Origin of the sequence: Centipeda infelix ATCC 43532 (genome assembly GCF_000234095.1) — a bacterium.
In the GTDB taxonomy this organism is placed as follows: Bacteria; Bacillota; Negativicutes; order Selenomonadales; family Selenomonadaceae; genus Centipeda; species Centipeda infelix.
Map to the genome: position 1 here is coordinate 57,672 of NZ_JH376800.1, position 56,374 is coordinate 114,045.

Consider the following 56,374-nt stretch of genomic DNA (forward strand, 5'->3'; position numbering starts at 1 on the left):
CCTGTTCCAGATCCTCCTTTAGATCGTCCACATCCTCAAGCCCCACGGAGAGGCGGAGAAGGCGATCATCCAGTCCTGTGCACGAGACGAGGTAGTGCGGCATCTCCGCGTGCGTCTGCACAAGGGGGTAGGTGAGAAGGCTCTCCACGCCGCCGAGGCTTTCGGCGAATGCAATGAGCTTTAGATGTGCGAGGACGTTCTGTGCGATTTCAGGTGTTTTTACCTTGAACGAGATCATCGCACCGAAGCCCATGCTCTGCGAGCGTTGCAGCGCATACTGCGGATGATCGGGGAGCCCCGCATAGTAGACCTCCGTGACCTCGGGCAGAGTGCGCAGCCATTCGGCGATGGCAAGAGCGTTCTCTGCCTGACGTTCGACGCGTACACCGAGCGTCTTGAGACTGCGGAGCATGAGCCACGCGTCCATTGGCGAGAGATTCGGCCCCTCGGATTTGACGAGCAGTTCGATCTCCTTTGCCAGATCGGAGTTCGCATCCTTTACGGCAAGGAAGCCGCAGATCACATCGTTGTGACCGCAGAGGTACTTTGTGCCGCTCTCGACCACGATGTCCGCACCGAGGGTCAGCGGCTTTTGGAAATGCGGCGAGAGGAAGGTATTGTCCGCGACGAGGAGTGCGTTCTTCTCGTGTGCGATCTGTGCGAGTGCGCGGATGTCGGTGACGAACATCATCGGATTCGACGGGGTTTCAATGAAGATGAGCTTCGTCTCCTGTCGCGTCTTTGCGCGGACAAGAGCCGTATCGCGCTGATCGACGTACTCGAAGTCGATGCCGTAGCGGCTGTAGATGTCGTTTGCGAGGCGTACCGTGCCACCGTAGAGATCCTCGGGCAGGAGGACGTGATCGCCCGCCTTGCAGAGGGCAAAGACGAGGTTGATTGCCGCCATGCCCGAGGAGAGTGCCCACGCGCGGCCACCGCACTCAAGAAGGGCAATCGCCCGCTCCAGATCGCAGCGCGTCGGATTCGCCACGCGCCCGTAGTCATAGCCCGTGCTCTCGCGAAACGCGGGATGGCGGAACGTCGCGGACAGATAGATGGGCGTTGTGAGTGCGCCCGTCGCATCGTAGTTATGACAGCCGTGTACCTCGGCAGAGAAATCCTTCATAAGCATATCCTTCCTTCACATCAATTTGTCCAATTATAAGCGGGTGTACTGTTCCGTGTCAAGAATAAAATATATAAAACATATTTGAAAACGATGTTATTTTATGTGGTAAGAATTATTCTGGAAGAACAAAACGGCAGCGCACGAATCTATACTCGTGTGCTGCCGTCGTTTGCGCTTATGTATCGCTTGTGCTCTTATTGGTCGGAACGACGATTGTGCTGCGGTCTGCGTGCTTCTTTGCAGCGGCAGTCTTTTGATACTCTCTGAGTGCGGCGAGTGCGGTCAGGTCATCCGGCTGCGCTGCCGCAAGTGCCGCGCGTTCCTTCTCCTGCGCCTTCGTGAGCTCTGCATCGCGGTCGGCACGCTCCTGCAGTGCCTGACCGCGCAGTTTCATCGTGTGGTGTTCCTTGTCCTTCATCGCGAGTTTCAATTGTCGGATTTGACGATGATACAGTGTGCGCTCTCCATCGATTTCATCATCTGTCACGAGATCATCCGTCACGAGTTTCTCAAGCGCATCCACCTTGCCGTGCAGCTCGCTCAGCTTGTCCTCGTCCGTCATGCCCGCCCGTTTCAGTTCGTCTGCCTGCTTCTGCAGCTTTGCCTTATCCTCGTCTGTGAGGCCCTCATCCGTCTGAATGCGCTTCTCGATCTCCGCCGCCTGTGCCTTCTTTGCTTTCTTGTCAGCGATTTCTTTCTCGTTTGCTGCAAGTGCCAGCTCTGCAGGGGTCAGATCCTCCTCCATATCGGCACTTTCATTCAGTGATTTTCCTTTCGCGCTGATATAGACCTCGACTGCACGGCTCAGGATATCCGTCACCGTGCTTTTCTTCTGCTCGGAAGCCTTTCCTGCCGCAGCAGAGCCGTTTCCATGCAGGAAGGGGAGCTTTCCTGCATCCTGTGCGATACGCATTCCACCATCTCCAATCCGTGGGATATAATTCCTTCTAATAGCATTATCGGGATTTATGCTTACATATTAAATACATTTGACAAAGTGAATCACGCGTAGTACATTGTAATCAAAAAGGAGGGATGACAATGAGTTTTTCGATCCGACTGACAGACACGGAGAAGGCACTCGCGGAGAGCTATGCGAAGCTGCACGCGATCTCCCTCGGTGAGGCATTCAAGCAGGCGCTCTTTGAAAAGATCGAGGATGAGTACGATATCGGGCTTGCCGAGGAGGCGTATGCGGAGTATCGTAAGAATCCGACGACGTATTCCCATGAGGAGTTTTGGAATGACGTGATGACATCATGAAGTCCTGTCGACTGATCTATTCCGAGCGGGCAAAGAAGGATGTCAAAAAACTTGATCCTTATACGAAGCTAATGATTAAATCGTGGATTGAGAAAAAATTCCTATACTGCGAGAATCCGCGTGCATTTGGCAAGGAACTTACAGCGAACCGAAAGGGGCAGTGGCGTTACCGCATCGGCGACTATCGCTTGATCTGTGCCATCGAGGATGATCGCCTTGTCATCCTTGCACTTGCCATCGGACATCGGCGGGAAATATACTGATGGTGAGGGATTACAGGAATAGGGATACGACTGTTTTGACAATGGATGGAGAGAACCACTATGTTTTTGGAAGAAGAGAGATTTCTTGAAGGGCTGTGGGCGCATGGGATGTTTCGTGCGGAGGATATTGCAGGCAAGGAATGCCTTATCATCGGCGGGATGTATTTCTGGGAAAAGAATTACTCAGTCACACTGAATGACCGTTTGATGGATATGGGCGCGGCACGATGTGACAACATGGTGCTGTTCAGCTATCTGGTCTTAGAGTCCTTTTGTGATCTGACGGACGTAGAAGAGGCAATTGGGGCAGTACATTACGACTACATCTTTGTCCTCAACGGCATGGAAAAAACCCGCCGTATTTGTGAGGGTGTTCGCCAAGTTCAAGAGATCTGCCGACCGGGTGGAAAAATCTTTGTCGCAGCAAGAACTCCGAAAGAACTTTCTGCACTGTATTCCATCGAATCGTATGAGGATGTGTGGCGCTATGATGTGGATGATCTGTGCGCCTTGTTCGGCAGCTGCGCGTTGGAGGCAAAGGCATCGGATGATGGGCTCTTTATCGGTGCACTGTTCACACGGGGGGCGCAAACTGCATCATCTTCGGTGGATTCCCTGTTCTATGTGAGAAGCGGGGCACGTATCACCATGGGGGAGGCGGAGCAACAGGGCGTTTTTTGCAACGCATCGGATCTCGATGCCATCGGGATAAAATACCGTGTTGGGAAATCCAGTATGGATCACAACTACCTTGTCAACTATGAGCGCTTCTTGGAGTCCTTGCGCACACAGCCCGTGCGTCTGCTAGAGCTTGGTATTTTCTTTGGTGCAAGTATGCGGATGTGGGAGGAATATTTCCCTCGGGCAGAGATCTACGCCGTCGATATTGAGCCGGAGTGCGGTAAGTTTGCAACGCAGCGTGCACATGTCATACAGGCTGACCTTTCCAATCGGGAAGAAGTCTCCCGCCTAAGGGAAATTCGTCCGCAGATCATCATTGACGATGCTTCTCATATCGTGAGCCATCAGCTGCTTGCGCTGTTTACGCTCTTTGATGTGCTTCCAAGCGGTGGCATCTATATTTTGGAGGATCTGGAGACTTCGTTGCATCCGGAGCAGTACAGTGACATTTACCGTGACTGCCCACTGGATGCCTATGAGGTCTGCTCACGCATTGCTCGTATTGCGGCGCGTAAGGTTCCCGATGACGACAGCATCTATGCGGATGATATCAATCGTATTGGGATGGCGGCTGAGCTTGTTTCCATCATGACGGGCAGTGTTGTATTCATCCGTCGCTGACGATCAGCTGAAATGATCGTCGTCATAGCCCTCGTTCCAGTCGTTCCAATCGGCATAGAGATTCTCTGCGGGCGGCAGATCATCCTCATGCGCATAGATATCCTCATCCTCGAACCGATCTTCCGCAGGATAGTCCCATGTATCATCGGGATATTCGTCCGTCTGTGGCGGCACTTCGTCCGTGCGACTGTTGCCGTCCGTGTGCGGCAATATCCCTGCAGCACTGACATCGGGGATGAGGATGCCGAAGAATTTTGCCGCGATGTATGTGCCAAACACGGCGATCAGCAGCTTTTTCCACCATGCGAGCGGCTTTGGTGGAGGGGCTGCTTTTGTATTTGGACAATGTGATTGCGCGGGCATTTTCCTTACCTCCACTTGTGCGTAGAATAAGAGAACAGGTTAGCCCTCAATGGGGAAATAATCTGCCGGAACGGGCGCAAGGATGCCGACGAAGATAAAGTCCTCCGTACCCGTGTTCTTCATGCCGTGACACATGCCTTTCGCCGAGACGATGATATCGCCCTTTGTGATGGGACGCTGCTCATTGGGCGTGGGATAGAATACGCCCTCACCCTGTATGCAGATCCAGATATCATCCGCCTTGGCATGTCCGTGCGGCTTGATTTCCTGTCCCGGCTTTAATACCCAGACCACACCGCTCGTCGAATCGGTGCTGTAGATCGGTGTGCGTGTGGCGACGTCGCCCTTCTTTGCCACATCGGCGAGACGATAGCGGCGCGTCTCAAAGTCGTTTGTAATCGATGTGCTCATGATGGATTCTCCTCCCATTTGTTCGTTTGTAAAAATATTCTCTATATATTATGATTCGTCGTTGGATATAGATATCCTGCCACAATAAAGAACGGGTCTGCTTGAAAGATGATATCCTCCAAGCAGACCCGCTCGTTCACTCAATATCAGCGTCCACAGCCACAGCCGCCGCGTCTCTGATTTGCGCATGCACCGCGTGATGTCTGTGCGCAGTCGCCATCGTAGCAGTAACCTGCATTGCCGCCATAGCAGTACGCCGTGTTCTGACGCTGCGGCAGCTCGCACGCGCCGTCCTCGCAGCCATAGGCGAGTACCTGTGCACCTGTGGCGAGGATGAGCCCCGCAAACAGTCCTGCAATCATCTTTTTCATAACCATTTCCTCCCAAAATATAATGGATTCTTACCTCTATTCTATCATACTTGTCAATCGCAAGAAAAATATAATTGACATATGCCGAAAACTTTGTTAAGATTATAACTGTCATATGACAGAAAAGGAGGAGCTATGCCGCGACCAAAGAGATGTCGACGCATCGGCGCTTATCCGGATTTTTGGAGTTTTGCGCCGGAGGATGCGGAAGAGGAGACGGAGGAGTCCGTTATCCTCCAGTTGGATGAGCTCGAGACGATCCGTCAGATCGACTATGGGCGACAGACGCAGGAGGAATGTGCCGCCGCGATGGGCGTGTCCCGTGCGACGGTGACGAGCATCTACGAGGCGGCGCGCTACAAGCTCGCGGAGGCAATCATCTGTGGGAAGCGCATCCACATTGCGGGCGGCGCATACCGGATCGAACATCCGACAGTCCTCGGGATTCAGGATAAAGGAGAGCATACAATGAGAATCGCAGTACCTTATGAAAATGAGAAGATTGAGCAGCATTTCGGCAGAGCAAAACAGTTCAAGTTCTATGATGTCGAGGACGGTACAGTGCAGGCCTCGGAAGTTGTGGACACGGTCGGTGAGGGGCATGGCGCACTCGCGAGCTTCCTCCACAACGCGAAAGCGGATGTTGTGATCTGTGGCGGCATCGGCGCGGGTGCACAGACGGCACTTGCAGAGGCGGGCATTACGCTCGTATCCGGCGTGAAGGGCAGCGCGGATGAGGTCGTGCAGCAGCATCTCGCGGGAACGCTTGAGCGAAGCGCGGATGAGGGCAAGTGCACGCACCGCCACCAGCATCAGCACGGCAAGGATCATGCACACGGGCATGGCTGCGGTCATGAGGGGCATGAAGGTCACGGCTGTGGACACGGCACACATGAGGGCCATGAGGGGCACGAAGGTCATAAAGGGCATGGTCCTCACGGTGGTCATGGCTCTCATGGCGGACATGGTGGACACGGTCCTCATGGCGGACACGGCGCACACTGAGCTTACACAATGGAAAGCACCGCTTCGGCGGTGTTTTTTTGTTGGAATAAACATAGTTAAAAATTATATATAAAATATGATTATGAACTATACTGTTATAAAATACAAAAATAAACTAGAATTGATTTCTGAAGAAAATATGAATAGCTATATTCTCAATAGCTTGATATAATTGAGAATATAGATGAGAACGAATATGTATACCTATAAGATTCCTATGGATGAATGAAAACGTGAATTTGATTCATAATTATTGTTTATGATTTTTGTAAAAACCTCTTGATTTTTTGAAAGGACTGTTATATTATATACATGAATCAAACAACAAAGATATTCACGTTGATATATAGGAGAGTATTCTTATGGGAAACGATATTGCAGTGATCTACTCCTCGCGTACGGGGAATACGAAAAAAGTCGCGGAGCGTCTGGCGGAGGCACTCGACGCATCCTGCCACAGCGTCAAGGATACGTCGGCAGTGCCCGAGGGTGCGACGCTCTGCATCGGCACATGGATTGACCGTGGGACGGCGGATGCTGCGGCGAAGAAGTACATTGAGAGTCTGCGCGGGCGGCGCGTCTTCATCTATGGCACGCTTGGCGCGGAGCCGGATTCGGAGCACTGTGCGAAGTGCATCGAAAATATCCGTGCACTCTTTGACCCGTCCAATGAGATTCTGGGCGCGATTCTCGTGCAGGGCGCGATTGACCCGATGCTCATCGAGATGTTCAAGAGTATGCCGAAGGACAATGTGCATGCGTTCACTGAGGAGAATGCGGTGCGCTATGCGGCGGCAGCAAGTCACCCGGATGAAAATGATTTCGCGCAGGTCATTGCAGCGGCAAAGGAGGCATTGGCATGAATACGTTTGAGACGAAACTCGCAGCACTCTCGGAGGAGGCACGCGGCTGGCTGCTTGGCACGAAGTCGGAGAACCCGCTCGGCTGTGCCTTTACGAAGAAGCGTGTCGTGCATCCCGGTGCGGGCGGCAAGCGCATGATCGGGGACAAGGCGGAGCAGGCGCAGATCTGGGCGGAGCTGATGGCGCAGACCCCCGACCCTGCCGATGAGCGTGCGGTCTACATCCACATCCCGTTCTGTGACAAGAAATGCAGCTACTGCGGCTTCTTCCAGAATTTCACGCGTGAGGAGGCGGTGCATCACTATGTCGACGTCCTCATCGACGAGATCGAGGCGGCGGCGGATACGCCGTATGTGACGGGCGCGCCGTTCCAAGCCGTATTCTTCGGCGGCGGCACACCGACGGCACTCAGTGATGCGGATCTCGCACGGCTCGTGCGTACGGTGCGCGAGCGTCTGCCGCTGACGAGTGATTGCGAGATCACGCTTGAGGGACGCATTCACGATCTCAGCGAGAGCAAGGTAGAGGCTGCGATGCGCGCGGGCATCAATCGGTTTTCGCTTGGCGTGCAGTCCTTTGACACGCGCGTCCGTCAGTCGATCGGACGCATCGATGACCGCGAGACGGTGATTGAGACGCTGCGCCGCATGGTGGAAAAGCAGGGCGCGGTCGTCATTGCAGACCTCATCTATGGGCTGCCCTATCAGTCGATGGAGATCTGGGAGAACGACGTGCGTACGCAGTTCGAGCTCGGCATTGCGGGCGGCGATCTCTATCAGCTCAACGTCTTCCCGGGCAGCGAGCTCGCACGCCGCATCGATGCGGGGGATCTGCCGATGCTCCCGACAACGGAGGAACAGGCGGAGTATTTCAAGCGCGGGCTTGAGATTGTCGCGGAGTATCCGATGGCGCGCCGCATCGACACGACGCATTGGACGACGGACCACCGCGAGCGGAGCCTCTACAACACGCTCGCCAAGCGCGGCAATGACGTTCTCGCGTTCGGCTCGGGAGCGGGCGGCTTCATCGGTCAGATGATGTGGCGCAACCACGGTGCGCTTGCACCCTATGAGAAGATGGTGGAGGAGGGCACGAAGCCGTTCCAGTTCATGGGCGAGCAGGCGGATGAGCATCGTATGCACAGCGAGATCGGCGATCAGATCGAGCACGGCTACCTGTACGCACCGTTCTTCGAGAAGAAGTACGGTGTCAATCTCCTCACCGAACTCGAGCCGCTTCTTGTCGCATGGGCGGAGAATGGTCTCGTTACGCGTACGGCGACGGGATTCCGTTTGACGCTTGCAGGTGAGTTCTGGCACGACAACCTCATCCAGGCCTTCCTCGAGGCGTATGCGCTCACGCAGGAGGATGAGGTGAAGCTTCGTCAGGAGAATGTCGCCCTGCAGGACATGATTCCGAAGTCTGTGCGCTCCATGCTCGAGGCGATGTTCCCCGACGGGATGCCCCCGCAGATGGCGGCGGCACTCTCGGGTAAGCCGACCCCCGAGCTCGAGAACCATCCGCATATGCAAATGCTGCGGAATCTCATCGAAAAGGAACGGGAGAAGGAGCGTACTGCAGACCGTTCCGCCCTCGATCTCAATACGGTCATGCGCACGCAGTCGCGTGACCTTGAAAAAGCTGTGTAATATAACATATAGAAAGACCCCATGAGCTAAAACAGGTGTTGTTTGTTGCATAAATGAGAGGCGACAGCACCTGTTTTAGTTTAAATTTTTACACAGCATTGACAATGAATGTCTTTATTGTTAGGATATCAAACTCTGGTTTGAAAAGACACTGATCTTTCAGCCGTAATATCTGCAATGAAAAATCCCCGCACATTGGCGGGGATTTTTCATTGCGGCGTAAAGTATCCGAATGCCGTAGGGATGCTGTACGTATCGGCAAGCTCTGCACGGCGCACCCAGAGGAGGGAAGCTGGCGCATCTGTTCTGTCCTCGGCGGCCATGAGCGGCGGTTCGTTCGTGTCGGCGACCGTGACCGCCCAGCCCGTCAGCTCCCACTCAATATGCGAGAAGATGTGACGTGCAGACGGGAGCGGCACAATGTCGCGCACATCGAAGCCCTCTGATTCGAGGAGGGCGCGGACAGCACGTTGCGACAGCTTTCCTTCGAGATTCGGATATTCCCAAAGACCTGCGAGGAGACCACGCGCGGGTCTTTTTCGTATGGCGATTTTCTCACCGCAGGAGAGGAGGAGGACGGTGCGCCGTTCTTTGCGGCGCGCCTTGAGTGCCGTCTTGACGGGATAGTCCTGCTCCGTGCCGCGATCATGAGCGAGACAGAGCTGCGCGGCGGGGCACGCATGGCAGAGCGGCACTCCGTTCGGCAGACAGACGGTCGCACCGAGATCCATGAATGCCTCGTTGAGAAGTCCTGCGTCGCGTCCCGTGGGATAGGAGGGGGCGAGCGCCGCCTCAAGCGCACGCTTTGATGTGTCCTTTGCAATGTCGATGGAGTTCGCCGTGATGCGTGCGGCGATGCGCAGGAAGTTGCCGTCGACGGCGGGGCGCGGCTGTCCATAGGCGAATGAAGCAATCGCGCTTGCCGTATAGCGTCCGATGCCGGGGAGGGCGAGCAGCTCGTCGAAGTCGCGCGGCAGGTCGCCGCCGTGCTCTGTCACGATTGCCTGTGCCGCACGTTTGAGGTTGCGGGCGCGGCTGTAGTAGCCGAGCCCCTGCCAGAGTTTCATGAGTGCGTCGTCGTCCACGGCGGCGAGGGCGCGGACGCTCGGCAGGGCTTCGAGAAAGCGCAGATAGTAGCTGCGGACGACGGCGGCGCGTGTCTGTTGGAGCATGATCTCCGAGATCCAGACGTGATAGGGCGTCGGTTCGTCGCGCCACGGTAGATCGCGTGTGTCGGGTGCGGATTTGCGCCAAGCAAGCAGCGTATTGCAGAGGGCGGGAAAGATGGAGTCGCCCGTCCATGGTAAAATTTTCATTAGAGTGCTCTCCTTTTCGCGTTGATTTTACTATACCTGTGTGAAACAGGGATGAAGATGTGGGCTTTTCTTTACAAAGTGCGCCCTTTGTACTATGATAGCAGATAACAAACTATATGATGGAGTGATTTCTGATGTTGGATATGAAATTTGTGCGCGAGAATCTGTCGGCGGTGCAGGAGATGCTGAAAAACCGCTGCAGCGCGCTCGATCTTTCGCCGTTTGCGGCACTGGATGAACGTCGGCGTGCGATCTTGCAGGACGTGGAGGAGAAGAAGGCACGGCGCAATGCCGTATCGAAGGAGATCGGCGTACGCAAGAAGGCGGGCGAGAGCGCGGATGATGTGGTCGCTGAGATGCGTGCGCTTGGCGATGAGATTACGGCGCTCGATGAGGAGCTGCGCACGGTCGAGCAAAACCTGCGTGAGCTGCTGCTCCAGATTCCGAATATGCCGAAGGCGGACGTCCCAATCGGAAAGGACGATACAGAGAATCCCGAGGTGCGCCGTTGGGGCACGCCTCGTACATTTGATTTCGAACCGCAAGCGCATTGGGACATCGGCGAGAAGCTCGGTGTGCTTGATGCGGAGCGTGCGGCGAAGGTCACGGGGGCGCGCTTCACGTTCTACAAGGGGCTCGGGGCACGGCTTGAACGCGCGTGCATCAACTTCATGATGGACCTCCACGCGGAGAAGCACGGCTACACGGAGATGCTTGCGCCCTACATCGTGAACGAGGCAAGCATGGTCGGGACAGGGCAGCTGCCGAAGTTCGCGGAGGATATGTTCAAGCTCGACGGGCTCGACTACTACCTCGTGCCGACGGCGGAAGTGCCGACGACGAACTATCACCGCGACGAGATCCTGGATGCGGAGCAGCTGCCGGAGTACTATACCTCCTATACGGCATGCTTCCGTGCGGAGGCAGGCAGTGCGGGACGCGACACGCGTGGGCTGATCCGTCAACACCAGTTCAACAAGGTGGAGCTGATCAAATTTGTCGCACCTGAGACGAGTTGGGACGAGCTTGAGACGATGGTGGAGGCGGCGGAGGATGTGCTGAGGACGCTCGAACTGCCGTACCGTGTCGTGCAGCTCTGCACGGGCGACATGAGCTTTACCTCGGCGAAGACCTACGATATCGAGGTCTGGATGCCCGCGCAGGACAAATACCGCGAGATCTCGTCCTGCTCGAACTGTACGGATTATCAGGCACGCCGCGCGAACATCAAGTATCGTCCCGAGCGCGGGGCAAAGCCCGCCTTCCTCCACACGCTGAACGGTTCGGGCGTTGCAGTTGGCCGCACGGTGGCGGCGATTCTCGAGAACTATCAGCAGGCGGACGGTTCTGTTATTGTGCCGAAGGCGCTCGTGCCGTATATGGGCGGCGTTACGGTCATTCGATGAAAAAGATTGTTGTCGGCATCACGGGCGCAAGCGGCAGTGTATACGCCGTTCGACTGATTGATGTTCTGCGGGAACAGGGCATCGAGGTGCACGCTGTCGTGACGGACAGCGGACAGCGCGTGCTGGACTACGAGTGCGGCATGACGATGGAGGAGCTTTCGCTGCGCGTCGATGTTCTCTACCCGAATACGGACGTGGGCGCGGCAATTGCAAGCGGCTCGTTCCGCATGGATGCGATGGTCGTCCTGCCCTGCTCGATGAAGACGGCGGGTGCAATCGCCCACGGCGTGACGGACGATCTCTTAACGCGTGCGGCGGATGTGACGCTCAAGGAGGGGCGGCGGCTGCTTCTCGTGCCGCGCGAGACACCCATGCATGAGATTCATCTTGAGAACCTGCTGCGGCTCGCACGTGCAGGGGCGATCATCATGCCTGCTGCGCCCGGCTTTTATCATCGCCCCGAGACGCTCGATGATCTCGTGAATATGATGGTGGGCAAGATCCTCGACCGTCTCGGCATCGAGGCGGAGCTCTTTACACGTTGGAGGTGACGGATATGACTTTTTTCAAAGCGAAAGTGACGGTACTTGCGGCTGTGCTCGCGCTAGGTGCGGCGGGGACGGCAGCGGCTGCGCCCGCAGAGGCGGACGGGCATGCGATGCAGATGCACATGGGAGATTCCTCGGCGCAGGACAAAAAGGCGGAGATCCAGATGGACTATCTGGAGCATCGTGGCGAGCGTCGTTACATTGATCTCTACAACCTGCACGTTTTCCGCCAGTACAAGGAGATGCACGGGATGTCGCTCCACTGGGGGCTGACCGTCTCGCGTGCCGTCGGCTCGTGGGCGGAAAAGGACACGCCCGACGTGCGCCTCGACTCGTCCGCCGTCGGTGTGGGCCCCGCGTACATGGTTCGTTGGACGAAGCCGCTCGGCTCGAAATGGGAGGCTTCGTTTGACGCAACGGGGGGCGTTATCGTCTACAACGACGTGCACCCTGCACACACGCGCAACTACGGCTTCATGTGGCGGATCGGGCCGCGTGTGACGTACAAGTTCAATGAGAAGAGCGCTCTGAGTGTTGCCTATCTGGGGCATCATGTGTCGAACGGACAGCGGACGAAGAACCCCGGCTACAACGGCATCGGGCTCTCGATCGGCTATCGATACACGTACTAAAGGCCGTACTGTGGCAAAGAAATTTTACGCCGTGAAGCGTGGACGCAAAACGGGCATCTTCACCGTATGGGCAGAGTGCTCGGCACAGGTGCAGGGCTTTCAGGGCGCAGTGTATAAGGGGTTTATGACCGAAGCAGAAGCGCGTGACTGGCTGGCTGGTGCGTCGGATTCATCTGCGCCGCGTGCTGCAAAGAGCGGTACAGCGGCGAAAAAATCGTCCGCGCCGACCGTCGAAGAACCCGTTGATGCGGACTATATCATCCACACGGACGGTTCGTGTCTTCGTAATCCCGGCGGCGCGGGTGGCTGGGCTGCTGTCATTGAGACGGTCGCAACGGGCGAGGTCAGAGAGTACAGCGGCGGCGACCCTGAGACGACGAACAACCGCATGGAGCTGACGGCGGCACTTGAGGCGATGAATGCTGTTCCTGCGGGCGCACGCATCGCACTCTATACCGACAGTCAGTATCTCAAGAATGCGTTCACGAAGTTCTGGCTGCCCGCGTGGAAGAAGCGCGGGTGGAAGAAGGCGGACGGCGAACCCGTGCTCAATCAAGATCTCTGGATGCCGCTCGACGCGGCGTTTGCCGCACGGCGTGTGCAGTTCCACTGGGTCAAGGGGCATGCGGGCAATCCGCGCAACGAACGCTGTGATGAGCTCGCGCGGAGTGAGGCGGAGAGATTTTCTCGTTGAGTTATAGATCGTATGTGGAGTTGTCGCGACACGAAAGGAGGGAATCCATGCAGCGCATCTTCGAGGCGGTGGGACGCTTTGTCCTCACACACCTCGCGAACATCGGACGCATCACCCTCCTCTACGCCGAGACTGCGCGGCAGGTCACACAGCGTCTGCGCGTGCGGAGCATTGTCTATCAGATGGCGCACCTTGGCGTGGACTCTCTCCTCATTGTCGGGCTGACACTTCTTTTCACAGGCATTGTGCTGACCCTCCAAATCGCGCACGAGTTCATCCGCTATGGAGCGCAGAGCACCATCGGCGCGGTCATCGCCATCGGCATCGGGCGCGAGCTCGGTCCCGTCCTCGTCGGTGTTGTCTGTGCGGGGCGCGTGGGCGCGGCGATCACGGCGGAGGTCTCCACGATGAAGGTCACGGAGCAGATCGACGCACTGCGCGTCATGGCGGTTAGCCCCGTGAACTACCTCATCGTGCCGCGTATGCTCGCGTGCATGATCGTCGTGCCCGTCCTCACCGTATTCGGCGACGTGATCGGCGTTCTCGGCGGCTACCTTACTGCCGTGCATTATTCGGGCATCTCACCCTACACCTTTACACACTCCATCACACAGTTTGCAGAGATCTACGATATGACGGGCGGACTTATCAAGGCAATCTTCTTCGGCAATGTTATCGCCGTCCTCGGCTGCCACTACGGACTGAACGCGCCAAGCGGCGCAGAGGGGGTCGGCAAGGCGACCATGCAGACCGTTGTCACCTCGATCATTGTCATTTTTATTCTGAACGCCGTCTTGACATTCTTCTTGTTCTGAGGACACGCTATGATACGACTGAACAACGTCAAAAAGTGTTTCGGGGACAAGGAAGCACTCAAGGGGATCAGCCTCACCATCGAAAAGGGCGAGACCATCGCCATCATTGGCGGCTCGGGCTCCGGAAAGTCCACCCTCCTGCGCCTGATGATCGGACTGGATCGCCCTACCTCGGGCGAGATCTACCTCGGTGACGACAACATCACTGCGATGAATGAGGACGCACTCGATCGCGTGCGTCTGCGCATGGGCATGGTATTCCAGTACTCCGCGCTCTTTGACTCCATGAACGTCGGGGAGAACGTCGCGTTCGGGCTGCGTGAGCACACGGATAAGAGTGAGTCGGAGATTCAGCGCATCGTTGCGGAGAAACTTGCGCTTGTCGGACTGCCCGACGCGGCAGCGATGATGCCGCAGGAGCTCTCGGGCGGCATGAAAAAACGCGTGGGACTTGCGCGTACGATTGCGACCGATCCCGAGATCATCTTCTACGATGAGCCGAGCTCGGGACTGGATCCCATCATGACGGCAAAGATTGACGAACTGATTATTGATATGCAGCGAAAACTCGACGTGACCTCGATTGTCGTCACACACGACATGGCGAGTGCGAGCCGGATTGCCGACCGCATCGCCATGATTTACGACGGGCAGCTCATCGCCGTCGATACGGCGGAGCGATTTCAGGATATCAAGGATGAGCGCGTACAGGCATTCTTTCGTACGCTGCACCATCGCAGGGAGGTTGGAGCATGAGCGCAGAGGCAAAAGTCGGAGCATTTACACTCGGGGGAGCGGCACTCCTCGTCGCTGTCGTCATGTTCTTTGGCGGCCTGCGGTTTGGCGGCAGTCAGGACTATATGCTCTACGCGGGATTTGGTCGCGCCGTCGGGCTCAACCCCGAGGCGCAGGTACTCCTTGCGGGCGTTCCCATCGGGCAGGTCGAGGAGATCGTCAGCGACGGCACGGGTGTCACTGTCTCTATGCGGATTCAGGACGGTGTGAAGATCCCACGCGGTTCGTCCATTACCATCGGGCAGCCGGGCATCATGGGGGATAAATTCGTCATCATCACACCTTCGTCCAATGTCGATTTTTATGCGAATGGAGACTACCTTTACGGCGAGAACGAGATGGGCATGGACACGATGTTCACCGAGCTGAACAAGATGATTATTCAAGTCGAGGCAATGCTCACCTCCATCAACAACATTGTCGGTGCACCAGGCTTTCAGAGCTCGATGGTGCAGCTCATTGTCAACATGGAGCAGATGACCGCCCACCTCGACGGTCTGACAGCGACCCTGGAGCAGATGGCGAACGAGAATCGCGGCGACTTGCATGCCATGCTCGCAAATATGAACGCAATGTCGTCGAATCTTGCACAGACCACGGCGAGCGTCGAGCGCATCATGGCGAATCTTGAGACCGTCGGCGCAGATCCGCAGACAGCGGAAAATCTCAGAAAGACACTTGAAAACATCACCGCCTCCTCTGAGCGCATCCTGCGCATCGCCGAGGGCATTGAGGCGGTCGCGGGGGACAAGCAGACACAGGAGGACGCGCGTGCCCTCATTCACAATGCACGCACCATGACAGACAAGGCCGGCGGGCTCATGGGGCGGCTGCAGAACGTCAAGGTCACGCCGAAGGTGGATGTGATGTACAGCGGCAAGTCGGATGACTGGCGCACAAACTTCAACCTTGATGTCGGCGAGAAGCAGGGAATGTACGCGACATTTGGTGTGGATGACATCGGCGGAGGCGATAAGTTTAATGCACAAGTCGGCAAGCGCGGCACAGCCTTCGGAGCACGTGCGGGGGTTGTCGCGGGTGCAGCGGGGGTCGGCGTGGATGCGTATGCGGGTGAGAAATTCAAATTCTCCGCTGATGCCTACGATCCGAATGACTTTACCCTGCGGCTGCGTGCGCAGTATCAGCTGAAGGACAGCACCTACCTCTTCGGCGAGTGGAACGATGTGAACGACAGCAAACACCGTGCGTTCTATACAGGGGTACGGCAGGAGTTTTGATTTTAGCAACACAAACGCAGTCTGTCTCAAAAGGACAGACGGCGTTTTATGTTGGGGTATTATCCTCCGATGCCGCACTCCCTGCGGATGGCATTTTGCATCAACTGCGAGAAGTTGATATTGCGCTCGCGTGCGAGTGTATCGAGCCAACTCGGGATCGTGATGCTGCGACGAATGGTCTTTGTGTCGTGAATCTTGCGATAGGTAAGTGTGTCGGCTTTTATCATTGCAAGGGTCGCACCCTGCGGTACAGTGATTTGCTCCGGCAGTGATGGGGGGGGGATCTCCTCCTTTTCCTCCTCGCGGTTCCAGAGCATCAAATTCAATACATCCTCGGCATTCTCGAATGCCTCCTGCATCGTTGCACCATCTGTAAAGGTGTCATCCAGATCGGGGAATGTGACGATGATACCGTCGTCCTCCACCACAAAGAGTGCGGGATATACATATTTCATGGGAAGTACCTCCTATTTTTTCAGTCCGGCACGTTTGAGGATGTTTTGCAGTGTACCGTTTGGAATTTCTTCTTTGGCGTGGCGGCCAACAGGGAATTGATTGCCCGTAATGGGGCTGAAATAGATATCATGATTGCCCCCATTTCGCACCAAGGTGCAGCCATTCTTTTTCAAAAGACGAAGCAGTTCCGCTGTTGTCATATGCTCACCTCATATCTATTATATATATTCGTATATATTTTTACAAGATGCTTTATTTATTATAGCAGAATCCCCCGTGTCATTTGGCACGGGGGATTCTGCTATTTCAATGTTCGTTTTGATTAAATACAGGCTTTCGTCCCTCAAGGAACGCCGTCACCGCCTCACGGTGATCGGCAGATTTCCCTGCCTTTGCGAGATTCTCCGCCTCGAGACGGCTGTACGCCATGTAGTCGTGGTAGAACACCTCATAGTAGAGTTGCTTTTGCATTACGAGTGCGCCGAGCGGGCGGCGCAGCAGCTTCGCAGCAAAGGCATGCGTTTCCTCTGCGAGCTTTCCGTCGGAGGCAACCCGTGTCGCAAGACCGAGACGCAGTGCCTCCTCGCCGTAGACGGGTGCACTCAGCGCCATCAGCTCAATCGTCTTGGCAAGTCCGACGATCTGCTTCAAATGATAGATGCAGCCCGTATCACCGGGAAGTGCGACGTTCGAGAACGCCGTAAGCAGACAGCTCTCCTCCGTCATGATGCGGAAGTCCGCACCGAGCGCAATCCCGCAGCCCGCACCTGCGGCAGCACCGTTCACCATTGCGATCACGGGCTTCGAGCACTTGCGAAGAGAGAGCGATGCCTGTCCCGTCAGAATGGAGAGATCATAGCTGATGAAGTCGAACGATGCCATCTCCTTGATATCACCACCGGCGGAGAAATTCTTGCCCGCGCCCGTAATGATGAGAACCTTCACCGCATCGTCTGCGTCGCAGTGCTCCACCGTGCTGATCAGATCGCGGAACATCGGCGCATTCAACGCATTGTTCGAGGAAGGGCGGTCGATCGTGATCGTCGCAATGCCGTCCTCGATATTCAGGTTAATATGTTTTTCCATGGGAGACCTCCTTATACGCGAGTTTTCAAAAAATTACGTCTTTCTATAGAATAGCGTATACCGTACTGTAATACAAGTAAAATTACTTCTCAGCTACCACCTCGCTGTTGTCGATGGCAAAGTCAAGCAGTAGTCCGATGAGCTCGTTGCGCGAGCGTCCCGTCTCGTCGGCAAGAGCATCCAGTCGATTGATAATATCTTCCCGAACGCGGATGGATAGGATTTTATGCCCGTCCTCTCCGCGTTTTCTTTTGGTTATCATCAGTTTTGTGTTCATATCTATCACCTCTTTTATAGTGTATGTATGAACAGAAAAACCTTATATATTATCTGTCATATTACATAAGTTTGTGTTAAATGTTTAAGTTGTTATATAAAATGTACGATATAGTGTGTGTAAAAATGTGTTATAAAATATGTTATAAAGTGAAAGGTGAAATGATGGAGATACATCCTGCTGTACAAGGGGGCGCCGAGCAGGGAAGCGCACGCGTCGGCAGGGGACAGGGAACGTCTCTACCCAACCATGTTTTCCAAGAGGTGCTCGATGCGGCGGGCAGCCGCACACGATTTTCCTCGCACGCAAAGACGCGCATTGAGCAGCGCGGTGTTCGTCTCACGGCAGACGACCTGACGCGCCTTGATGATGCTATCGACCGCATGGCGGCAAAGGGCGTGCGTGATGCCCTCGTCTATATGAGCCGAGGGCTCGCGATGGTCGTCTCGGTCAAGAACCGCACCGTTATCACCGCGCTCGATGAGGCGAGTGCCAAGGAAAATATCTTTACCAACATCGACAGTGCTGCAATTTTATAGGAATGAGTAAGGGAGAGATGCAACTATGATGCGTTCGTTGTTTTCAGGTGTTTCGGGACTGAAGGGACACCAGACCCGCATGGATGTCGTTGGTCACAACATCTCAAATGTCAATACGGTTGGCTACAAGGCAAGCCGTGTGACCTTTGCCGATACACTTTATCAAACGACGGCGGGAGCATCTGCACCGCAGGGAAATTTGGGCGGTATCAACCCGAAACAGATTGGCCTTGGTGCGAATGTCGCTTCCATCGACACAATCTTTGGCGATGCGAGCGTGCAGGGAACGGGCAAGAATACCGATGTCGCGCTCGCGGGCAACGGGCTCTTCACAGTCAAGAACAATAACGGTACTTACTACACGCGCAGTGGTGCGTTTGAATTCGATGCGGACGGCAACTATGTCATGTCCGGCAACGGCTCATTTGTGCAGGGGTGGATGGCGCGCGAGAACGGCGAACTGGTGACGACGGAGCAGCCTGGAAATATCACCATCAAGGCGGGCAAGAGTATGCAGCCCCAGATGACTACGGCGGCAAGCTACCTGAATAATCTCAATGCGGATACGAAAGGCTATGAGATTGCAAGCATTGTTGCGAAATATAAGGATGGGACGCAGAAGTCTCTCGGAACATATACAGAGAGTTCGGTTGGCGAGATGTCTCTTGGCATGACAGGCACGACGAAACCGATTCCGCTGGAAGATGGTGTTGCAGATTATCCATTTAAGACAACAGATACTGTTACACTCACGGGTACACCTGTGAAGGGGAAAGCGCTGTTTTCGTCGACAGTTACCTCTGTTGAGGCCAATGGGGCGAATGTCAAAGTGACCTATGAGGGCGATAAATCCTCTGTTTATGGGATTACCAACAGCTCGGGGAATCCCATTTCTGTCACACATACAACTGGAACGCATGCAATCGGTGATGTATCTACAATTTCTGGAACGATAGCACCGGCAGGGGTAAAAGCCTCAGGCTCAAACCCGGGAGCAACAGAATTGACGCTTGCTACGGCAACGATTGGCGGACAAACGTTTACGAACGTGAAAATCACTGTTCCAAACCCTAAGGATTTTACATATGCGGATGGACAGACGGTGAACTTTTCACTGGTGAAGAAAAAAATAGAAGCTGACGCTGGAGCGAAAATCCATACGCCCAATACATATAGTGATGGTACGGTGCTGGATGCAAATGAAGCAACGACGGGGGCTCCCTTCACAGTTACGGAGAAGAATCAGCGTTATATCTATAAGGGGCGCGTTAATGGCAGTGAGGGGACGATTCAATCGGTTACTCGAAAATCAAAACAACCGACAGAAGTTACTCTCACCATGAAGGATGGGCAGGTCTTTACGGGCGCAGTCAACGGTGAGTACAAGGTCGGCGGAATGTACTATCCACCTTCGGTGACAACGTTTACCGTCTATGACAGCCTCGGTGGTGCACACAGTGTCCCGCTCACATTCCGCAAGACGGGCGCGAATGAGTGGGATATGAGCCTCGGCGGCAGTGATACCTATACCTACAAGGAAAAGAACGGGATGGAGGTCACAGCGACCCTCACGAAGACGAAACTGAAATTCGATCAGACAGGGCGCTATGTCAGTGGCGATGCGACCGTTACTATGACCTATAAGCGCGAGGGCGAGGAGGAGCCGAAAACGCACAAAGTCACGGTCAGCCTCGGCGCACTCACACAGTACAGCGGCAGCAGCACGATTAGGGCCGAGACGGACGGCAATGCCGAGGGTGTTCTGAAGAATGTCACGATAGACAATTCGGGAACAATCACGGGTGTGTATTCGAATGGTAAGATCAAGGCGGAGGCACAGCTTGCAATCGCCCAGTTCAACAATGCATCTGGGCTTACGCGTGCCGGCGGCAACTTCTTCCAGCAGTCGAATAACTCCGGTGCAGCAAATATCAAAACAGCAGCTGACCTCGGCTGCACAATCACACCGTCAGCACTTGAGATGTCCAACGTCGACATTGCCGATCAGTTCTCGGATATGATCGTCACACAGCGTGGATTCCAGGCAAACTCGAAGACTATCACCGTCGGTGATGAGATGCTTGAGACACTCATCAATATGAAGCGGTAAGGAAGCAGAATCGCATATGATTTTGGAAAGGGCCGTCCTTAGGGGCGGCTCTTTTCTGTACCTAACAATAAATTTATTTGAAAAAAATTGCACAAACTGATAAAATGAGAGAACCTGTCAATACGGGGTTATTGTGTTGACTTTTCCGGAGCAGCCCACCGTTCGGGTGCATCCGTTACGGATGAGGAGGAAATGGTTTTGAAAAATAGGGGACGTTTTCCCAAGCGTTTGCTGAGGGCTCTTGCTCTTTCGGCGGCGGTCGGTATTTTCACAGGAACGGCATCCGCAGAGACGGTGCAGATTGATCTTTCGCGCTCGGTGCAGATGGCACTTGAAAATAACCGCACGATCAAGCAGGCACTTACGGATGTAGATGCGGCGCACGCTTCACTCGCGCAGGCGAATCGTACGATGGGGCCGACGCTGACGTGGCAGACCTCGGCGAACCGCGTTGGGGGCGAGGCGTACAAGGGCTCGGGGGTCAAATACAACTACGGCAATACGGGCACGGTCTCGATGCCCGTCTACAATGCTGCACTGAATGCACAGCGCAAGGCGGCGCGTTACGGGCTCAATGCGGCGGATTTCGCGCTTGAGCAGACGAAGCAGTCGATTCGCCTGACGGCGACGGTGGACTACTTTAACATTCTCCAAGCGCGCAATCTGGTGAAGGTGCGTGAGGATACGGTGGCGACGCTGCAGACGCATCTCGCAGATGTAAACGCACAGTTCCGCGTTGGTACGGTGGCGCGTGCGGATGTGCTTGCCTCGGAGGTGGAGCTGGCGAATGCGCAGCAGAATCTGACGACGGCGAAGAATAACTATGAGGTCGCTGTGGCGACGCTGAACAATGTGATCGGTATGCCGACGGATACGATGCTCACGATCAACGATGAGCTGCGCTATACGAACTATGATCTCTCGCTCGATGACTGCACGGACTACGGGCTGCTCTACCGTGCGGACGGTGCGGCTGCGGTCTATGCGGTCAAGCGGGCAGAGGAGGGCGTGCGTACGGCAAAGGCGGGCTATCATCCGACGGTGAACGCGTCTGCGACGCGCTCGATCGCAGGCGAGCGCCCCTTTCAGGACGACCACACGAGCAGCGATACGTGGGCCGCAGGGCTGAGTGCGTCATGGAATATCTTCGATAGCGGGGTGACGGCGGCGCAGGTGGATGCGGCGAAAGCGACGCTCCACAAGGCGGAGGAAGCTCTCGCAGCAGCGGACGAGCAGATCCGTCTCGATGTCCATACGGCATATCTGAATCTGCGGGCAGCGGAGCAGAATATCAAGACGACGGAGACTGCGGTTAAACGGGCGGAAGAGGACTATAACATTGCCCGCGTCCGCTACAATGCAGGCGTGGGGACGAACCTTGAGGTGATGCGTGCGTCGGACAATCTGACGACGGCACGCATGAACTACTCGACCGCACTCTATACCTACAATACGAGCAAGGCTTCCCTTGACAATGCGATGGGCGTTCCCGTCGATCTTGACGCGGTGCGTTACCGTGCGGCGGAGGAGGAGGGGCAGCATGCTCCCGCTGCGCGTGCAGCGGCACAGCTGCATGACGGTGCACTTTTTGAGACGCCGAAGGGAAGCGAGGTGCGCCCCGTTCCCGCGCGTGCGCCGCAGGATGCCGCGACGGCTGCTGCGGCACGTGTGACAGCGGCAAACGCTGTCTATGAGGCGGAGATGAACAAATAAGAGGTTTCTATGAGACGGAAGGCGTATGTCGGGATTGCGGCAGCTGCCGCAATCCTTATCTGCGCAGCAGTTCTCATCCACATGGTACGCGCCCAGTCGTTCATGGCTGAGGCGGGGCGGATGGCAGAGAGTCTCTTGGCGGAGAAGCTGGGGACAGCTGTGCACATCGGTGCAGTGGAGATCCGTTCTCTGCATGAACTGGCACTCGATGATGTTGTGATCTATGATAAGCAGGCGGAGGCTGTGCTCCGTGCCGATGAGGCGCGGGTGACGCTTCGTCTGCTTTCGTTGCTTTCGACACCGGAAACCTCGATTGACGAGATCCTGCTCACGGGCGCACATGTGGATGTCGTGCGGCGAGCGGACGGTTCGTGGAACTATGACGATATTGGTGTGGATGATGGCAAGCCAAGCTCGTTCGAGGGGCGTATCCGCCTTGCGGATGCGACGGCGAATGTCGATGTCGATGGGCGTTCCTACGATCTGAGTGCGATCACGGGGACGGTGGATATCGACCGCAGCGATGTGTCCTACGATCTCACAGGGGCTCTTTCGGGCGTTCCCCTGCGCGTGCGCGGTGCGTATGTCGGTGGAACGCAGGAACTCGATCTGAGCGCTTCGGATACGGATGGGATGCCGCTGCTCAAATATCTGCCGGAGAGCAGTCTGCCGGAGGAGATCCACGTGGAGACGCTTCACGCGGATCGTGTGCACATGGAGATGCGGCGCGTGGACGGCGTGGCGACGTTCGACGGACATGTGGACGGTGTGCGCGGTGCGGCGGATGTCTACGGGACGAGGGTGCAGCTGGAGAGTGCGGCTCTGCGTTTCAATGAGCGGGAAGTGTTTCTTGCGGCGACGGCGGAGGCGGAGGAGCAGCGTGCTCGCGTCGATGGGACGATTCGTCTGGATGCGGACGAACCCTATTTGGATCTTCACGTGACGGCGGCAGATTTTGCGGTGGATCGTGTGTGCACGGACAGTGCCTATACGGGCGGCGTGACTGCGGATGTGCATGTGACGGGGACGCTCGCCGCACCGATGGCTGCAGGGCGGCTGACGGCTGCTGCGGGGGCGGTGAATGATGTCACGTTCCAAAATGTGGTGGCGGATGTCTCCTATGCGGACGGTGTGCTCGCGGTGGAACAGCTGACGGCTGCAGTGTTCGGCGGCACGGTTGCGGGCAGCGGTATCTACGATACGCGCGCACATTCCTATACGGCGCATCTGACGGCGGACGGCGTACGGCTCGCACAGCTGCGTACACTCTCTGCCTCTGTGCCCGAGGAGCTCGACGGTGCACTGCATGCCGATCTTGGGATCGACGGTCAGGGCACGGATGCGCCCACCGTCTATGGCAGCGCAGAGGTCACAGACGGAAGTTATCGTAATATTCCCGTGGAGCGCGCGAGTGCATCCTTTAGCGTACGCGAAAACAATGTGACGATCGACTTTCTCAGTCTGCATCTCCCGAATGATACAGGGCTCGGTGTTGAAGGAACGATCACGGGCGGCTCTGCGCTCGATCTGCGGTTCTACGGCAGTCATGCCGATCTCTCGCTGCTGAACGGTTTGGACGATCGCCTCAGCTTCTCGGGACTGTCGGATTTTAGTGGAGTGGTGCACGGGGATATCCATGATCCGCAGGTGGAGATGCAGGTCTCGGCAACGAACGGCGATCTCCTGTATCAGCCGTTTGACAGCCTGCTGTTCCGCGCGGAGGGCTCGCTCTCGGGCATCGGCATCCACGATTTCTCGATGGAGCGCGGCGGGCGCGAGGTCTGGCTCGTGAACGGCACCATCGGTTTTACGGGCGAGCGGCGCATTGACCTGCAGATTGATACCATCGGCGCGCGGATGGAGGATGTGGCGGCACTCGTCGCACCCGATCAGCCGATTACGGGCAATATCGATAATATCATTAAGTTTACGGGGACGCTCGATAATCCGCATGCGGTGGGCTATGTTCACTTCTATCGCGGCAGCTACGCGGGCGCGATTCTCTCGGGTATGGACGGCGACTACTTCCTCGATAACGGCATCATCCGTGTGCAGGTGTTCCACATCTACTCACCGATGGTTGACATGGTCCTGAACGGGACGATCAATACGCTTGGCCTGCTCGACTTTGACGCAGAGGTGCGCGACCTTGACATGAAGCGGTTCGAGCACAAGCTCCCGTACGAGGTCTCGGGGCATGGTGTCTTCAACGGAAAGGTCGGAGGGACGATCTCCCGTCCGATCTTCCGTGGAGAACTGAAGGCGGATGCAATTACGATGAATGGGGTGGAGCTGCGCGGGATCCACAGTTTTGCCCACTATGAGAACGGTATTATCGAGCTGGATGAGACAGGCTTTCGTCAGGGGGAGGACGGCTCTGTGACGGCGCGTCTCCACTATGATACGGCGACGCGTGCGATCAGCGGACAGATGCAGATCGAGCGGATGGATGTGCAGGCGCTCCTCGCGCTCGCAAATCAGAAGGAGGATCGTCTCACGGGGCAGATCACGAGTGCGGTGCGTCTGGGCGGTACACTCGACAATCCGTCGATCTCTCTGACGGGCGAGATTGCGGAGGGAACCCTTGCCTCCTATCCCATCAGTGATGTTGCGCTCGATGTTACGCTCGCGGATCGCGTGCTGACGGTTCGGAAGCTCTCGGGCACGCAGGGGGACGGCTCGTTCTCTGCCGTTGGAACGATGGACTTCGACGGGACTGCAGATGTGGATGTCACAGCGACGGATATTGCGCTCGGGATCTTTACGCGCTTTGGCGGTGTCGCGGAAGCGGTGACGGGAACGACCTCGTTGACGCTGCACATCGGCGGTTACACGCAGCAGCCGGAGGCGGATCTGAAGATTACGGCGAAAAACGGCGGTGCACGCGGCGCATCGTTTGATGAACTGACGGGAGAGGCGAAGCTGCGCCATGCCGTCATCCATCTGAATAATCTCGCTGTGACGAAGTATATCGACGGCATTGCCTACACGGCGAGTGCGCATGGGGAGATCCCGCTGCGTGCGCTCACGGCGGAGCGCAGTGAGCTTGTGACCGCCTATGACGAGATCAACCTGACGATTGCACTTGATAACGCTGATCTTTCCCTCCTGCCTGTGTTCTCCGAGCAGGTGGAGTGGGCGCTCGGACGGACGGAGGGCAGTCTGAAGCTGCATGGGACGCTTGCCGCCCCGCGCCTCGACGGCTCGCTGCGCGTTACGAGCGGTGCACTGAAGTTCAAGTTGCTTGAGAATCCGCTGACGGATATGGAGCTGCGGGTCGATGCCCGCGGCGACAGTGTCATCGTGCGCGAATGCACAGGACACATGGGCGCGGGCAGCTATATGCTGACGGGGCGCATGGGGCTTAACGGAATCGAGCCGACGGCGTATGATTTTACCTTTGTCATGAATGATCTTGCAGTTAAGACATCGTTCTTTGACGGTCCGATCAGCGGCTCGCTGCATCTGACGGAGGGGGAATACTGGGGGGAGAAGCTGCCAAAGCTCGCGGGCACGATCAACATCGACCGCGCTCTCGTCTCCATTCCGTCGATTCCCGATACGAGTGATGAATTGCCGCACGTCATCCTCGATGTGGGGGTGACGGTGGATCGTCATGTGCATTTCTTCAGCTCCGGGATCTATGATATCCATCCGTCGGGATATGTGCATTTCGGCGGGACGACGCATCATCCGCATACAACGGGCATGATCGGCGTGCGGCGCGGCGATACGGTGAGCTATCTCCGGACGGTGTTCAAGATCCGCGAGGGGACGGCAACGTTCAACCAGCCGGAGTCGTTCCTGCCGGAGATCGCGTTTCTCGCAGAGGCACGCCTGACCCACACGCGCGTCTATCTCTCGGCGAACGGTCCGCTCGATCACATGGATTTCCGTCTCTGGTCAAGCCCTGAGATGTCGCAGGAGGAGATCATCCGTATGCTGACGCTGCGCAGTGCCTATCGGAGTGGCGAGGGCGGCATTACGGCGGCAGATGTGCTCTCGATCGGACTTCAGATGAGTATTCTCTCCGAGGTGGAGGATTCGCTCAAGGACTTCCTTCATCTCGATGTGCTCCGCCTTTCGAGCGGGAGCGGTGCACTCTTTGAGATGAAGGACGACGAAGCGGTCAAGAAGAATGAAGATGCGTACAACATCGAAGTGGGCAAATACTTCGGCGACCGCGTGCTCGTGCGCTATGTGCAGGGGCTTGGTGCGGCATCGGACAAGCATCGCTACGGGATTCAGTATGATTTCAGCGATAAGTTCGGCATCTCGTATGATCGTGAGGGCGCAGATCAGCTCTTTAGTATCGAGGCGCGAATCAGATTCTAAAGAAATCGCTGATAAAATAGACCCTCAGATTGGCGTAGATTTTTTCGTCCGAACAAGGAGGAAAACCGGACGCATAGCCAAAGCTATGTGGAGGATCGCGGGCACAGTGCGGGCAAAAAAGATGCGCTAAGATGGCGTGGCTGAATTTATCAGTGATTCCTAAAAAAGGAGGTGTGCCTATGTTTTCGGACTATGTAAAAAAGCTGTCCGCCGTGCAGAAACTCACGCCGGCGGAGGAGCGGGAACTCTGGTGCGCCTACAAGGAAACGGGAGACGAGACGGCACGGCGTCGGCTCATCGAGGCGTATCAGCCGCTGGTCTTCCGCGAGGTCATGCCTTACCGCAGCCTGTCCTCTGTGATGGACGCGGTGCAGGAGGGGACGATCGGTCTGATTGAGGCGGCGGAGCGCTATAATCCAACACGCAATGTTGCGTTCAGCCTCTATGCCGTACATCGTGTACGGGGACGCATTTTGAACTTCCTGCGGCGCGAGGGTCAGGTGGATCTGCCCTGTTTGGAGGCACAGACGGATGCGGCAGAGACGGCGAAGGAGCTGCTTGTCGATGAATGCCCCTCGGTTGCAGAGGTTGCGGAGCATCACGCCCTCGTCGGTGTGCTCGGTGCTGCGATGGAGCGTCTGCCCGCGCGGGAGCGTCTCGTGCTCGAGGGAGTGACCATTGGTGGTGCACATGCGCAGACGATGGCGGACGCACTTGGTGTGACCCCCGCGCATATCTATCGTCTGCAGCAGAGCGGTATTCGCCGTGTGCGCGGAATGCTTTCGCGCTTTATGCAGCATTGGAACTAATGTTTAGTACCATGTTTTAACTTTGAGTTCTTGAATCTGTCCTATGGAGTGTAGTATAATCTCGGGAAGGGGGAACGGCGATGGACGCAGACCGCAGGGAACGTGCGAAGTCGATTCGCGCGGCGCGTGATTGGCTCACAGGGGCGGAGGTTGCGCTCGCGGGCGAGGATGATCTCGCAGGGGATCTGAAGCTCATGCTTGCGCGTGCGGAGCTTGCACGTCTCGCAGCAGATCGCCGCGCACGCGTGCGCCGATGGGCGGGACGGCTTCTCCCCCCGATCGCGGCTGGGGCGGCGATTCTCGCGTGGATGATGTGGATGTCCCACCCTGCCGAGGAGGTTGCCGTGTCACCAGTCGTATCGGCTGGGGTGGAGCAGACGCTGTCTCCATCTGCAGAGGCGGGTCCGCCGCCGGTCGTTGAGAAGGCGGACGCAGCGGCGACGCTGCCGGAAGAGTCCGCTCTGCAGCAGGAGCCGATGCAGCAGATTCCCGCAGAGAACCCTATGCGGGAGGATACGGAGGTGCCCACCGTGGGTACTGTTCCGACGCGCACGGAGGCGGCTGTGTCCGCGCCGTCTGTACAACCCCGTATGCCGAATGCCGATATGCAGCGGCTCATGCAGGTCGGCGGTAAGATTCTGAGAGAGTAGCAATCTGTCCCCGCAATGTACGGTGGATTGAAATAGCGCCGCTCACGGCGCATATCTAGGAGGTTTCGCCCTTGAACAGCAAGAAATACCAGAGACTAACGCTCGCTATCGCCCTTGGCGTGGGCGTATCCGCAGCTGCTTTACCGCATGGCTTTGCTGCTGCAGAGAGTACGGCGGAAGGGGCTCCCGTGCTGAGTGACACGGCCTCGTCTGCCACGCACATGAATGTGGATGCACCCGTTGCCAATGCGCCGACCCTGACGACATCGCCGGCTGCATCGAGCTCTGATGAGCGTGCCGCAGCATGGGCGGCGAAGCGTCCGGCGGAGGATGAGATCTCCAAGTATCTCGCGGCGCAGGTCGGCAAGACCATTGTGGAGATCAATTTCACCGGTGCATCGGCGGCAACCGAGCCGACAGCACGCGCGGCACTGGCGATGCATGTTGGTGATGCGGTCTCGGAGGAAGGGCTTGTGAAGGATCGTGATGCGATCTATGCGACAGGCTATTTCTACGATCTTTATCCGACGTTCGAGCAGGTGCCCGAGGGCGTTGTGCTGACGTATCATGTGCTTGAGAATCCTGTGCTCAAGGAAGTAAAGGTCGAGGGGAATACGGTCGAGACGACGGAAACGCTGATGGGGCTTATCACCGTGAAGAACGGTGAACTGCTGAATGCACGCACCTTACAGGAGAATGTGCAGGCGATTCAGGAAAAGTACCGTGCAGACGGTTATATTCTCGCGAAGATTACGGATCTGAACATTGCGCAGGACGGTACACTTACGATCAAGATCAGCGAGGGCGTTCTTGAGGGCTACAAGGTCAAGGGCAACAAGAAGACGAAGGATCATGTTATCCTGCGCGAGATGCGCCAGAAGACGGGTGAGCCGTTCAATGCGAACCTCGCGCGGCGCAGTATGCAGCGCGTTTACAACCTCGGCTTCTTCGAGGATGTCAATGTCAAGATGAATCCCGGTATCGAGCCGAACGCGGTCGTCATGGAGATTGATGTCAAGGAGAAGCGCACGGGTTCGTTCGGTATCGGTGCGGGCTACTCGAGCGCCGACGGTATGGTCGGCATGGTGAGCGTCAGCGACACGAACTTCCGTGGAATGGGCGACACCATCAGCCTCAGCTACGAGATCAGCGGCGATGATACGGATGCACGCGGCTATACGTTCATGTACCGCCGCCCATGGCTCGACAAGAAGGAGACGGCGGGCACGCTGCGTGTCTACAACCGTACGTATGAATATGATGACTACGATGAAAATGGCAACCACAAGGAGTCGTTCATGCGGAAGTACTCGGGCGGTGAGTTTACACTGAGCCGTCCCATGAGCGAGTATTCGACGAACTTCGTCACGCTCCGCAACCGCAAGGACAAATATGTCAAGCATACGGAGACGGGCAATGCCGGCAACCGCAGCGGCAATACGGCATGGCTCAGCAGCAATTTCGGCACGACGCGCAGCATTACACTTGAGCATGTGACGGATACACGCGACAATATCTATGAGACGACAACGGGTGCACGTGCATCGATCTCGGCAGAGTTCGCAGGGCTTGGCGGCGACTTTAATTACCAGAAGGTCATTCTCGGCGATGCTCACTATCTGAAGGCGGGGCGCTCGCAGGTGTTTGTTCTGCGTGGGCAGTACGGGGTCAGTCATGGATCCATCTCTGAGTACAGTCAGTTCCGCATGGGCGGCCAGGATACGATCCGTGGCTACCGCGAGGATCAGTTCCGTGGGACGCGTATGGCACTCGCCTCGCTTGAGTACCGATTCCCGATTGTATCGAAGGTAACGGGTGCACTCTTTACGGATTACGGCGGAGCGTGGAGTGATGGCTTCATGCCGGAGAAGATGCACGGGAGCGTCGGCATCGGACTCGGGCTCAACACGCCGATCGGTCCGCTGCGTCTTGACTACGGGCGCGGTTCGCAGGGTGGCCGCGTGCATTTCCGCGTCGGCGGCACGTTCTGATGAGATCGGTCTGCCTGCCTTTGCGTTTGTGGGCGCTCGTTCTTCTCGTATTTGCAGGATGGGGGCTTTCTGCCCCCGCATACGCCGCAGCGTCCTCCCGCGTGGAGGAGACTGCGGCGATTGTCATAGGTGACAAAACCGTTCCATCCATTGTGCGTGCCCGTATGGAACGCACGGTTGCGGCAATTGCGGCGGAACGTATGGAGGGACGTGCGGTGGCGGCGATCTCTGCGGCAGAGGAGGCGGAGATTATCGGTGCGGTCTTTGACCGCCTGCTTGTCGGCTATACGGTGACGGAGACGCTTGTACGACCTGCGGTGCACACGGAGGTGGAGATCCACCTTGCACCGTGGGCAGATACGATCCAAAGTGTCGCTGTCGAGACAGCGGTCGAGGGGATGCCGTCTGAGGTGGAGGCTCTTGTGCAGAGCGATCTCGCAGGAGTCCATGAGGTCTTTTCGGAGGCACTCGTAGGTCTGCCCCTTGCGGCGACGGACTGGGCGGCGGGTGCGCTCAAGCAGCGGCTAACCGCATATATGGACGCGCATTTGCCGGAGTTCCGTGCCGACTATGATCTCGACGTGGATCGGGCGGCGCGGGTGCGTCTGACTGTCTATCCGCGTCTGCCCGTTGTGCGGACGGTCGATCTCTCGATGCGTTCGGACACGATTCCGAATGTCACGCTGCTCACGCGCCGCCCGGCGATGGAGACTGCGGTGAACCGCCTTGTTGGTGTCCCCGTCGCCTTTGTTGCACGTCACCGCACCTCGTTCGAGCAGCAGCTCGCGAAGACGCTCGATGCGCGGAGCGATTTTCGTCGTCTCCATCTCGTCTCGCGTGTGACGATTACCCCGGCAGAGCAGATGGCGGTCATGAGCCGCACGGATACGAGCCGTTATCGGCTGCGCCTGACCGGATGGCTCGATATCGGGCGCACGGCAAAGCATCGGGACGATGCGCGGCGCGATCTGAATGTGCGCCTGCACGCGGGACAGATGTTGGGTGCGCGTGACGAGCTCTATGTGGAGACGGATGCAGCACCCGAGGATGTGCAGCTGGACTGGCGTGTGGGCTATGCACGCACCCTCCTGCCGCATCTGACGGGAGAGCTGCGCTATGATCTGAGCGATGCACGGTTCTCGCTTGCGGGCAGCTATGCGCTGCATCCACGCTGGCATCTGCGCTATGAACATTGGACGGATACGGATGCGTACGAGTGGGAGCTGCGGTACAAGCTGCATGATTTCCTCAGCATCGCCGGGCTGGTCGATGGTCATGATACGTGGCTGCGGCTGATTGGAAATTTCTAGGGGTGAAACGGTGAAGCGGATTTCGATTGTGGTTCCGGTCTACAACGAGGAGGAGAATATCGCGCATTTTACGGAGAACGTGGAAAAGGTCATGGACACGCTGCCCTATGCGTACGAGATTCTCTTTATCGATGACGGCTCACGCGACCACAGCCGTGAGATTCTGTTGGAACTCGGCACACATGACCCGCATGTGCAGTCGATCTTTCTCGCGCGTAATTCCGGGCATCAGCTTGCGCTCACCTGCGGAATCGACCATGCAGACGGCGATGCGGTCATTACGATGGATGGCGATATGCAGCACCCGCCGGAACTCCTGCCCGTGCTCCTTGCCAAATGGGAGGATGGCTGTGAGATCGTTCAAACCATACGTCTCACGACGGAGGGGGTCTCACTCTTCAAGCGGCTGACCTCGAAGTATTACTATCGTCTCCTCAATGCGCTCTCGGATGTAGAGATCGTCGAGGGCGGTTCGGATTTCCGACTGATGGATCGAAAGGCAGTGCTCGCACTGCGCCGCTACCGCGAACACGCGCGATTTATCCGCGGAATCGTCGGTTCGATGGGATTCCGCAAGACAACGGTGGAGTTTGTGGCGCATGAGCGCTTTGCAGGGTACTCGAAGTTTTCCCTGCACAAGATGATTTCGTTTGCGCTCGACGGTATCCTCGCTTACTCGGTACAGCCCCTGCGCATTGCGTTCTATGCGGGGCTGCTTTCGGCACTGCTCGCCGTGCTGCTCTTTCTCCATGTGCTCTTTGAGACGCTGAGTGGGGCGACGGTTCCGGGGTGGTCGACGATTGTTGTGTGCAGTCTGTTTTTTGGCGGGATGCAGATGATGATGCTCGGGGTTTGCGGTGAGTACATCGCGCGTATTCTGCAAGAGGTGAAGAATCGTCCACTCTATCTGATCGCGCAGGACAACCGCCGTCGGAACGGATAGCAGGGGGAGGAATGTGATGAATGAGCGGTTGACAAGCTTTGTGGCGATCTTCTGCCTCGTGATGCTGTATTTTTGGGGCAACGGATCGCTTCCTGTGACTGCGCCCGTCGAGGTGAACTACGCGCAGACGGCAAAAGAGATGCTGGCGGCGGGGGACTGGCTTTCGCCGCAGATCTACGGAAACTACTGGTACGACAAGCCGATTTTCTTCTACTGGGAGCTCGTCGCGGCGTTTTCCATGTTCGGCGTGACGGATTTTGCCGCGCGGTTTTTCCCTACACTCTTTGCGGCGGCGGGGCTTGGGCTGATCTATGCCTTTGCACGGAGGCTCTACAATGAGCGGACGGCGTTCTGGGCGACGATTATCCTTGGGACAGGCGTGCTCTATTCCATGCTTGCAAAGCTCATTCTCACGGATATGAGCCTCTTCCTCTTTTTCGGCGGGACACTTGCGGCGTTTTTTATTGGCTACTATGAGCAGCGGCGAGGCTATTTCTACATCGCATATGCGTGCGCGGGGCTTGCCGTTCTGACGAAAGGCCCCATCGGTCTGCTCCTGCCGGGGCTTGTCATCCTGGTGTTTCTCGCTCTGGCGCGCGATCTCTCGGCACTGCGGCGCATCTGCATTCCGACAGGGCTGCTTGTCTTTGCGGCAGTCTGCGCACCGTGGTACATCTATATGTATCTTACCCACGGGGCAGACTTTGTGAACACCTTCCTCGGCATCCACAACGTGCTGCGTGCGACGGTCTCCGAGCACGCGCAGTGGAATGTCTGGTATTTCTACCTCGGCATCTACTTCATCGGGATGTTCCCGTGGAGCTTTGCACTGCCTCTTGCACTCTACCGTGCGTGGCGCGTGCGCCCCATGATCGACGTACGGATTCTCTTCCTGCTCGTCTGGGCGGTTGTTGTGCCGCTCTTTTTTCAGTGCATGGCGACCAAGTACCCGACATACAGTTTTCCGGCGTTCCTGCCGACGGCGATCCTTACGGCACGTCTGCTCGCGCACAACCCGCGTATACTCAAGGCGGGGGCGATCGTCGGGATGGGGCTCTATCTCGCCGTGGTACTCGTGGTGACGAACTACACGGAGCGTGACGGGCATTTTAGCGGCAAGGGTGCGGCGGCGATTCTCTCTCAGACGATGCGTGCAGACGATCTTCTTGTCTGCTACGGCGACTATACCGCAACCATACCATACTATACCGGGCACGCGATGTATGCACTCGCGACGCGCGAGGAGATTGCGCAGCGCGCACCGAAGGAGATGAGCTGGAACAGCAAGAATGTCATGCCGTTTCTGCCGATGGACGAGCTGCCCATGGATCGGACGGTGTATCTCATCGTAGAGCGGCATGCGTTCGAGGCGTTTGAGGAAAAACTCGCGGCATTGGGATGGGAGGAGCTCGGTGCACTGCCGCACGAGGGGCGGACAAAACTGCGCATTTATCGGCGTCCTTTTTTGCCGATGTCCTTGAATGAATCTGCAGAATAGTGTATGATGGAGACGTATTTTAGAGAGTTCTATCAGAAAGAGGGATTGTCATGATGAAAGTCAGCAAAATTGGGTTTGTCGCTGTGGCTTTTGCCGCTTCATCGATGCTTATTGCAGGCTGCGGCGGTGCAAAGACCGCGGAGCGCGCACCGGGCCCCGGGGCACTGCAGGGGAGCTGTGATAAGCAGGATGTCATCACAAAGGAGAATTTTGACGGTCTCCGTGCGGATCTGAGTCTCAGCGATCTGGAGGCGATGTACGGCAAGGCGGTTCTTGTTCAGCAGAGTATTGTGGATGGTGTCTACAGCTCCACCTATCGCTTTCAGGACGGTCCCAAGACTGTGGACGCGACCTTTACACATGAGAATTGGCTGAACAATCCGCTCAGCTGTCCCAAGATCGCAAGCATGGAGTTTTCGGAGACACCGCTGTCCGCCCATCGCGCAACAAAATAATATTGAACTGTACGATGCTCTTTGCTATAATAGGAGTGTTCAGTCATCATACTAACGTATGGGATAGAAAAGGAGAATATATTCATGATCAAATTGCAGCAGAAGCAGGTTAAGATTATCAGCATCCTCATCGCCGTCGTCTTTGTCGGCTCAGTGGTTGCCCTTGCACTCACGCAGAGCGGCTCTGGAGTCGTCTCGGCGGCGACATCCTCTGTCGGCGTTGTGGATTATCGCCAAGTCGGCAGCCAGCATCCGCAGCTTGCGGCGGCAAACGCCGAGATGCAGAAGGCTTCGCAGGAGGCACAGGCAGATTTTGAAGCAAAGTCGGCGAATATGAACGACCAGGAGAAGTCGGACTACTATCAGCAGACGATGCAGCGTCTCCAGCAGAAGAACGAGGAGCTGATGGAGCCCATCGAGAAGAGCATCCAGGACGCTGTGAAGAGCGTTGCCGAAAAGAAGGGGCTCTCGGTTGTCATCGAGAAGGGCGCAGTGGTCTACGGCGGACAGGACATCACGCAGGATGTTGTCAAGCAGCTGAGCAAGTAATTCGTAGGAAATGCGCATATGTACCGGGCAGAGCTCTGCTCGGTACATTTTTGTAAGCGGAGGAGGGCCGGCTGTGCAGAAACTATGGCAGACAAGGCGCAGGGAAATCCTTGCGGGTACTGTATGCATCATCGCTCTCCTCGCCGCGCTGTTCCTCAGACCCACACCCGAGGCACCGATGCCGGAGAGTGAGATCGGAACAATGCGGATCGCGGAGGTGCTCGCGGCGCACCCCTCCTATGCACATCTGCGCGAACTGCGTGCCGAGGAGCAGACGCTTACATTGCTCCTGCGTAATCTCCCAAAGCTGCCCGAAATCGAGCCACCCAAGACGGATGATACACCTTTTGCGGACTCCGTCTGGCAGAAGAACGCGCTGACCGTTGTCTCGGCACGCGTCGAACTTGAACGCGAGCAGAAGAATTTGACCGAGGCAATCCGCAAGGCGACGGAGGCGGACTATGAGGCGCAAAGAAAGGCGATTGACGATGACTATCTGAACGCTATTCTGAACATCAACCTCAAGATTGACAATCAGCGCGCGATGCACGGTCCAAATCCTTCGGAGGAGGAGCTTGCCCGGGAGCGCGCCCGGTGGGAAGAAGAACGTGAATTTCTGAAACGTGAACGCGGTGCGCGCCAGATGGAACTCTACCGTCGGTGGCAGGAGGAGATTCGGGCGCGTGTCGCCGCAGAAATCGGACCGCGGCAGGCTGCGTGGATGCAGCAGACACAGGAGACCGTGGAGGCACAGAAAGCGGCGACGGAGCGTCTCAAACAAGAGGTGGAGGAGCGCAACAAAGCGCAGATGAAGCGCGCCGTTGATGCACACGAAGGTCAGTCTGTGCTCACGCAGCGTGCCGCACGCCTTGCTGCCGTTCGTGCCGAGGCGGACGCTCTGGAGGCTGAGATTCTGCGCGATGTGCGCAGCCGTGCGGCGAAGCTTGCCCTTCAGTATCATTTTTCGCTCATTCTCGCCAGCCCCGAGGAGAGTGGGTCGCCACTTCTCTTCGAGCGCAATCCGTTCGATGTACGCCGTTATGCTCCACTCATCAGCAACACGGCGCGGGATGTGACCGACGAGATGGTGCGCGAGATGCAGAGCATTACGGCTGCCGCACAGAAATGAAGCAATTTATTTCGATACTCATGAAAGGACTAATTGACAGATGAATTATCTCAATAAGGCGGCTGCGGCTGTCCTTCTTACCTCAAGTTTCTTCGCGGCGGGCTGCGGTCAGGTGCATATCGGTACGGTTGACAGTACGCGTGTGCAGACCGAGGCACCACAGATCAAAGCAGTGATTGATGAGGCAAACGCAAAACTCATGGAGGCGCAGCAGGAGGCACAGGCGAGGTTCGAGGCGTCACCGAACATGACGACCGAGGAGGCGCAGCAGCTCCAGATGGAGACACAGCGCAAGATGGCGGGGCTCAATCAGATGTATACGATCCAGCTCCAACAGAAGCTGGATGTCGCCGTGCAGGATATTGTCAAAGAGAAAAAATTGGATATTGTGCTTGACAGCGGCACCAAGAAGCAGCCAAGTGTCCTCACGGGCGGTGTGGATATCACGGATGAAGTGATTGGCAAACTCCAATAAAAGGGGCAGGAGCATGGAAAAGACAGTCAATGAGATCGCAGAGCTTGTCGGCGGTACCGTTGGTGGGGACGGTACACGTGTGATTCGTGGGCTTGCCGCACTGGATGAGGCGAGCGCGGATGATCTCGCCTTTGCCGTTCCGCCGCACATCGAGGCGGCGCGTACGGGCGCAAAGGCGGGGGCACTCCTCCTGCCGATGGGGACGGAGGGTTTTGATGGCTCTGTGATTTTCGTTGCAGATCCGAAAGCTGCGTTTGCCAAGCTATTGACCATCTTTGTTCCGCCCATCGAGCACGCTGTTGGTGTGAGTGATGATGCGTACATCGGGCGCGGTGTGCAGATCGGGGAGGGCGTGACCATCCTGCCCTATGCCTATGTGGATGACTATGCGGTGCTCGGTGCGGGCGTGACGATTTATCCCCATGCCTATGTCGGGCAGTACAGCGTGATCGGCGACCACACCGTCGTCTATCCAAGCGCGACCGTGCGCGAACACTGCCGCATCGGTGCCCGCTGCACGATTCACAGCTCCGCCGTGATCGGCGCGGACGGTTTCGGTTTTACGACCGAGGCGGGCGTACATACAAAGGTGCCGCAGGTTGGCGGTGTCATCATCGAGGACGATGTGGAGATCGGGGCTCACGTTGGTATCGACCGTGCGACGCTCGGTGCGACTGTCATCGGCAAGGGCACGAAGATCGACAACCTTGTGCACATCGGACACAACTGCAATATCGGTGCGAACTGTCTCATCGTTGCACAGACGGGCATCTCCGGCTCGACGAAGGTCGGACACAATGTCACGTTCGGCGGGCAGGTCGGTACGGTCGGGCACATCAATATCGGCGCGAACTCTGTCTATGCCGCACGCTCCGGCATCATCGCAGATATGCCCGAGGGCGTCTTCTGTGCGGGCTTTCCCGTGCAGCCGCATACGGAGTGGCTGCGCGTACAGGCGGCGATTCGCCGTCTGCCTGAGATGGTGAAAAAAATAAAATCTCTCGAAAAGGAGCTCGCGGATCTGCGCGGGAAGGGCTGAGATGTTCTCCTACTATGCGATGAAAGCTCTGAGCTTCCTCATCTGCCTCTTGCCGCATCGTGCGGCGATGGCATTCGGTGAGGGGGTGGCGTGGCTTGCGTGGAACTTCATCCCCGCGCGCCGCAAGGTACTCGCCAAGGAGCAGGTCACGCGCTGTCTCGGCGTTTCGGATGCGGAGGCGGAGCGTATTGCACGCGCGAGCAGTCTGCGCTTCGGTCCAATGCTTATGGAGGTGCTGCGCTTCCCTGTTATGCACCCACGCATGAGTGCGTATGTCACACTTACGGGGGCGGTGGAGGAGCTGCGCACGGCTGTCGCCGATGGACGCGGGGCGATCTTTGCCACCTCGCACAGCGGCAACTGGGAACTCATGGGCGGTGCATTCGCCTCGGCGGGATTCCCCGTGGTGGGTGTTGCGAAGCGGCAGAGCTCGGCGGGGATGGATCGCTTCATCAATGAGTATCGTACGCTCGTCGGTATGCACGTCACCTATCGCTCTGGTGTGCGCGAGGTGTTCCGTATGATCGACGAGGGCTGGATCATCGGGCTGATCAGCGACCAAGATCCATCGTTGCGCGACGGTGTCATCATTGACTTCTTCGGGCAGCCGACGAACGCATTCACGGGGGCGGCGGCGATTGCACGGCGGTGCGGCGTACCGATTTTTCCCGTGTTCATTCACCGCGAATCGAACGGACATCATACCGTCACCGTTGAACAGGGCATCATGGTCGAAAAAACAGACGACCGTGCGGCGGATGTCAGGCGCGTAACACAGACCGTGAGCATGCACATTGAGAACTGGATCCGCAGATACCCAGAGGAATGGTTTTGGCTGCATGACCGCTGGAAATCTTTGCGGGAGAAAGCAGACGAAAAGAGTGAGCCATGAGGCATTTGCTTCATGGCTCACTCTTTTTGCTGTTGGGGTCAATCGTAACGCATGAGGTCGTCGATGGTAATGTTATCGCCGCTTTGTGCGGGGGCAGGAGGTGTCTGGGGTTCTTTCGGTGCGGTATCTGCACCGCTCTGCGGCAGCGCAGTGCGTGCAGCGATGCCGGAGAGGATGGCACTCGCTGCGGGAGTATCTACTGAGGATTTCGCTGCGGCTGCTCCTGCGGTTTCGAGCGGTGTGAATGCAACCTCCAATGTGTCACCCGTATGGATGGGACTGGTGAAGTCCGCCTTGACACCGTTGACGAGGAGGGTGAAGGTGACGCGGCTCGTTGCGGGCGGCGGGGTGAAGCCGACGGCGAGCAGTGCCTCGCTGACGTTCGCTGTGCCCGTTCCCTTTTGGTAGGCGATGACAGCTCCGTCCTCGACCACCGATCCCGGCGATGCCTTGTGACCGTTGATGGTAAGCGAGAAACCGGAGGCGGGCACCTGATGCTCTTTGCCCTCGTAGGTGATGGTTGCGTAGGAGGCGGCTGCAGAGAGGTCGAGGACAGTTTCGATGGTCGGGATCGCGGTCTCCTCGTACTCGATGACATCGCCCTCGTGCAGCATGGTGGAGAGTGGTGCAGGGGCATCGTTCAGCGTGATTTTCGGCAGAGTGGAGAAGCGGCGTGCCTCTCCGTTCAACGTATAGGAGATGCGCCGTCCCGTGGGTGGGAGGTGCTCCGCCCTCAGCACCTCACCGAGGGTACGCTCGCGGCGCGAGACAATGACATCGCCGTCACGCAGAATGGGATCGCCGTCGGGCACGCTCTCGTTGACGAGAATGCTCGCTGCGACGGTTGTTTCCTCCCCGTTGAGGATGACGGTGTAGCCATCGATCGTGCCGACGATTTCGCTTAGACGAATTTCGGGCTGTGTTCCGTTTTCGCCCGCGACGAGCTTGATCCGGCAGTCATCGTGAATGGGGGAATCGAGGCTTGCGCTCTTACCGTCGATTGTGATCTGTGCGAGCGTACCCATCGTGCCCGGGAAACTGCGCCGCTCGCCGTTCACGGTAATCATCAGGCCCATGCCGGGGCGGCCGTTGTATTTCCGCAGACTGATGCCGGCGGCGAGCAGGGCATCGGAGACGTTGAGCTCACGGAAGTTGAAGAGACTGTACTCGATGTCGTTGATCCAGACAGCGAGGAAGTGCAGTGTATTGATGGAGGCGATCTTGAGGATACCGAGCGGCGTGACTGCATCGGGCGCGTGGAGCTCGGCGGGCAGATCCGCAACGCCGTCTACCTCGTCGGGTTGCCGTACGGCAACGCGGCCCTCGGGAATGCCGAGGGCACCCGCCACGAGCTCCGGCATCATGGGGGTGCGTGCGCCGCCACCGACAAGCATGACCGCCTGCGGTGCCTCGCCGTTCAGTTCCAAAATCTGCTTTGCAATCGCCGTCGCGAGATGTTCTACGCTCGGCTTGATCGCGGTGAGGACCTGATCGGCACTGAGCGAAAGCTTCATACCGAGGATATCCGTGAACGAGACATCCTGTCCGTCCGCCGCCTTGCGTTTGATGTCCTCGGCGATGTTGAAGTCGAGCAGGTACTCACGCGAGATTGCCTCGGTGATCTCATCGCCTGCCATTGGCACCATACCATAGGCGATGACAGAGCCGCCGCGTGTGATGGCAACGTCGGAGGTACCCGCGCCGATATCGACGAGGACGAGATTGAGGTGACGCATCGTCGGCGGGATGAGGACGTTGATGCCCGCGATCGGCTCAAGGGTTAGTGCGCGCATTTCAAGATGTGTCTCGCGCAGCGCGGACTGCATGGAGTCGACAACCTGACGTGGGAGAAAGGTTGCAATGACGGTTGCCTTTGCGTGTCTGCCGCGCTGTCCGACGAGCGTCTTGAGCTCATTGCCGTCGAGCTCATAGCGGATCGTACTGTAGCCGACGCAGTAGTAGCGTGTCGGATCGTCGACGGTGTGTGAGTGCGCGAGTTTTTTCTGCGCTGCCTGTACGCCGGCAAAGTCGAGGTCGCGCTGCTGTGCGGGGGTGATCGTGCCCGTGATGTCCTGCTCCGCATCAGCGGTCATGGTGTAGAGTGCACGACCCGCAGCCGCCACGGCGGCATTGCTCAGTGTTCCCGTGCGCTCGGTGAGCCGGCGCTTGACCTCACGGATAATGGCGGCGACTTGTGGCACATCGTGAATCTGCCCGTCAAGCATGGCACGGGTCTTGTGCTCCATGCGCTCCGTGGCGAGGATGTGGAGGAGTCCCTCCCGCTGTTCGGCGACAATGCCGATGACACTGCGTGTGCCGATGTCCAGCGCGAAGACCAGTTCCGTGGGCCGTTCGCGCTGCACCGTAGTCGGACGGCCCGTTGTCTCACTTTTTTTCGGACGGCCGCGTCTTTTTGCCGTCGTGTCCGCCAACTCCTCCTGCACACGTTTTTTGGGGCGTCCTCGGCGTTTGGAAGGTGCATCCCCGTTGATCTCTTCGTTTGTTTTATCCGGATCCGTCATGTCAATCTCTCCTGATCCTTTGTCAACTAATGTATAACATTATATTTATTCGTTTCTTTTTAAAAAAATCCTGCCATGCAGCGCATACAAAAAGGTCAGAACAGAGCCGCCGCGGGGGCAGTTCCACTCTGACCACAAGAGAGGGGTCTGAAATGCCGTATGACTTATATGTCTATACCTGCGTAAAGCAGGTGGGTACCCTAAGTCCGGCTGCCGCGTTCTCGCGATGAGCATCGCGTTCACCGGAATCAATTCGGATTCCCTGAAAGATCTGTAGGTTAGACATTGCTAAGGCACACGCACACCTAAGGCTCACCTTCTTGTCCATTATGATAGCATAAAAAAAATCGACCTGCAAGACTTGACAAATGCAGGAAGAACAATTTGATGGAACAATTTGAAATCTGTCTTTTCGGAAAACTTCATCGAAATGTGCGCGACCTCTTTTCCTCGGGAAAATCCCGTGTTATAATAGATATGAGAATATGGAATTGTTGAACTACAGGGAAAGATGGGGCGATGGAGATGGCAAACGTACGGGATGCCGTTGGTGCAGTCATTACCGCGATTATGGCGCAGAAAGATTATCTCACGGCAGTGGATGCAAAGACCGGAGATGGGGATCACGGTCTCAATATGGCACGTGGTTTTACGGCGGCGGAGGAGCGTCTGGCGGAGCTGCCGCCTGATGCGCCGATCAAGGATGTCCTCCATTACATTGGACGTGCGTTCATCGAAAATGTCGGCGGCGCGGCGGGACCTCTCTACGGCATCGCCTTCGTGCGTGCGAGTGAGGCAGTGAATGACAAGACGCGGCTCGACGTGCACAGCTTTGAGAAACTCTTCACGGCGGGCATTGACGCGATCCAGCGGCGCGGACGTGCCGAGCGTGGAGACAAGACGATGCTCGATACGCTCATTCCGATCCGCGACGCGTTCCGCGCGGAGAATGCGGATGGCAAGAGTCTGCGCGAATGTCTTGAGGACGCGCTGAATGCAGGACGTGCGGGCGCGGAGTACACGAAGACGATTGCGGCGCGTCGTGGCCGTGCGGCACTCATTGGCCCGCGCAGCATCGGCATCGAGGATCCGGGTGCGATGAGCTCGCTCATCATGTTCCGCGCGCTGTGCAGCTATCTGCGCGGCTGAGATTAGAGCATTGCAGTTTGGAGGAAATATACGTTGACAACTACGGAGATTCGCACCCGTTTTGCACCGAGCCCGACGGGCTATATGCACATCGGCAATCTGCGCACGGCGCTCTATGCCTATCTCTTTGCGCGTGCAAATGACGGGACTTTTATCCTGCGAATTGAGGATACTGACCGGAATCGTTACGTTGCGGATGCAGTGGACTTTATCCGCCGCACCCTCGATGCGGCGAAAATCGTACCGGATGAGGGACCCGATGAGATCGGCGGCGACTATGGGCCCTACGTTCAGAGCGAGCGCATGGAGATCTACAAGGAATACGCCGAGCGGCTTGTTGCAAGCGGACACGCCTACCGCTGCTTCTGTAATCATACGGAGGAGGCGGAGCCTGTGGACGGCGAGAAGTCGTTTGGCGGCTATCCGCGTACCTGCCGCGACCTTAGTCCCGCCGAGGTGGAGGAACATCTCGCGCGCGGTGAGGAATATGTCATTCGTCAGAAGATGCCGCTCGTTGGTGAGACAACATTCTACGATGTCCTGCATGGAAATGTCACGATCCCGAACACGGAGCTCGAGGATCAGGTGCTCCTCAAGCGCGACGGAATGCCGACGTATAACTTTGCAAATGTCATCGACGACCATTTGATGAAGGTGTCGCATATCATCCGCGGCACGGAGTTCATCACCTCCACACCGAAGCACGTACTCCTGTACGAGGCGTTTGGCTGGGAAGCTCCCGTGTTCGTCCACCTCGCCCCCGTCATGGGACGCGATGACGAGACGGGCAGGACGAGCAAGCTCTCGAAACGGCACGGTGCGACGAGCTTTGACGATCTCGTAAAGATGGGGTACCCCGCTGAGGCGATTGTGAACTATGTTGCGCTGCTCGGCTGGAATCCGAAGACGACGAATCAGGAAGTCTTTTCGATGGATGAGTTGATCGAGGCGTTCTCGCTCGAAGGGCTCTCGAAGTCGCCCGCCGTCTTTGACTACGACAAGCTTGGCTGGATGAGCGGGGAGTACTTCAAGGCAATGTCGGATGCGGAGTTCACCACTGCTGCACGCCCCTATGCAGGGGATCTGCCCGCACATCTGGAGGCCCAGTGGCCGGCGATCGCCCGCCTCCTGCGCACGCGCGTGACGAAGCTCTCCGACGTGCGCCCTGCGATTGCATTCCTCATTGAGACACCGCCGTTCGATGCGGCCCTTTATGAAAACAAGCGCAACAAGGTGACGCCGGAAGCGGCAAAGGAACTCCTGCCCGTGCTTATTGACATCCTTGCGGCACTGCCCGCAGAGCACTGGGAAAACGGTCTCCTCTATGCCCTGCTTGAGGAGTGCATCGAGCGCGAGGGATGGAAGAAAGGCACGGTCATGTGGGTGCTGCGCATCGCAGCGGCAGGGCAGGCAGTCACGCCGGGCGGCGCGACGGAGCTCCTTGCCATCCTTGGCAGAGAGGCGGGGCTTAGGCGTCTTGAGGCGGCACTTGCGCATCTTTCGGCATAAGTGTGGGCTGCAAAAAAATGCTTGCGTTTTCCAGGATTCCATGATATAGTATCTCCTGTTGACATAGTGGCGCCTTCGTCAAGTGGTTAAGACACCGCCCTCTCACGGCGGGTTCATGGGTTCGAATCCCATAGGCGTCACCAATCCATCGGCGCCTTCGTCAAGTGGTTAAGACACCGCCCTCTCACGGCGGGTTCATGGGTTCGAATCCCATAGGCGTCACCATTGTAATAGATAGGAGCTGCTATGCAGCTCCTTTTATGTTTTGCGGTTCGGGATTTTCCGTGTCTGCGAGGGAGGCTGCGATGCTCTTTTTATCGATGCTTCTCATGGGGGGGATCATCGGATTTGTCGGAGCAGGCGGCAGCGGCGTTATCATTACACTGCTCGTCGTCGGCTTTGGCGTTCCCATTCATCAGGCACTCGCCGTCGCACTTGGTTCGATGGCGTTCACGACACTCTCGGGGGCGATCAGCCACTACCGTGAGCGTGAGGTTGTTCCGCTGACGGGCGCGGTGCTCGGTACAGGAGGTCTGTTGGGTGCACTGATCGGTGCGGTGCTGTCGAACCATATCGAGGCACCGAACCTCAGCCTGTTTACAGGTGTGATGCTGCTTTCGAGCGCACTCCTTCTATATCTGCGGATCTATCAGGCGGTGTGGCTCGGACGGCAGATCCCCGTGCGTGAGGAACTGCTGACGGGGCGGCGGCTTTATCTCTGCGGACTGCCCGTCGGCTTCCTGTGCGGTGTCCTCTCGGGTGCGTTTGGCATCGGCTCAGCGGCATACATCCAGATCGCGCTCATGGTGATCTTTGGCGTGCCTCTTTTGCAGGCGATCGGGACGACGATGATGATTATTGTCCCGATCTCCATCAGCGGCGGTATCGGCTACATCCTGTACGGACAGCTCGAGCCGTGGCTCTTCATCCAGACCCTTGTTGCACTCTCGGTCGGTTCGTTCTTCGGAGCGAAGCTGACACATCTTGCACCGCTGCCCGTGCTTCGGTTCTGGATTGTGGCGCTGCCCACAATCGGCGGGATGATTATGGTATTCTTTCGATAGATTGCCGCACTGCGGCACGGATTGGGGGGGAATCTATGAGAAAGATTTTGGCAGTTCTGCTGCTCATGTCGGTTGCGTTTTCCATTCTTGGGTGTGATGGAGGAGCGCCCGAGGAACGCAAGGAGCAGGCGAAATACCGCCGAATTACAGCGGATGAAGCACAGGTGCTCATGCAAAAGACGCAGGACTATCTGATCCTTGATGTGCGCTCGCCGGAAGAGTTTGCCGAGGGGCATATTCCGCACGCGATCAACATCCCGATGGATCAATTCGGCGAGGAGCCGCCGCGGGAACTGCCTGACCGCAGACAGACGATTTTCGTTTACTGTGTCAAGGGAATTCGCAGTATGAATGTTGCCAATCGCCTTGCCCACATGGGGTATAAAAATATTGTCGAGATGGGCGGTATTCAGGATTGGCACGGTGCGATTGAGAAATAATTATTTGGGAAGCCCTGATAAATTCAGCCCTGTCATCTTGGCGCATCTTTTCTGCCCTCTCTTCGTCGACAAATCCTCCACATAGCTTTGGCTATGCATCCGGTTTGTCTCCTGGATAGGACAAAAAATCTACACCAATCTGACAGACTTCATTTTATCAGCGATTCCTTGATTGTGAGGTATTGTTATGAGTAAATTCGTTATGGTTCTTTGTCTGAGTGTACTGACACTTGGAATTTGCGGATGCGGAAGTGCACAGCCGCAGACGGCCGCACCGAAGTCCGCCGCAGGGACGTTTCAGCGTGTAAGTTCCGATGAGGCAGCAAAGATGATGGCGGCGGAGCAGGGATATCTGATTGTCGATGTGCGGACGGCGAAGGAATACGCTGACGGGCATATACCGAACGCGATCAATATCCCGAATGAATCCATCGGGGGAGCAGCGCCGAAGGAGCTGCCCGATAAAAATCAGAAGATCTTCGTCTACTGCCGCAGCGGCGCACGCAGCGTACAGGCGTCGGAGAAGCTCGCAGGACTTGGCTATACGAACATCGTCGAGATGGGCGGCATCAACAACTGGCACGGAGATATCGTGAAGTAATCCCACATATCATTTTTCACATACGCAAAGAACGCCGTTCCCAACACTTGGGAGCGGCGTTCTTTTCTGTGTTAGGGGATATTGTTTCGCTTAGACCTTTGCGACCGGATCGAGTGCGCTGACCTCGCCCGTGGCGGTCATCTCGATACTCGTGCCCTCGGGCAGACCCGTGAAGATCACGAGACAGGCATCGGACTTTGCATTCTCACGAATGTAGTCGATGTCGAACTCCATGAGCTTGTCGCCTTTCTTCACCTGCTGTCCCGATTCGACAAAGACCTTGAACCCATGTCCTCCGAGCGCGACCGTATCTACACCGATGTGGAGCAGATACTCCATGCCGTCCGCGCTCTTCATGCCGATGGCGTGCTTCGTGTCAAAGACAAAGACTACCTCGCCGTCGGCGGGTGCAAACACCTCACCTTTGCTCGGGTAGATGAAGAAGCCGTCACCCATCATCTTGCTCGCAAACGCCTCGTCAGGTGCCTCCGTGATCGGATGTACTGTGCCTGTGACGGGGCTGCAGAGCGTGCGCTTTTCGCTTGTGGAAGCCGCTGCCGGTGCTTCTGCGGCGGCGGAATGTCCCTCGACGGGGGCTGCGGCAGGCGCATCATCCTCCGGCTCGACCTCGGGTGCTGTCTCAAGATAGGTTTCGAGGTTTGACTTGATGACGGCGACCTGCGGACCGTAGATGACCTGTACGCCCGTGCCCTTCACGATCACGCCGACCGCGCCCGTCGCCTTGAGCAGTTTTTCATTTACAAGAGAGGAATCTGCGACCGAGCAGCGCAGACGCGTTGCGCAGCAGTCCACGGACGTGATGTTGCGTTTGCTGCCGAGGCCGCGTGCAATCGCCGCGCTCTTTGCGTCACCCGATGCACCGCTGTTCGAGCCGACCGCGCCCTCGCGTGCCTTGTAGTCCGCCTTTGTATAGAGCTTCGTCTCCTCGTCATCGTCCTCACGGCCCGGTGTCTTGAAGCCGAAGTGCTGAATCATCCAGCGGAAGATGAAGTAGTAGAGGAAGAAGTAGATCACACCGACAGGGATGACATACATCCAGTTCGTTTTTGCCTCACCCTGCAAAATACCGAAGATGAAGAAATCGAGGAGACCGCCGGAGAACGTAAGCCCCACGGCGATGTTCAGCATGTGTGCAATCATGTACGCCGCACCCGCAAGTGCGACCTGCACCGCGAAGAGCGCGGGTGCAACGAAGAGGAACGAGAACTCAATCGGTTCCGTGATGCCCGTGAGCATACAGGTGAGTGCCGCCGAGAGAAGCAGGCCGCCCGCGACCTTCTTCTTTTCGGGGCGTGCGCAGTGGTACATGGCGAGTGCCGCGCCCGGCAGACCGAAGATCATAAAGATGAACTCACCCGAGAAGTACCGCGTCGCGTCTGCACTGAAATGTGCGACGTTCGGTGAGGCAAGCTGTGCGAAGAAGATGTTCTGACCGCCCTGGATGAGCTGTCCGTCGATCATCATCGAGCCGCCGACTCCGGTCTGCCAGAACGGCAGGTAGAATACGTGGTGCAGACCGAAGGGGATGAGCGCACGCTTGATGATACCGAAGATCAGCGTACCGATATAGCCCGTGCCTGTGACGAGGCTGCCGAGGGCAAAGATGCCCTGCTGGGCGAGCGGCCAGAGGAAGTACATCGCGATGCCGACACCGAGGAAGACAATCGTGGAGATGATCGGGACAAAGCGCGAGCCGCCGAAGAAGGAGAGCGCGTTCGGCAGAACGATTTTGTGATACTTGTTGTGCAGCCATGCGACGCCGATGCCGACGATGATGCCGCCGAACACACCCATCTGGAACGACATGATACCGCAGGATGCGGCGATCGTTCCTTCGAGGACCGTCGGTGCGATTGAGCCGTCCGGCAGGATCTGACCGCCGAGCTTCAGCATCGCGTTGCAGGCGGTGTGCATGACGAAGAATGCGATCATCGCCGAGAGTGCCGCGACCTCCTTCTCCGCCTTTGCCATGCCGATGGCGACACCAACCGCGAAGATGATCGGCAGATTGCCGAAGATCGTGCTGCCGGCGCTCGCCATGATCGTGAGCAGCGCGTTCAGTGCCGTGCCCGTACCGAGGATGCCGCCGAGCCCGTAAGTCTCAATCGTCGTCGGATTCGTGAACGACGCGCCGATGCCGAGCAGAATGCCCGCAATCGGCAGAATCGCGACCGGCAGCATAAAGCTGCGCCCGACGCGTTGGAGCACACCAAAGATTTCATCTTTCATAACGTAACCCCTTTCCCCCTCCGCATTCATCTCCATCCGTACAGCCTCCCCTTTGGGCGATACATGGAAAAACACCGAAAAGATCGTGAAAACTATGCTGGTGTTTCGCTGATGAACTGCGGAATCTATAAGATCATACATGATAATTATACCGTAGATGGAGCGAGAGTGTAAAGGGATGATTTTGAGAAGAACGACAACAGCGAAAATATTTTGTGGGAGTGTTTCACTGTCATAGCCCATGATATGATGAAAGACTTTTTGAAGGCACATGAACGCGAGGTGATGAATATGGTCGGGGTTGAGTGGGATGAGAAGCTGTTTCGCGAAGCTGTATTTGAGGACGGTCTTGAGCAAGGACTTGAGCAGGGGCGTATCTCTGCTGTCCTCAATATGCTGAAGGAAAAACTGCCGCTTGAGATGATTGCACGCATCTCTGAGATGTCGGTTGAAAAAATTCGGGAAATTGGCAAAACGCACAGCTTGCTATAGTTGTCTCACGTATGCTATAATATTTCTATCATTGTTTCGTGAAATTGAGGAGTGCGTGTATGAGAGGTGCGGAGGCGGTTCTGGCGTGTCTGCGCGAGCAGGGCGTTGATACCTTGTTCGGCTACCCGGGCGGGATGATTTTGCCGCTTTATGATGCTCTCTATGCACAGAAGGAAATACGCCAGATTCTCGTGACGCATGAGCAGAATGCCGCACATGCGGCGGATGGCTATGCGCGTGCAACGGGGCGCGTCGGAGTCTGCATCGCAACGTCGGGACCAGGTGCGACGAATCTTGTGACGGGGCTTGCAACGGCGTACATGGACTCGATTCCCATGGTCGCAATCACAGGGCAGGTGGACATCGCCATGCTCGGGCGTGATGCCTTTCAGGAGACGGATATCCTCGATGTAACGATGCCTGTCACGAAGCACAACTATAAGATCAAAAATGCGGCGGATCTCGTGCCGACGATCCGCGAGGCGTTTGCGCTCGCACGCAGCGGCCGGCCGGGGCCTGTGCTCCTTGATGTGCCACGCAATCTCTTCTTCGAGGAGGTCTCCTACGTCGCCGAGAAGCCGGAGGTACGTACACCCGGCAAGCCCGACGCGGATTTTATGATCTGTGCGGCAGAGGCGGCGGCGGAGATTGTCGCCGCCGAGCACCCGCTCGTGATTGTGGGCGGCGGCGTGATCTCGGCGGGAACGTCGGCGGAGGTTACGGCGTTCATTGAGAAATATCATTTGCCGGTGGTGCACACGCTCATGGGCATGGGTGCTGTGCCAAGCACACATCCGCAGATGCTTGGTTTTGCGGGGATGCACGGGGAGAAGGCGGCGAACTATGCCATCGGTGCGGCGGATCTCGTGATTGCGATCGGCAGCCGTTTTGCCGACCGTCAGACGGGCAATCTCAGCAAGTATACGGCGAACCGCAAGTTCATTCACATTGATATTGACCCCGCTGAGATTGATAAGAACATCGAAAACAGCCTCGGTCTCGCGGGGGATATGCGTACGATTCTGGAGCTTCTTATGCGGCAGCTCCCGAAGAGTGATCTCGCGGGGTGGTGGGAGCAGATCCGCACGTGGCAGGAGGAATATGACTACGATTATCACATCGGTCGGCTGACCGTGCCATGGGCTCTGCATCAGGTAGCGCAGAGTACGACGGGCAAGGCGTACGCCTATGTGACGGATGTGGGGCAGCATCAGATGTGGGCGGCACTCCATCTGCGCGTGGAGGAGCCGCGGACGTGGCTGACTTCGGGCGGTCTTGGAACGATGGGCTACGGCCTTCCTGCTGCGATGGGTGCACAGCTCGCTTGGGGGGATCAGCGACGTGTGATTCACATCACGGGCGACGGCAGCATCAAGATGACGGGCAATGAGTTCTATACGATTGCACGTCTCGGCCTTCCTGTGATCTCAATCATCGCGAACAACCGCAGTCTCGGCATGATCCGCCAGCTGCAGAAGGTGCTCTATGATGAGCGATACATTGCTTGTGAGCTCGATCACGAGATGGACTATGTGAAGTATGCGGAGAGCTTTGGTATCCAGGCGGTCAGTGTGTCAACGCAGGAAGAGTTTGCGGCGGCGCTTAAGAGCGCCCTGGAGGATCGGACGCATCCGCGTGTCATCGTGATGGATGTGTGGCGCAGTTTTGTAGAGCCGATGGCGAAGGGCGGTGCGCGCATTGATGAGTTTGTCGACTTTAAGTAACCATGCGTCTGTGCGACACGCCGAGCGGGGATTTTCTCTGCTCTCGACACTGCTTGCGGTGATGATCCTCGCGGTGATCCTTGCGATCGCCGTGCCGCGCTTTCAGACGGCGATCAGTACAGCGAATGCGGTGAAGGTACAGGCAGATCTCACGGCCCTTGACACGGCGATTGTGCTTTATCAGACGGCGAAGGGGCAGAGTCCAAAAAACCTTGATGATCTGGCAGACTATGTGACGGATCTCAAAAATCTCAAGCCGCCTTCGGGCAATGTGCGCGTCGGGGATCAGGATATCTCCATGGAAGGCAAGACGTATCAGATCGAGAATAAGAACAATGTCTACCGTGCGACGTGCGGCGGTAAGACGGCGGAGGAGTTTCGTTCACAGCAGACGGCAAAGTAAGGGAGGCGCACAATATGCAGGAGGAAGCGCGGATGCTTTTTCCCGCAGGGCGGCCGCTGTGCCTGCTTTCTGTGCTGTGGCTGCTCGCGGTATGCGGTATTCTCTCTGGTGACGGTCTGAGTGTACGCAGTCTGTGCGGCGGTGTATTTACTGCGATACTCCTATGGCTTTCGTATCTTGATCTGCGCGATGGCCTGCTCTACGATGTGATTACGATGCCGTTTGCAGTGGTGGGACTTGCATTTTCCCTGATGGGCGCTTTAACGTCTGTGGCAAATGCGGTGATTGGTGGGACGCTTTGCGGCGTCTTATTTTATTGCCTGTATATCGCCGCACGCGGCGGACTTGGCGGCGGTGATGTGAAACTCGCCGCGGGGCTCGGGGTATGGCTCGGATGGGAGGCAGCTGTGGTCGCTGTCTGGATCGCGTTTATGCTTGGCGGCATCACGGCGACAGTCCTCCTCATCACGCGGCGTAGAAGGCGGCGTGACGGGATTCCGTTCGGCCCCTTTCTCGCGGTCGGCGGCTATGTCGCGTTTGTGGCAGGCACGCAGCTCTGGCAGCTCTATTGGGGGCGTATCTGATGCGGTATCCTGGTGCGCAGGGCATGGCACTCATAAATGTGCTCATTGCGCTCTCCATCATCAGTACGGTACTTGCAGTGGCCGTTCCTGTGGCCCTCTCGTTCTATGCACGCGGAGCGACGGAGTACGAGGCGATGCATCTCGTTGGGGAGCTCCGCCGCGTGCAGGCGCTCAGCCGAACGACGGCAATGCCGCTCTACGTGTTGGAGGGGCGGCCGTCATGGGAGCGCGTTCCACGTTTGCGCATTCGTGCCGACGGTTATGTGCTTCGCCGCCCCTTTGGCGATGATGTGCGCGTTCATCGTCCGCTGCCGCTCGTGCGTTTTGAGCAGGAGACGCTGAAAAATACGGTCGTAGAGTTCAACCGCAACGGCGCGATTGCGGATCACTGGAAAAGTCACAATATGACGATCCGCATCTACGTTCCGGGGTATGAGGAGGATGACGTGCGCGTTGTGATCGATCGGGGGGCTCGTATTCGTCTGCAGAGGGGCGGAGGAAATGTGGCGGATGAGGAATGATGCAGCAGGATGGGTGCTCATGGAGGCGGTGCTGCTCACCTTCATTGTTCTCACCGTCGCTGCTGCTATCGGCATTTTCATGCGGACGGCACTTGTCCAGGAGCACGCCGCGGCACGCATGGAGGCAGCGTTCCTTGCGCGTGAGCAGCTTTCCGTATGGGAGGCGGCATTGGATCAGGGCCAGCCACCGCGCAGCGGTGTGACCGAAGTCCGCACGAATAACCGCACCTATCAGATCGAAACCTCAGTCACGCGTGCAGAGATTTTTTACGATGTGCACCTGCGGCTTTCGTGGCAGGTGTTGGGGCGCGAGGAAGATGTGGAATATGTGCGGAGGCTGCGTCAGCATGGTCGGACGAATCCCTAGACGGTGCTGCGGGGAAAGCGGGTTTGTACTGACGGAGATTGCTGTCAGTCTGCCCATCCTCGCGCTCCTTTTGACGTTCCTCGCCTTCGCCGTCATGTGGAGTTTCCGCAGTTACCGACAGGAGATTGCCGACGCGGAGCTGCAGCAGGAAATGCAGATTGCCGCCGCGCGCATTGTGGAGTCGGCGCTGCTCTCCGAGCGCATTCGGGAGCGACAGCGCGGTGTGTATGAAATGCGCCAGCGGACATGGGATCGTGAGCCGCTGGATCGGTATTGGGTCAGCAACGGAAATCTTGTGTTCAACTATGCAACGTACCCCATTACGGGAGCCTTCTCGGGTGCAGGTGTTCATATCACATCGTTTTCTGTCAAGTCCGATGCGCACGCCTCGTGCCTCTATCACATCGAGATGACGGGGCGTAGTATGGTGACCGGGCGCACGTACATGCTGAAGACAAGTGTCTATCTGCGGGAGGATATGGGTGGTACATAACGATGAGCGCGGCACGGTCTCTGCCATCGGGCTCTGTGTGCTGACGGCGATTCTCCTCCTCGCGTTTGCAGCGGCGCAGTTCATGCGCGGCAGCGCGGGCATTGCCTCCGAGTACGAGCGCGAGATGCAGCTGCGTCTTGCCGCCGAGAGCGGCGTGGAGACTGTTGCTGCAGCACTTGAGGCAAATGCGGATGCCTACGGTGCGCCGCCCGCCAAGGGAGAACACAGGGAAGTGTCTGTGGGTACAGTCCCGATGGCGGAGAACATCACACTGCGTATTTTTATCGAGAACCCGCCGGATACAGCACCCGTGGGTGCGATCAATGTGGTTGCGGCAGCTGTCGATGTGGGCAAGCCGCGCATTCCCGACGGCGAGGATTGGGTGCGGGCGAAGATTGTCCGTGCGCGGATGGAGAAGAAGGGGGATCGCTATGTCTGGCGGCGTTGGTTTTAGACTGCCGTGGACAGTGCGCGCGGCGGTGGGGATTTACCCATCGGCGCAGGGGCTCGTACTCGTTCATCTGAGTGCGGCAGAGGACGCAGAGGGGCGATGGTCTGTTGCGGAATCCCGTGTGGTGAAAACGGATGACGCGGATCTCTCAGATGCGGTGGCATTCGCCGCGTATGTACGTGCAGAACTCCTGCGTGCGGGGTGGGAAAAACTGCCGCTCGGGCTTGCGCTTCCGGAGGCGGAGGCAGAGATTGCGGAGCGGGAGCTGCCTGTCCTGCTTACGGGCGAGGAGCTGCGCGAGGCACTTCTCTGGTCGCTGCACGCTGAGAGTGCGACGGATGAGGCGCAGGATATCGCTCTTTGCTGTATGGCACGCAAGGGAACCGTGCCACAGCAATACTGGACAGCTCAGGTGGATGCAGCGCACATTCGGACGTATTTTTCTGCGTTTGCCGCAGCGGGCCTGCATCTGCGCCGGCTGACTGTCTGTCCGCCGAACGGTGGTGTGCTTGCGGAGTCGATCGAGGCGGCACATGAGCCGTGTATGCCGTGGGAGAGTGCAGCGGCAGAGCCAGACGACCTCCTTCCTGCGATCTATGCGGGACTGCTCCTGCGCGCGGATACGCCTGTGCATCTGTATTGGACGGGGGAGCGACAGTTTTTTGGTCGCTTGCGTGCGCAGGCTGCGCTGTGGATTGCCGTACTTGCAACGGCGATCTTCCTCGGCTGTACCGCGGCGGATGTTGCCGCCAATCTGGCGGAACGGAGGGCTCGCGATCAAGCTGCGGAAGAGCTTGCGCTCCGCGCGTCGGAACGTGCGCGTATGGCGGAGTTTTCTGCGCTGCGCGTTGACCTCGCTGAGCGTGAGCGGCTTTTGTCCGCATTTTTGAGTGAATCGCTGCCTGTCCGTGCGCTGCTCATTCACCTCGGCAGTACGGCGGTGGACGGGGTTCGGCTCACGGGGCTTCATGCAGATGCGCAGAATGTTCGTATCGAGGGCGAGGCGGCGGACTATGCCGCGCTTTCCACCCTGATCGGCGCGTTGGAAGAGGATGCCTTTTTCTCCGTGGAGACAACGCTTGAACATGCGGGACAGGAACAGACAGTGGACGGCATGTCGGAGCAGGTCCTCTTTGTCCTGCGCAGTCGGTGGTAGGAGGCGGCGATGGAACGATTTTCCGAGCGGCAGCGCATCGAGCTTGCGCTGATCTGGGCACTTGCTCTTCTCCTCTTATATATGCTCGTGCTCGCACCGTACCTTGGTGCAGACCGTGAGGCTGTACTTGCCGAGCGTGCGGCGGCAAAGCGTCTGTGTGCACGGATGGATGATTATCAGCGTCTCCTGCTGGATGATGCGCGGACACTGGAAAAACTGGGAGCACGTCAGGCCCGTGTCGCGGATGCACTGCCCGAGGAACACAGGCAGGGGGTGTTCATTCATATGGTGGAGCATTTGGCACAGGCGAACGGCGTGGTGATTGAGGGTATTTCCCCCCAGAAAGACGATGAGCGCGAAGGTCTCCTTGTGCATCCGATGGAACTTCGCTTTCGTGGGCGGTATTTCGACGTCCTTTCCTTTCTTCATGCCGTGCAGGAGATGCCGCGTGGTGTAGTGTTCGGCGATTTTTCAATGAAGAGTGAGGGCGATGAACTCGATTGCGTGTTTCAGCTCAAAATTGCGGCATACACAGAACGGCCGCGGGAGAACGGAGAGGGGTCAGTGAACGATGCGCCAAGATGAGAGGGCCTATCAGTGCTTCCGTAAGTGCTTTGCAGGAAAAACCGCCGTTGTATCGAATTTATTTATGATGGGGACAAGGGAAACGCTGACAGGGATGGTGCTTCCCAAGATATGAATGTCCCGCAGGGAGGAATTAGAATGAGCCAGCTGCGGTTTGTTACGGCGGGGGAGTCACATGGCGCGGCACTGACGGCAATTCTCGACGGAATGCCGGCGGGGCTGCGTATTTCACGTGCGGAGATTGATGCACAGCTGGCGCGTCGCCAGAAGGGATATGGTCGTGGCGGTCGCATGAAGATTGAGACCGACCACGTGGAGGTGCTCTCGGGGCTGCGCTTTGGCGAGACACTGGGGTCGCCGATCACCTTACAGGTGGTGAACCGCGACTTTGCAAACTGGACGGAGCGTATGAATCCCTTTGGAGCACCGACGGGAGAGCCGGTCACTGCCGTCCGTCCGGGGCACGCGGATCTCACGGGCGTGCTGAAGTATGATCGCCATGATGCACGCGATATCCTTGAGCGTTCGAGTGCACGCGAGACCACGATGCGCGTTGCCGTCGGTGCGATCTGTCGTCAGCTGCTTGCCGCCGTTGGTGTGACCATTGTCTCCCATGTGACGGAGATCGGCGGCATGCGTATTGACCGCGCGGCGGTCCGCGATGCGGATATCGGTGTGACAAACAGCGACGATCTGAACGTGTGCGACTCTGTGGCAGCAGAGCAGATGAAGGCGCGTATCGATGAGGCAAAGGCGGCGGGGGATACCCTTGGCGGCGTGTTTGAGATCGTTGTGCGCGGGCTTCCGATCGGGCTCGGCTCACATACGCAGTGGGATGCGCGCCTTGACGGAAAAATTGCGGGCGCGGTGATGTCCATTCAGGCGATCAAGGGTGTGGAGATCGGTGCGGGCTTTGTATGTGCACATCTGCCGGGGATCGCAATCCACGATGAGATCTATATGGGGGTCGACGGCCGTCCGTATCGTGCGACCAACCGCGCGGGAGGTCTTGAGGGCGGCATGACGAACGGTGAGCCCCTTGTCGTGCGCGCGGCGATGAAGCCCATCCCGACACTGATGACCCCTCTGAAGACAGTAGACCTTGCGACGGGTGCGGAAGTGTTGGCGAGCAAGGAGCGCAGCGACACCTGCGCCGTACCTGCCGCCTCCGTGGTCGGCGAGGCGATGGTCTCCTTCGTCCTTGCCGATGCGATCTGCACGCAGTTCCATGCGGACTCCATGACCGACCTTCGCTCTTCGATCGCTGCCTATCACGCACGTCTGGAGAGCGTGTGGGGGCGCGCATGAAAAATGTTGTATTGATCGGCTTTATGGGCACGGGCAAGACGAGTGTCGGTCGGTTGCTTGCCACGCGGCTGGGATGCGCCTTTCACGATCTCGACAGGAAGATCGAGGAGCACTGCGGCATGCCCATTCCCGTGATATTCAAGGAGCATGGAGAGCCGTATTTTCGCGCACGCGAAAAGGAAGCCGTACGCGCGGCAGCGGCGCGTACAAACATCGTTATTGCTACAGGCGGCGGTACGGTCAAGGATGCGGAGAATGTGGCGCTGCTGCGGAAAAATGGTGTTCTCGTGGCACTGACTGCCGATGCGGATACCATCCTGCAGCGGACGCGGGTGCGTGGAGCGCGGCCCGTTCTCGACAGTGCCGATGCGGGAGACCGCCGTGCGGCAGTCGAGCGGCTTCTTGAGGAACGCCGTCACCTTTACGAGAGCGCCGA

General features: G+C 57.3%; 58 protein-coding genes, 2 tRNA genes and 1 other RNA gene (2 of these 61 only partly in view). 48 read left to right on the plus strand and 13 right to left on the minus strand.

The genetic code is table 11. The annotated features are described in order from the left end of the window. Together HMPREF9334_RS09110 and HMPREF9334_RS09115 are read right to left on the minus strand one after the other, a co-directional pair. A protein-coding gene (locus tag HMPREF9334_RS09110; protein WP_006693180.1) for a trans-sulfuration enzyme family protein crosses the window boundary here: on the minus strand, positions 1-1,126 show its 5' portion. The gene continues 29 nt to the left of window position 1, outside the view; only the first 1,126 of its 1,155 coding nucleotides appear in the window; it begins with the start codon at positions 1,124-1,126; its stop codon lies beyond the left edge, outside the window. 178 nt (positions 1,127-1,304) lie between these two features. Beyond that, on the minus strand, positions 1,305-2,042 hold the full coding sequence (locus HMPREF9334_RS09115; protein ID WP_006693181.1) for a hypothetical protein: 738 nt from the start codon (positions 2,040-2,042) through the stop codon (positions 1,305-1,307). Between the two features lie 128 nt (positions 2,043-2,170). Between HMPREF9334_RS09115 and relB the strand changes: the two genes are divergently transcribed. Genes relB through HMPREF9334_RS09130 form a run of 3 tightly spaced genes read left to right on the plus strand, consistent with a single transcriptional unit; the run spans position 2,171 to position 3,957 of the window. Beyond that, the gene (gene relB, locus HMPREF9334_RS09120; RefSeq protein ID WP_006693182.1) at positions 2,171-2,392 is read left to right on the plus strand and encodes a type II toxin-antitoxin system RelB family antitoxin; all 222 of its coding nucleotides are present in this window, start codon (positions 2,171-2,173) and stop codon (positions 2,390-2,392) included. Then, on the plus strand, positions 2,389-2,655 hold the full coding sequence (locus HMPREF9334_RS09125) for a type II toxin-antitoxin system RelE family toxin (RefSeq protein ID WP_006693183.1): 267 nt from the start codon (positions 2,389-2,391) through the stop codon (positions 2,653-2,655). The genes relB and HMPREF9334_RS09125 overlap by 4 nt, the downstream gene beginning before the upstream one ends. 60 nt (positions 2,656-2,715) lie before the next feature. Continuing rightward, positions 2,716-3,957, plus strand: a complete 1,242-nt coding sequence (locus HMPREF9334_RS09130; RefSeq protein ID WP_156792930.1) for a class I SAM-dependent methyltransferase — start codon at positions 2,716-2,718, stop codon at positions 3,955-3,957. Between the two features lie 3 nt (positions 3,958-3,960). Here HMPREF9334_RS09130 and HMPREF9334_RS09135 read toward each other — a convergent pair whose 3' ends face one another. The 3 genes from HMPREF9334_RS09135 to HMPREF9334_RS09145 form a co-directional block, all read right to left on the minus strand. Next, a complete protein-coding gene (locus tag HMPREF9334_RS09135; protein WP_006693185.1) occupies positions 3,961-4,320 on the minus strand; it encodes a hypothetical protein in 360 nt (119 codons plus the stop codon). Between the two features lie 39 nt (positions 4,321-4,359). Continuing rightward, positions 4,360-4,731, minus strand: a complete 372-nt coding sequence (locus tag HMPREF9334_RS09140) for a cupin domain-containing protein (protein ID WP_006693186.1) — start codon at positions 4,729-4,731, stop codon at positions 4,360-4,362. A 146-nt stretch (positions 4,732-4,877) separates the two neighbouring features. Beyond that, complete coding sequence (locus HMPREF9334_RS09145; protein WP_006693187.1) at positions 4,878-5,102, minus strand: hypothetical protein; 225 nt, start codon at positions 5,100-5,102, stop codon at positions 4,878-4,880. Positions 5,103-5,237: 135 nt separating this feature from the next. On the opposite strand from HMPREF9334_RS09145, the gene HMPREF9334_RS09150 reads away from it, so the two are divergent. The 3 genes from HMPREF9334_RS09150 (at position 5,238) to hutW (ending at position 8,619) form a co-directional block, all read left to right on the plus strand. Next, complete coding sequence (locus HMPREF9334_RS09150) at positions 5,238-6,107, plus strand: DUF134 domain-containing protein (RefSeq protein WP_006693188.1); 870 nt, start codon at positions 5,238-5,240, stop codon at positions 6,105-6,107. Positions 6,108-6,469: 362 nt separating this feature from the next. Continuing rightward, positions 6,470-6,970 carry a flavodoxin family protein gene (locus tag HMPREF9334_RS09155; RefSeq protein ID WP_006693189.1) on the plus strand — a complete coding sequence of 167 codons (501 nt, stop codon included), beginning with the start codon at positions 6,470-6,472 and terminating at the stop codon, positions 6,968-6,970. Continuing rightward, positions 6,967-8,619 carry a heme anaerobic degradation radical SAM methyltransferase ChuW/HutW gene (gene hutW, locus HMPREF9334_RS09160; protein ID WP_006693190.1) on the plus strand — a complete coding sequence of 551 codons (1,653 nt, stop codon included), beginning with the start codon at positions 6,967-6,969 and terminating at the stop codon, positions 8,617-8,619. The genes HMPREF9334_RS09155 and hutW overlap by 4 nt, the downstream gene beginning before the upstream one ends. A 209-nt stretch (positions 8,620-8,828) precedes the next feature. On the opposite strand, the gene mutY is transcribed toward hutW, so the two are convergent. Beyond that, entirely contained in the window at positions 8,829-9,935 is a 1,107-nt protein-coding gene (gene mutY, locus HMPREF9334_RS09165) for an A/G-specific adenine glycosylase (RefSeq protein ID WP_006693191.1), read from the minus strand. A gap of 134 nt (positions 9,936-10,069) precedes the next feature. Here mutY and serS point away from each other — a divergent pair, with 134 nt between their 5' ends. Genes serS through HMPREF9334_RS09200 form a run of 7 tightly spaced genes read left to right on the plus strand, consistent with a single transcriptional unit; the run spans position 10,070 to position 16,063 of the window. Then, complete coding sequence (serS, locus tag HMPREF9334_RS09170) at positions 10,070-11,341, plus strand: serine--tRNA ligase (RefSeq protein ID WP_006693192.1); 1,272 nt, start codon at positions 10,070-10,072, stop codon at positions 11,339-11,341. After that, on the plus strand, positions 11,338-11,892 hold the full coding sequence (locus tag HMPREF9334_RS09175; protein WP_006693193.1) for a UbiX family flavin prenyltransferase: 555 nt from the start codon (positions 11,338-11,340) through the stop codon (positions 11,890-11,892). Before serS ends, HMPREF9334_RS09175 begins: the two co-directional genes overlap by 4 nt. A gap of 5 nt (positions 11,893-11,897) precedes the next feature. Further along, on the plus strand, positions 11,898-12,521 hold the full coding sequence (locus HMPREF9334_RS09180; protein WP_039957491.1) for an acyloxyacyl hydrolase: 624 nt from the start codon (positions 11,898-11,900) through the stop codon (positions 12,519-12,521). Between the two features lie 10 nt (positions 12,522-12,531). Further along, the gene (gene rnhA / locus HMPREF9334_RS09185; protein WP_006693195.1) at positions 12,532-13,215 is read left to right on the plus strand and encodes a ribonuclease HI; all 684 of its coding nucleotides are present in this window, start codon (positions 12,532-12,534) and stop codon (positions 13,213-13,215) included. Positions 13,216-13,262: 47 nt separating this feature from the next. Continuing rightward, entirely contained in the window at positions 13,263-14,030 is a 768-nt protein-coding gene (locus tag HMPREF9334_RS09190; protein ID WP_006693196.1) for an MlaE family ABC transporter permease, read from the plus strand. A gap of 9 nt (positions 14,031-14,039) precedes the next feature. Further along, the gene (locus tag HMPREF9334_RS09195) at positions 14,040-14,786 is read left to right on the plus strand and encodes an ABC transporter ATP-binding protein (protein ID WP_006693197.1); all 747 of its coding nucleotides are present in this window, start codon (positions 14,040-14,042) and stop codon (positions 14,784-14,786) included. Next, entirely contained in the window at positions 14,783-16,063 is a 1,281-nt protein-coding gene (locus tag HMPREF9334_RS09200) for an MlaD family protein (RefSeq protein WP_006693198.1), read from the plus strand. Before HMPREF9334_RS09195 ends, HMPREF9334_RS09200 begins: the two co-directional genes overlap by 4 nt. Positions 16,064-16,122: 59 nt before the next feature. Here HMPREF9334_RS09200 and HMPREF9334_RS09205 read toward each other — a convergent pair whose 3' ends face one another. From HMPREF9334_RS09205 to HMPREF9334_RS09220, 4 genes are all read right to left on the minus strand, one after another. Beyond that, positions 16,123-16,518, minus strand: coding sequence for a type II toxin-antitoxin system HicB family antitoxin (locus tag HMPREF9334_RS09205; protein ID WP_006693199.1), 396 nt, complete (start codon positions 16,516-16,518; stop codon positions 16,123-16,125). Between the two features lie 12 nt (positions 16,519-16,530). After that, positions 16,531-16,719 carry a type II toxin-antitoxin system HicA family toxin gene (locus tag HMPREF9334_RS09210; protein WP_006693200.1) on the minus strand — a complete coding sequence of 63 codons (189 nt, stop codon included), beginning with the start codon at positions 16,717-16,719 and terminating at the stop codon, positions 16,531-16,533. A 106-nt stretch (positions 16,720-16,825) separates the two neighbouring features. Next, positions 16,826-17,605 carry an enoyl-CoA hydratase/isomerase family protein gene (locus HMPREF9334_RS09215; RefSeq protein ID WP_006693201.1) on the minus strand — a complete coding sequence of 260 codons (780 nt, stop codon included), beginning with the start codon at positions 17,603-17,605 and terminating at the stop codon, positions 16,826-16,828. 82 nt (positions 17,606-17,687) lie between these two features. Further along, on the minus strand, positions 17,688-17,882 hold the full coding sequence (locus HMPREF9334_RS09220) for a ribbon-helix-helix protein, CopG family (RefSeq protein ID WP_006693202.1): 195 nt from the start codon (positions 17,880-17,882) through the stop codon (positions 17,688-17,690). A 164-nt stretch (positions 17,883-18,046) separates the two neighbouring features. Here HMPREF9334_RS09220 and HMPREF9334_RS09225 point away from each other — a divergent pair, with 164 nt between their 5' ends. From HMPREF9334_RS09225 to HMPREF9334_RS09300, 16 genes are all read left to right on the plus strand, one after another. Continuing rightward, a complete protein-coding gene (locus tag HMPREF9334_RS09225) occupies positions 18,047-18,421 on the plus strand; it encodes a TIGR02530 family flagellar biosynthesis protein (protein WP_039957493.1) in 375 nt (124 codons plus the stop codon). Positions 18,422-18,446: 25 nt separating this feature from the next. Further along, entirely contained in the window at positions 18,447-20,531 is a 2,085-nt protein-coding gene (locus HMPREF9334_RS09230) for a flagellar hook-basal body complex protein (protein ID WP_006693204.1), read from the plus strand. A gap of 192 nt (positions 20,532-20,723) precedes the next feature. Further along, entirely contained in the window at positions 20,724-22,244 is a 1,521-nt protein-coding gene (locus HMPREF9334_RS09235; protein WP_006693205.1) for a TolC family protein, read from the plus strand. 9 nt (positions 22,245-22,253) lie between these two features. Further along, positions 22,254-26,579: a translocation/assembly module TamB domain-containing protein gene (locus tag HMPREF9334_RS09240; protein ID WP_006693206.1), complete on the plus strand. Its 4,326-nt coding sequence runs from the start codon at positions 22,254-22,256 to the stop codon at positions 26,577-26,579. A gap of 179 nt (positions 26,580-26,758) precedes the next feature. Continuing rightward, positions 26,759-27,388, plus strand: a complete 630-nt coding sequence (locus HMPREF9334_RS09245) for a sigma-70 family RNA polymerase sigma factor (RefSeq protein ID WP_006693207.1) — start codon at positions 26,759-26,761, stop codon at positions 27,386-27,388. Positions 27,389-27,468: 80 nt separating this feature from the next. Then, entirely contained in the window at positions 27,469-28,038 is a 570-nt protein-coding gene (locus tag HMPREF9334_RS09250) for a hypothetical protein (protein ID WP_006693208.1), read from the plus strand. Between the two features lie 71 nt (positions 28,039-28,109). Next, positions 28,110-30,029, plus strand: a complete 1,920-nt coding sequence (locus tag HMPREF9334_RS09255) for a BamA/OMP85 family outer membrane protein (protein WP_006693209.1) — start codon at positions 28,110-28,112, stop codon at positions 30,027-30,029. Further along, positions 30,029-31,339: a hypothetical protein gene (locus HMPREF9334_RS09260; RefSeq protein ID WP_006693210.1), complete on the plus strand. Its 1,311-nt coding sequence runs from the start codon at positions 30,029-30,031 to the stop codon at positions 31,337-31,339. Before HMPREF9334_RS09255 ends, HMPREF9334_RS09260 begins: the two co-directional genes overlap by 1 nt. 10 nt (positions 31,340-31,349) lie before the next feature. After that, on the plus strand, positions 31,350-32,282 hold the full coding sequence (locus HMPREF9334_RS09265; RefSeq protein WP_006693211.1) for a glycosyltransferase family 2 protein: 933 nt from the start codon (positions 31,350-31,352) through the stop codon (positions 32,280-32,282). Positions 32,283-32,298: 16 nt separating this feature from the next. After that, positions 32,299-33,780, plus strand: coding sequence for an ArnT family glycosyltransferase (locus HMPREF9334_RS09270; protein ID WP_006693212.1), 1,482 nt, complete (start codon positions 32,299-32,301; stop codon positions 33,778-33,780). A 50-nt stretch (positions 33,781-33,830) separates the two neighbouring features. Continuing rightward, the gene (locus HMPREF9334_RS09275; protein ID WP_006693213.1) at positions 33,831-34,235 is read left to right on the plus strand and encodes a hypothetical protein; all 405 of its coding nucleotides are present in this window, start codon (positions 33,831-33,833) and stop codon (positions 34,233-34,235) included. An 84-nt stretch (positions 34,236-34,319) separates the two neighbouring features. Then, positions 34,320-34,784 (plus strand): OmpH/Skp family outer membrane protein, encoded by a 465-nt coding sequence (locus tag HMPREF9334_RS09280; RefSeq protein WP_006693214.1) that lies wholly within the window; start codon positions 34,320-34,322, stop codon positions 34,782-34,784. Between the two features lie 73 nt (positions 34,785-34,857). Beyond that, positions 34,858-35,913, plus strand: coding sequence for a hypothetical protein (locus HMPREF9334_RS09285; protein ID WP_006693215.1), 1,056 nt, complete (start codon positions 34,858-34,860; stop codon positions 35,911-35,913). A gap of 40 nt (positions 35,914-35,953) precedes the next feature. Further along, entirely contained in the window at positions 35,954-36,388 is a 435-nt protein-coding gene (locus HMPREF9334_RS09290; RefSeq protein WP_006693216.1) for an OmpH/Skp family outer membrane protein, read from the plus strand. Positions 36,389-36,401: 13 nt separating this feature from the next. After that, positions 36,402-37,427, plus strand: a complete 1,026-nt coding sequence (gene lpxD / locus HMPREF9334_RS09295) for a UDP-3-O-(3-hydroxymyristoyl)glucosamine N-acyltransferase (RefSeq protein WP_006693217.1) — start codon at positions 36,402-36,404, stop codon at positions 37,425-37,427. A 1-nt stretch (position 37,428) separates the two neighbouring features. After that, positions 37,429-38,319 (plus strand): lysophospholipid acyltransferase family protein, encoded by an 891-nt coding sequence (locus tag HMPREF9334_RS09300; protein WP_006693218.1) that lies wholly within the window; start codon positions 37,429-37,431, stop codon positions 38,317-38,319. 38 nt (positions 38,320-38,357) lie between these two features. On the opposite strand, the gene HMPREF9334_RS09305 is transcribed toward HMPREF9334_RS09300, so the two are convergent. Beyond that, the gene (locus tag HMPREF9334_RS09305) at positions 38,358-40,841 is read right to left on the minus strand and encodes a cell division FtsA domain-containing protein (protein WP_006693219.1); all 2,484 of its coding nucleotides are present in this window, start codon (positions 40,839-40,841) and stop codon (positions 38,358-38,360) included. 140 nt (positions 40,842-40,981) lie between these two features. Beyond that, a non-coding RNA gene (ssrS, locus tag HMPREF9334_RS11805) (6S RNA) lies at positions 40,982-41,157 on the minus strand. A gap of 209 nt (positions 41,158-41,366) precedes the next feature. Between ssrS and dhaL the strand changes: the two genes are divergently transcribed. From dhaL to HMPREF9334_RS09345, 7 genes are all read left to right on the plus strand, one after another. Next, positions 41,367-41,990, plus strand: a complete 624-nt coding sequence (dhaL, locus tag HMPREF9334_RS09310; protein WP_039957556.1) for a dihydroxyacetone kinase subunit DhaL — start codon at positions 41,367-41,369, stop codon at positions 41,988-41,990. Between the two features lie 33 nt (positions 41,991-42,023). After that, complete coding sequence (gene gltX, locus HMPREF9334_RS09315; RefSeq protein ID WP_039957495.1) at positions 42,024-43,499, plus strand: glutamate--tRNA ligase; 1,476 nt, start codon at positions 42,024-42,026, stop codon at positions 43,497-43,499. Between the two features lie 68 nt (positions 43,500-43,567). Beyond that, positions 43,568-43,642: transfer RNA gene (locus tag HMPREF9334_RS09320), tRNA-Glu, on the plus strand. Between the two features lie 7 nt (positions 43,643-43,649). Then, positions 43,650-43,724, plus strand: a tRNA-Glu gene (locus HMPREF9334_RS09325). 80 nt (positions 43,725-43,804) lie between these two features. After that, positions 43,805-44,563: a sulfite exporter TauE/SafE family protein gene (locus HMPREF9334_RS09330; protein WP_006693222.1), complete on the plus strand. Its 759-nt coding sequence runs from the start codon at positions 43,805-43,807 to the stop codon at positions 44,561-44,563. 35 nt (positions 44,564-44,598) lie between these two features. Beyond that, positions 44,599-45,003, plus strand: a complete 405-nt coding sequence (locus tag HMPREF9334_RS09335) for a rhodanese-like domain-containing protein (RefSeq protein ID WP_039957496.1) — start codon at positions 44,599-44,601, stop codon at positions 45,001-45,003. Positions 45,004-45,190: 187 nt separating this feature from the next. Further along, positions 45,191-45,604, plus strand: coding sequence for a rhodanese-like domain-containing protein (locus HMPREF9334_RS09345; protein WP_006693224.1), 414 nt, complete (start codon positions 45,191-45,193; stop codon positions 45,602-45,604). A 90-nt stretch (positions 45,605-45,694) separates the two neighbouring features. Here the strand turns inward: HMPREF9334_RS09345 and HMPREF9334_RS09350 are convergent, their stop codons facing one another. Beyond that, complete coding sequence (locus tag HMPREF9334_RS09350; RefSeq protein ID WP_039957557.1) at positions 45,695-47,854, minus strand: PTS sugar transporter subunit IIABC; 2,160 nt, start codon at positions 47,852-47,854, stop codon at positions 45,695-45,697. Positions 47,855-48,103: 249 nt separating this feature from the next. Here HMPREF9334_RS09350 and HMPREF9334_RS09355 point away from each other — a divergent pair, with 249 nt between their 5' ends. The 12 genes from HMPREF9334_RS09355 to HMPREF9334_RS09410 form a co-directional block, all read left to right on the plus strand. After that, positions 48,104-48,346: a monoheme cytochrome c gene (locus HMPREF9334_RS09355; RefSeq protein WP_211204854.1), complete on the plus strand. Its 243-nt coding sequence runs from the start codon at positions 48,104-48,106 to the stop codon at positions 48,344-48,346. A 59-nt stretch (positions 48,347-48,405) separates the two neighbouring features. Next, the gene (ilvB, locus tag HMPREF9334_RS09360; RefSeq protein ID WP_006693227.1) at positions 48,406-50,070 is read left to right on the plus strand and encodes a biosynthetic-type acetolactate synthase large subunit; all 1,665 of its coding nucleotides are present in this window, start codon (positions 48,406-48,408) and stop codon (positions 50,068-50,070) included. 61 nt (positions 50,071-50,131) lie between these two features. Then, positions 50,132-50,473, plus strand: a complete 342-nt coding sequence (locus HMPREF9334_RS09365; RefSeq protein WP_245535261.1) for a type II secretion system protein — start codon at positions 50,132-50,134, stop codon at positions 50,471-50,473. 14 nt (positions 50,474-50,487) lie between these two features. Next, positions 50,488-51,057, plus strand: coding sequence for a prepilin peptidase (locus tag HMPREF9334_RS09370; protein WP_006693229.1), 570 nt, complete (start codon positions 50,488-50,490; stop codon positions 51,055-51,057). Beyond that, positions 51,057-51,578: a pilus assembly FimT family protein gene (locus HMPREF9334_RS09375; protein ID WP_006693230.1), complete on the plus strand. Its 522-nt coding sequence runs from the start codon at positions 51,057-51,059 to the stop codon at positions 51,576-51,578. The genes HMPREF9334_RS09370 and HMPREF9334_RS09375 overlap by 1 nt, the downstream gene beginning before the upstream one ends. Continuing rightward, the gene (locus HMPREF9334_RS09380) at positions 51,568-51,945 is read left to right on the plus strand and encodes a hypothetical protein (RefSeq protein ID WP_006693231.1); all 378 of its coding nucleotides are present in this window, start codon (positions 51,568-51,570) and stop codon (positions 51,943-51,945) included. Before HMPREF9334_RS09375 ends, HMPREF9334_RS09380 begins: the two co-directional genes overlap by 11 nt. Further along, a complete protein-coding gene (locus HMPREF9334_RS09385; protein WP_006693232.1) occupies positions 51,926-52,438 on the plus strand; it encodes a hypothetical protein in 513 nt (170 codons plus the stop codon). The genes HMPREF9334_RS09380 and HMPREF9334_RS09385 overlap by 20 nt, the downstream gene beginning before the upstream one ends. Beyond that, on the plus strand, positions 52,428-52,892 hold the full coding sequence (locus tag HMPREF9334_RS09390; RefSeq protein ID WP_006693233.1) for a hypothetical protein: 465 nt from the start codon (positions 52,428-52,430) through the stop codon (positions 52,890-52,892). The genes HMPREF9334_RS09385 and HMPREF9334_RS09390 overlap by 11 nt, the downstream gene beginning before the upstream one ends. Continuing rightward, positions 52,870-54,045: a PilN domain-containing protein gene (locus HMPREF9334_RS09395; protein ID WP_006693234.1), complete on the plus strand. Its 1,176-nt coding sequence runs from the start codon at positions 52,870-52,872 to the stop codon at positions 54,043-54,045. Before HMPREF9334_RS09390 ends, HMPREF9334_RS09395 begins: the two co-directional genes overlap by 23 nt. A gap of 9 nt (positions 54,046-54,054) precedes the next feature. Next, complete coding sequence (gene pilO, locus HMPREF9334_RS09400) at positions 54,055-54,630, plus strand: type 4a pilus biogenesis protein PilO (RefSeq protein WP_006693235.1); 576 nt, start codon at positions 54,055-54,057, stop codon at positions 54,628-54,630. A 138-nt stretch (positions 54,631-54,768) separates the two neighbouring features. Continuing rightward, positions 54,769-55,938 carry a chorismate synthase gene (gene aroC, locus HMPREF9334_RS09405; RefSeq protein ID WP_006693236.1) on the plus strand — a complete coding sequence of 390 codons (1,170 nt, stop codon included), beginning with the start codon at positions 54,769-54,771 and terminating at the stop codon, positions 55,936-55,938. Next, positions 55,935-56,374: the 5' portion of a shikimate kinase gene (locus HMPREF9334_RS09410; protein ID WP_006693237.1), read on the plus strand. Its footprint extends 82 nt past the window's final position; 440 of the gene's 522 nt are visible here — the first part of the coding sequence; it begins with the start codon at positions 55,935-55,937; its stop codon lies off the right edge, out of view. The genes aroC and HMPREF9334_RS09410 overlap by 4 nt, the downstream gene beginning before the upstream one ends.

Coding starts and splice junctions, on each gene's coding strand:
- HMPREF9334_RS09125 (WP_006693183.1), top strand. CDS start 2,389: ATGAAGTCCTGTCGACTGATCTATTCCGAGCGGGCAAAGAAGGATGTC.
- HMPREF9334_RS09180 (WP_039957491.1), top strand. CDS start 11,898: ATGACTTTTTTCAAAGCGAAAGTGACGGTACTTGCGGCTGTGCTCGCG.
- HMPREF9334_RS09380 (WP_006693231.1), top strand. CDS start 51,568: ATGAGGAATGATGCAGCAGGATGGGTGCTCATGGAGGCGGTGCTGCTC.
- HMPREF9334_RS09195 (WP_006693197.1), top strand. CDS start 14,040: ATGATACGACTGAACAACGTCAAAAAGTGTTTCGGGGACAAGGAAGCA.
- HMPREF9334_RS09290 (WP_006693216.1), top strand. CDS start 35,954: ATGAATTATCTCAATAAGGCGGCTGCGGCTGTCCTTCTTACCTCAAGT.
- HMPREF9334_RS09175 (WP_006693193.1), top strand. CDS start 11,338: ATGAAAAAGATTGTTGTCGGCATCACGGGCGCAAGCGGCAGTGTATAC.
- HMPREF9334_RS09155 (WP_006693189.1), top strand. CDS start 6,470: ATGGGAAACGATATTGCAGTGATCTACTCCTCGCGTACGGGGAATACG.
- HMPREF9334_RS09230 (WP_006693204.1), top strand. CDS start 18,447: ATGATGCGTTCGTTGTTTTCAGGTGTTTCGGGACTGAAGGGACACCAG.
- HMPREF9334_RS09210 (WP_006693200.1), bottom strand. CDS start 16,719: ATGACAACAGCGGAACTGCTTCGTCTTTTGAAAAAGAATGGCTGCACC.
- HMPREF9334_RS09370 (WP_006693229.1), top strand. CDS start 50,488: ATGCAGGAGGAAGCGCGGATGCTTTTTCCCGCAGGGCGGCCGCTGTGC.
- serS (WP_006693192.1), top strand. CDS start 10,070: ATGTTGGATATGAAATTTGTGCGCGAGAATCTGTCGGCGGTGCAGGAG.
- HMPREF9334_RS09300 (WP_006693218.1), top strand. CDS start 37,429: ATGTTCTCCTACTATGCGATGAAAGCTCTGAGCTTCCTCATCTGCCTC.
- HMPREF9334_RS09200 (WP_006693198.1), top strand. CDS start 14,783: ATGAGCGCAGAGGCAAAAGTCGGAGCATTTACACTCGGGGGAGCGGCA.
- HMPREF9334_RS09135 (WP_006693185.1), bottom strand. CDS start 4,320: ATGCCCGCGCAATCACATTGTCCAAATACAAAAGCAGCCCCTCCACCA.
- HMPREF9334_RS09250 (WP_006693208.1), top strand. CDS start 27,469: ATGGACGCAGACCGCAGGGAACGTGCGAAGTCGATTCGCGCGGCGCGT.
- HMPREF9334_RS09205 (WP_006693199.1), bottom strand. CDS start 16,518: ATGAAATATGTATATCCCGCACTCTTTGTGGTGGAGGACGACGGTATC.
- hutW (WP_006693190.1), top strand. CDS start 6,967: ATGAATACGTTTGAGACGAAACTCGCAGCACTCTCGGAGGAGGCACGC.
- HMPREF9334_RS09115 (WP_006693181.1), bottom strand. CDS start 2,042: ATGCGTATCGCACAGGATGCAGGAAAGCTCCCCTTCCTGCATGGAAAC.
- relB (WP_006693182.1), top strand. CDS start 2,171: ATGAGTTTTTCGATCCGACTGACAGACACGGAGAAGGCACTCGCGGAG.
- lpxD (WP_006693217.1), top strand. CDS start 36,402: ATGGAAAAGACAGTCAATGAGATCGCAGAGCTTGTCGGCGGTACCGTT.
- HMPREF9334_RS09235 (WP_006693205.1), top strand. CDS start 20,724: ATGGTTTTGAAAAATAGGGGACGTTTTCCCAAGCGTTTGCTGAGGGCT.
- HMPREF9334_RS09335 (WP_039957496.1), top strand. CDS start 44,599: ATGAGAAAGATTTTGGCAGTTCTGCTGCTCATGTCGGTTGCGTTTTCC.
- HMPREF9334_RS09220 (WP_006693202.1), bottom strand. CDS start 17,882: ATGAACACAAAACTGATGATAACCAAAAGAAAACGCGGAGAGGACGGG.
- HMPREF9334_RS09190 (WP_006693196.1), top strand. CDS start 13,263: ATGCAGCGCATCTTCGAGGCGGTGGGACGCTTTGTCCTCACACACCTC.
- HMPREF9334_RS09330 (WP_006693222.1), top strand. CDS start 43,805: ATGCTCTTTTTATCGATGCTTCTCATGGGGGGGATCATCGGATTTGTC.
- HMPREF9334_RS09305 (WP_006693219.1), bottom strand. CDS start 40,841: ATGACGGATCCGGATAAAACAAACGAAGAGATCAACGGGGATGCACCT.
- HMPREF9334_RS09345 (WP_006693224.1), top strand. CDS start 45,191: ATGAGTAAATTCGTTATGGTTCTTTGTCTGAGTGTACTGACACTTGGA.
- HMPREF9334_RS09140 (WP_006693186.1), bottom strand. CDS start 4,731: ATGAGCACATCGATTACAAACGACTTTGAGACGCGCCGCTATCGTCTC.
- HMPREF9334_RS09365 (WP_245535261.1), top strand. CDS start 50,132: ATGATCCTCGCGGTGATCCTTGCGATCGCCGTGCCGCGCTTTCAGACG.
- HMPREF9334_RS09395 (WP_006693234.1), top strand. CDS start 52,870: ATGTCTGGCGGCGTTGGTTTTAGACTGCCGTGGACAGTGCGCGCGGCG.
- dhaL (WP_039957556.1), top strand. CDS start 41,367: ATGGCAAACGTACGGGATGCCGTTGGTGCAGTCATTACCGCGATTATG.
- HMPREF9334_RS09225 (WP_039957493.1), top strand. CDS start 18,047: ATGGAGATACATCCTGCTGTACAAGGGGGCGCCGAGCAGGGAAGCGCA.
- pilO (WP_006693235.1), top strand. CDS start 54,055: ATGGAACGATTTTCCGAGCGGCAGCGCATCGAGCTTGCGCTGATCTGG.
- HMPREF9334_RS09280 (WP_006693214.1), top strand. CDS start 34,320: ATGATCAAATTGCAGCAGAAGCAGGTTAAGATTATCAGCATCCTCATC.
- HMPREF9334_RS09240 (WP_006693206.1), top strand. CDS start 22,254: ATGAGACGGAAGGCGTATGTCGGGATTGCGGCAGCTGCCGCAATCCTT.
- HMPREF9334_RS09275 (WP_006693213.1), top strand. CDS start 33,831: ATGATGAAAGTCAGCAAAATTGGGTTTGTCGCTGTGGCTTTTGCCGCT.
- HMPREF9334_RS09355 (WP_211204854.1), top strand. CDS start 48,104: ATGAAAGACTTTTTGAAGGCACATGAACGCGAGGTGATGAATATGGTC.
- HMPREF9334_RS09375 (WP_006693230.1), top strand. CDS start 51,057: ATGCGGTATCCTGGTGCGCAGGGCATGGCACTCATAAATGTGCTCATT.
- HMPREF9334_RS09215 (WP_006693201.1), bottom strand. CDS start 17,605: ATGGAAAAACATATTAACCTGAATATCGAGGACGGCATTGCGACGATC.
- HMPREF9334_RS09150 (WP_006693188.1), top strand. CDS start 5,238: ATGCCGCGACCAAAGAGATGTCGACGCATCGGCGCTTATCCGGATTTT.
- HMPREF9334_RS09350 (WP_039957557.1), bottom strand. CDS start 47,854: ATGAAAGATGAAATCTTTGGTGTGCTCCAACGCGTCGGGCGCAGCTTT.
- HMPREF9334_RS09385 (WP_006693232.1), top strand. CDS start 51,926: ATGGTCGGACGAATCCCTAGACGGTGCTGCGGGGAAAGCGGGTTTGTA.
- HMPREF9334_RS09260 (WP_006693210.1), top strand. CDS start 30,029: ATGAGATCGGTCTGCCTGCCTTTGCGTTTGTGGGCGCTCGTTCTTCTC.
- mutY (WP_006693191.1), bottom strand. CDS start 9,935: ATGAAAATTTTACCATGGACGGGCGACTCCATCTTTCCCGCCCTCTGC.
- aroC (WP_006693236.1), top strand. CDS start 54,769: ATGAGCCAGCTGCGGTTTGTTACGGCGGGGGAGTCACATGGCGCGGCA.
- HMPREF9334_RS09130 (WP_156792930.1), top strand. CDS start 2,716: ATGTTTTTGGAAGAAGAGAGATTTCTTGAAGGGCTGTGGGCGCATGGG.
- HMPREF9334_RS09145 (WP_006693187.1), bottom strand. CDS start 5,102: ATGAAAAAGATGATTGCAGGACTGTTTGCGGGGCTCATCCTCGCCACA.
- HMPREF9334_RS09245 (WP_006693207.1), top strand. CDS start 26,759: ATGTTTTCGGACTATGTAAAAAAGCTGTCCGCCGTGCAGAAACTCACG.
- ilvB (WP_006693227.1), top strand. CDS start 48,406: ATGAGAGGTGCGGAGGCGGTTCTGGCGTGTCTGCGCGAGCAGGGCGTT.
- HMPREF9334_RS09270 (WP_006693212.1), top strand. CDS start 32,299: ATGAATGAGCGGTTGACAAGCTTTGTGGCGATCTTCTGCCTCGTGATG.